Below are 56,672 nucleotides of genomic sequence, written 5' to 3'. Positions count from 1 at the left end.
GCGGCGGTCGGATCAGCAGTTACGGCAAGATCAGTCAAATGGGTCTTGTGAAGAACGTCGGCGAGATCATCGAGCACATGAAGCGGCCGGAAGTGACGCCGCCTGTCGTCGTTGCAGAAAAGCCCGCGCAGCCGGAAGTGTCGACGCCGGTCGCGACCAAGCCGGCTGAACCGACTCCGCCTGTTGTCGTCGCAGAAAAGCCCGCTCAGCCGGAAGTCTCAACGCCGGTCGCGACCAAGCCGGCCGAACCGACTCCGCCTGTCGTCGTCGCGGAAAAGCCCGCTGAGCCGGAAGTCTCGACGCCGGTCGCAACCAAACCGGCTGAACCGACTCCGCCTGTCGTCGTCGCAGAAAAGCCCGCTGAGCCGGAAGTCTCGACGCCGGTCGCAACCAAACCGGCTGAACCGGCTCCGCCTGTCGTCGTCGCCGAGAAACCGGCTCGTCCGCCGGTCGCCATTACGCCGCTGCCGCCGATGATGGTGTTCCCGCCCATCTTCGTGTCCGGCTTCGTGCCGGTCTTCGTACCGCCGATCGCGATCGCGCCGATCCAGCCGATGCCGCCGTTCGGGTTCCGGCCATTCCGGCCGTACCGGCCGGCCGGCTTGCCGTCGTTCGCGTTCTCGCCGTTCGACATAGTGCCGTCGCTGAAGATGTTCACGCCATCGGGCATGGGCCTGTCGTTCGCGTCGAGGTTCTGATCATCGCGCACAGGTCGGCGGCCGAACGCTGACCGCGATTCGCATCGAATCGCCCGCGCCCGGCGCACGTCGTTCAACGCGCGCCGGGCGCTTTACATCGTGCGTTCGTCGGTCGCGACATCGGCGGTCTCATCGCGACGGCGCTGCGTCACGCCCGCCGGGCCGCAATCGGCATCGCGCGCCGCGATGCGATCCGCAGCCCGAGCACGCCGCCGGCCAGCAGCGCGACCGCGACGAGCAGCAGCGCGAGATCGTACGAATGCGTGACGTCCTTGATCCGCCCCATCACCGGCGGCAACGCAAGCCCCGCGATATTCGCGACCGCGTTGATCAACGCGATCGATGCGGCGGCCGTGAGCCCCGACACGTATTCGGTCGTCACCGCCCAGAACACCGGCGTCGCCGCCCAGTTGAACCCGACCGCGAGCACCAGCAACGCCTATGCGACGGGCAGCACGTGTACGTAGATCGCGCCGGTCAGCAGCGCGCCGGCGAGCAGCATCGGCACGCCGAGATGCAGCGCGCGTTCGCCGCCGAGATCCGAATGACGGCCGTTCGCGTACATCGCGACGCATGCGAACAGGAACGGCAACGCGGACAGGCTGCCGACCGCGAAACTCGATTGTCCGGACAGGCTCTTGACCAGCAACGGCAGAAACAGCGTGAGGCCGATCGTGCCGAACGCCTGCAGCAGCCAGAACGCTGCGAGCGCCCACACGGTCCGGTCGCCGAACGCGCGGCGCAGCGCAACGCCGTGCGACAGGTGTTCGCGCGGCGCGTCGTCGCGCAGCGTCGCCTCGAGCCACGCGCGCTCGTCGGCCGGCAGCCAGCGTGCGTGCGCGGGCGTATCGGGCAGCGTGCGCAGCACGACGAAACCGAGCAGCAGCGCCGGCACGCCTTCGAGCAGGAACAGCCAGCGCCAGCCCTCGACGCCGAACGTGCCGTTCAGATTCAGCAGCGCGCCCGATAGCGGAAGACCGATCACCGACGCGAGCGTCGCGCCGATATAGAAGAACGACATCGCGCGTGCGCGATCGCTCGCCGGATACCACGCGGACAGGTAATAGATGATGCCCGGCGTGAACCCCGCCTCGGCCGCGCCGAGCAGCAGACGCATCGCGTACAGCTGGCCGGGCGTCTGCACGGCGCTCATCGCCGCGGCCACCGCACCCCACGTGATCATGATCCGCGCGATCCAGCGGCGCGCGCCCACACGTGCAAGGAACAGGTTGCTCGGCACCTCGAACAGGATGTACGTCACGTAGAACAGCCCGGCGCCGAGCCCGTACATCTGCGCGCTAAGCCCGAGATCGGCGTTCATCTGCAGCGCGGCGACGGAGATGTTCGAGCGGTCGATATACGCGACCAGATACAGCAGCATCAGGAACGGAATCAGACGCAGGTTCAGCCGCCGCATCGTCGCGGCGTGCAACTGCGTGGCGGCAGCGGGCATCGGCGTGTCTCCTGGATCGTATCGTCGACGCGCACGTATCGGCACGTCGGACTGCATCGCCGCGCCGGTGTTGCGCGGCGTCGTTCGATGCAGTCTAGGAGTCACTGAAAAAGCGCGTCAATCGACGGGATTTCGTCTCGATATGTGAGACGTTCGCACGCTCGCATTGCTGCCGTGTCGATCCGATCGGACGCGATGCCGCATCGCATCGTCGCACGCATCGTTCGTCGCTCCGATATCGATGCCGAACCGCTCGCATCGCCTCCGTGCGCGGACCGAACGATGATCCGGACAACACGCGGCCGGCATCGCGACGACGGCCGATTCGAGTCCACGTTCGTGTGCTGCAACCGACGTGCCGACGCCCGCAGCAGCGCCCCCGACGCCTATTTCGCACCGTAGACGTCGAAGTCGAAATACTTGCGGTTGATCCGCTCGTACGTGCCGTTCGCGAGAATCGTCGCGAGCGCGCGATTGAACGCTTCGCGCAGCTCGCCGTCCTGCTTGCGCAGGCCGAGGCCGTCGCCCTGCCCGAAATACTTCGCGTCGTCGATCGGCGCGCCCACGAACGTGAAGTCCTTGCCCTGCGGCTTCTTCAGGAAGCCGTCGCTGGCCGCGATCGACGCCTGGAACGCCGCGTCGAGGCGCCCGGTGACGAGATCGGCGTACACGAGCTCCTGATTCTGGTACGACACGATCTGCGCGCCGGCCGGCTGCCAGTTCGCGATCGCGTAGTCGGCCTGCGCGGAGCCCTGCTCGACGCCGACGCGCTTGCCTTTCAGCGACGCCGCGCTCGGCAGCAGCGGCGAGCCTTTGCGTGCGATCAGCCGCGCGGGCGCATTCGAGATCCGGTTCGTGAACGCGATCTGCTGCATCCGCTTCGGCGTGATCGTCATCGACGATGCGATCACGTCGAACTTGCGCGCGAGCAGCCCCGGAATCATCCCGTCGAAGCTCGACTCGACCCACACGCAACGCGCACGCAGTTGCGCGCACAACGCGTTCGTGATGTCGACGCCGAAGCCGGTCAGCGTACCGTCGGGCAGCTTGTATTCGAGCGGTGGATAAGTCGGATCGACCGCGACGCGAATCTCCTTGCCCGTCCAGTCGCCGGCATGCGCGGTGCCTGCCGCCAGCGTGAGCGCAAGCGTTGCCATCCACTGTTTCATTGCGTGTGTCCTCCTGAGAGTCGTACGAGTCGTGATGGGAAATCGTGCGGCCGCATCATCCGAGGTAGCGCTCGGCCAGCGCGATCCAGTAGCTCGCGCCGATCGCGATGCATGCGTCGTTGAAGTCGTAGCCGGAATGATGCAGCCCGCAAGCCGCGGCGCCGTCGCCGTTGCCGATCGACAGGTAGCTGCCGGGACACGCCTGCAGCATGAACGCGAAATCCTCGCTCGCCGCGATCGGCCGCAGATGCGCGATCAGCGCATCGTCGCCGCCCCATTCGCGCGCGACGTCGCGTGCAAACGCCGTTTCGGCCGGATGGTTGACGAGCACCGGATAGCCGTGCCGATAGTCGATCTCGGCCGTCGCGCCGTAGCTCGCGGCCTGTCCGTGCACGATCTCGCGGATGCGCGTTTCGAGCAGCGTGCGCACGTCCGGCGACAGCGCGCGCACGCTGAGTTCGAGTTCCGCGTATGAAGGGATCACGTTCGACGCGGTGCCCGCATGGATCGAGCCGGCCGTGACGATCGCGAGCTCCTGCGGGTTCACGTTGCGCGACACGACCGTCTGCAGTGCCATCACGATCGATGCGCATACAACGACCGGATCGATCGTCGTGTGCGGTGCCGCGCCGTGCCCGCCGCGTCCGGTCACGCGCACGCGCACGTCGTCGGCCGACGCCATCGCGGGGCCGTCGCAGAAGCCGAGCACGCCGGCCGGCAGCCCCGGCACGTTGTGCATCGCGAACACCGCATCGCACGGAAACTGCTCGAACAGCCCGTCGTCGATCATCCGCTTCGCGCCGCCGCGCCCTTCCTCGGCCGGCTGAAAAATCACGTTCAGCGTGCCGTCGAAACGCGCGCGCTCGGCAATGCAACGCGCGGCCGCGAGCAGCATCGCCGTGTGTCCGTCGTGCCCGCACGCGTGCATCACGCCATCGCGGCGGCTCGCATGCGGCAGCCCCGTCGTCTCGCGGATCGGCAGCGCGTCCATATCCGCGCGCAGCCCGAGCCGCCGCGGGCCGGCGCCGCGCGACAGCGTGCCAACCACGCCCGTGCCGCCGAGGCCGCGCGTGACCCGATAACCCCACGTTGTCAGGCAAGACGCGACGAGCTCGCTCGTCGCGTATTCCTCGAAGCCGAGTTCCGGATGGGCGTGCAGCTGCCGGCGGAGCGCGATCATCTCGGCCTCGATCGCCGCCATTTCCGGTGCAATGCGTGTTCGCTCCAATGTCGATCCCTCTCCGTGCGTGTTCGTTGCCGGCCGCCGAAATGACGGTACGTGGCGGGATCGTATGCAGCGAAAATCCCGGCGAACAGCCGCCGTTTCGTTATGATGACAACCTTTGGTTGTCGGGTATCGCACGATGAGCAACATGAAGCTGCATCAACTGCAGGCGCTCGTCGCGAGCGCGGAAGCGGGCAGCATCCGCGGCGCGGCGCGCACGCTCGGGCTGTCGCAGGCGGCCGTCACGCGCGCGCTTCGCGAACTGGAGGCGAGCGAACGCCTGCCGCTGCTCGTGCGCGCACCGGAAGGGATCGGCTTCACCGAATACGGAAAGACGCTGCTCACGCACGCGAAGCTGGTGCTGAAGCAGCTCGAGCACGCGCAGAGCGATCTCGAACGGATGCGCGGCCGCGTCGAAGGCCGGCTGAGCGTCGGCGTCACGCCGTGGCTTACCGTCACGTTCCTCGCCGAAACGGTGCTGCGGTTTCGCGAGCGGATGCCCGACGTGCGCCTCGAACTCTACGAAGCGCTGATGGCCGTCGCGCAGCCGCTGTTGCGCGACGGCAGCATGGATTTCGCGCTCGGCCACCTGCAGCCCGGCAGCACGCAGGAATTCGCGTTCGAGCCGATGCTGCGCTACGACACGTCGGTGATGGTGCGCGCGGGCCATCCGCGCGAACGCGCGCGATCGCTGCACGACCTGCTCGACGACGACTGGGTGCTGACTTTCGCGGCCGACGGACAGGCCGCGCTCGTCGACTACCTGTTCACGCGCCACGGCGCGCGGATCGACGAGCGCCGCATCGTGCGCGCGCAATCGGTCGCGATGCTGCACACGATGCTCGAGCAGGCCGACATGTGCACGTGGTGCCCGACGATTCTCGCCGCGGTGCCGCCGTTCGGCGGCCGGATGCGCGCGCTCGCGCTGAAGGAAACGTTCGAGCCGCGCGACCTCGGCATCGTCACGCGCCGCGCGGGCACGCTGAGCGACGCCGCGCGCTGCTTCATCGACTGCCTGCTGCACGTGATCCGCCGGCATGCGCGCTCGGCGCGCCGCGACGACGTCGCGCTGTTCAGCACCGTGTCGCTGCTGATCTGATACGCGGCGCCGCTCGCCCGCATCGTTCGTCCAAAGCGCGTCCGCGCAAATGCTTTTCCGAATCCGTTATTGGATCGCGTCGCAGCCCGTTCCTATACTCGTCAGCACTCTCCGCTGCAGAGTGCCAATCAACTTCGACCGTACAGGACAGGACCGACAGATGAGCCTACGCCCCTTGCACGACCGGGTCATCGTGAAGCGACTCGATCAGGAAACCACCACCGCTTCGGGCATCGTGATTCCCGACAGCGCCGCCGAAAAACCCGACCAGGGCGAAGTGATCGCGGTCGGCCCCGGCCGCAAGGACGCGGACGGCCAGCGCATCGTGCCCGACCTGAAGGTCGGCGAACGCGTGCTGTTCGGCAAGTACGCGGGCCAGGCGGTCAAGGTCGACGGCAGCGAATTCCTCGTGCTGCGCGAGGAAGACGTCGTCGCGGTCGTCAATCAATAACGGGAGCGCAATCATGGCAGCAAAGGAAATCACGTTCAGCGACGTCGCGCGCGCGAAGCTCACCGAAGGCGTGAACGTTCTCGCGAATGCGGTGAAGGTCACGCTCGGGCCGAAGGGCCGCAACGTCGTACTCGAACGCAGCTTCGGCGCGCCCGTCGTCACGAAGGACGGCGTGTCGGTCGCGAAGGAAATCGGGCTCGCCGACAAGCTGCAGAACATCGGCGCGCAGCTCGTGAAGGAAGTCGCGTCGCGCACCAGCGACGCGGCCGGCGACGGCACGACCACCGCGACCGTGCTCGCGCAGGCGATCGTGCGCGAAGGCCAGAAGTACGTCGCGGCCGGGCTCAATCCGCTCGACCTGAAGCGCGGGATCGACAAGGCCGTCGCAGCTGCCGTCGACGAGCTGAAGAAGATCAGCAAGCCGACCACGACGAGCAAGGAAATCGCGCAGGTCGCGACGATCTCCGCGAACGGCGAGGAATCGATCGGCCAGCGCATCGCCGAAGCGATCGATCGCGTCGGCAAGGAAGGCGTGATCACCGTCGAAGACGGCAAGTCGCTCGCCGACGAGCTCGACGTCGTCGAAGGGCTGCAGTTCGATCGCGGCTACCTGTCGCCGTACTTCATCAACAATCCGGACAAGCAGATCGCCGAGATCGAAAACCCTTACATCCTGCTGCACGACAAGAAGATCTCGAACATCCGCGACCTGCTGCCGGTGCTCGAACAGGTCGCGAAGTCGGGCCGGCCGCTGCTGATCGTCGCGGAAGACGTCGAAGGCGAAGCGCTCGCGACGCTGGTCGTCAACAACATCCGCGGGATCCTGAAGACGGTCGCGGTGAAGGCGCCGGGCTTCGGCGACCGCCGCAAGGCGCTGCTCGAGGACATCGCGATCCTGACCGGCGGACAGGTGATCGCCGAGGAAACGGGCCTCACGCTCGAGAAGGCGACGCTCGCCGAACTCGGCCAGGCGAAGCGCATCGAGGTCGGCAAGGAGAACACGACCGTGATCGACGGCGCGGGCGATGCGAAGAACATCGAAGCGCGCGTGAAGCAGATTCGCGTGCAGATCGACGAAGCGACGTCGGACTACGATCGCGAGAAGCTGCAGGAGCGCGTCGCGAAACTCGCGGGCGGCGTCGCGGTGATCAAGGTCGGCGGCGCGACCGAGATCGAGGTGAAGGAGAAGAAGGACCGCGTCGACGATGCGCTGCATGCGACGCGCGCGGCGGTCGAGGAAGGCATCGTGCCGGGCGGCGGCGTCGCGCTGATCCGCGTGCGGCACGCGATCCGCGATCTGAAGGGCGCGAACGCCGATCAGGACGCCGGCATCAAGATCGTGCTGCGCGCGCTCGAGGAACCGTTGCGCCAGATCGTCACGAATGCGGGCGAAGAAGCGAGCGTCGTCGTCGCGAAGGTCGCGGAAGGCAGCGGCAACTTCGGCTACAACGCGCAGACCGGCGAATACGGCGACCTCGTCGAATCGGGCGTGCTCGATCCGACGAAGGTCACGCGCACCGCGCTGCAGAACGCGGCGTCGGTTGCCGGGCTGCTGCTGACCACCGACGCGACGGTGTTCGACGCGCCGAAGGACGCAGCGCCGTCCGCGGCGCCGGGTGCGCCCGGTGCGGGCGGGCCGGGGTTCGATTTCTGACAAGCAGCGCGGCATGCCAACGCATCGACCCTGCCCGAGCGCATAAGCCGGCGAACAGCGCGGAGCGTCACGGATCGTTCCGCGCTGCGCTATCACGACGCTATTGCAAGCGGGCCGACGGCGAGACCGACGCCGTCGATCGGCACATCGAAAATACACATATCGATCCGCTGCGTGCAGAAGAAATTCCGAATCGGATTCGTGCAATGCGACTACGCAGTCGCGTTGCGTTCGGTCGTCCCGCCGCCCTAGAATTCCGGCTCCGTAAAAAAACAGAGGGCCCATATGAGCACGCCGCCGTCCACCGTTCCGTGGAATATCGTCGCCGAACGTCTCGGGAAAATTTTCGACTTCGGCAAGAACGCCATCGAGCTGACCGCAAAGTTGGCGGTCCTGATGCTGGTCTTGCCAGGATTGTTGTTATGGACGTATCTCGACCGTATCGGCTGGCAGTTACTGTTTCTCGACTCGATCTCGTCGACGTCTGGTTTGCTCGCACTTCTTATCGGCACGGTATTGCTGGTATCCGGGGTGCTGCTCGTGCTGTGCGCACCGTCCATTTTTCTCCTGTCTCTACTTGCAATCGACAAGGAGCTGCGCGTCATCACGAAAAGCACGGCCGTCGCGATCCTGCTGACCGTCGTGACGTGGATGGCCATCGTATTCGCGGGATCGCTCTGGTTCAAGCACTTGTCCGTCCCGGTGGTTCTGCTTATCACGTTCGCGATCGGTATCGTCATCACGCTCGTCGGGCAGTACTTCGAGCGTACATTGACCGGCCAGGGCAAACTGAAAATACTGCTTAAGGCAGCAGGACTATCACTGCTCGTTACCATTGCCGCCGTTTCGGGCGGTGGTGGGTTCCTGACCGTCGAATCGTTTGCCGGTGACACGAGCACTAATGCCAAGGCACTCTCGGCACTCGCCACGCTTTTGCCCCTCACGCTCGCGGGCTTTTTGCCGGGCTTGATGGCGATCAGTCTTGCTGCGCGCAGCAAGCCGGCGACCGTCACGATCAAGTACGTCACTATCGGCGTCGGCTTCGTGCTCTATATCTTGGTCACGTGGTCGCTGACTTCATTGTCCACCGGCATCGGCGACCGTGCGCTCGAAAAGACGGGTGTGTACAGCACGACGCCCCAGGACTTTGAACTCCTCAAAGACGATGCACGGGACAGCGTCGCTCGCGTGGGTATCCCGATCACGTCGGCTGGAAAACCCACGATCCGAGCCTACGTTCGCTACGCGTTCGGCGACGTCCGCCTACTGTGTGCGAGCGAATTCCGGCCCGGCATCACGGACGGACTCGAGGACCCACTGTCGAACGATCCGGACGAACTCAAGCGTGCCAGGAACATGGCACTCGACGCGGGGCGCAATTGTGTGGTGCTGAGAAAGGACGACATCCGGCCGATTCGATTCAAGCAGTATCACTGAGCATGTTGCACTCAGACAGCCGGCGTGCGCGTCGACGCCGCGGAACGCCGGTTCTTGTTTGAATCACTTCACCGGATCGACCGGCGCCGCCGGCACGCCCCGCGCTTCGATGTCCCGCCCCGCGAGCAGACACAGATCTTCGCGATGATGCGCGGCGACCACCTGCACGCCGACCGGCACGCCGTTCACGAGCCCCGTCGTCACCGCGAGGCCCGGCAGCCCCATCGCGGGCAGCGCACGCAGCGTGAGCTGCGCTTCCCACACGCGCGCGAATCCGTCCGGCCCCTGCCGATCGAGATCGTCCGGGAACGGCAGTTCGGCCGACACCGGCATCAGCACGACCGCATACGCGTCGAGAAACAACCGCCATTCGCGTGCGAGCGTCGTACGGCGCACGAGCGCGCGGCTGATCACGTCGGCCGGCAGATCGCGCACCTTGTCGCGCACCGCGGCGATCACCGCGGCTGCGCCCGGATCGCCGTCGCTCGCGACCGCGTTCGCCAGCGCGTCGAAACCGTCGCCGAGCCACAGCTGCTCCTGTAGCTGCGCCGCTTCGCGCATCGGCGGCGTGTCGTCGATTTCGTCGACGGTCCAGCCGGCGTCGACGAGCCGGCGCGCGGCATCGCGCAATGCGGCTTCGACTTCCGGCACGACCTGCAGCCCGCCGGGACGAACGCACAGCGCCGCGCGACGCGACACCGCTCGGCCGTCGACCGGCACCTGCACGTACCACGGATCGCGCAGATCAGGCGCCGCGAGCGCATGCAGCGCGAGCGACAGATCGTCGATCGTGCGGGCGATCGGCCCGGCCGTCGACATCAGCTGCGCGCCGATCGCACGCTCCGGCGACGACGCATTGAAGGCCGGCACGCGCCCGAGCGACGGCCGCAGTCCATGCACGCCGCACGCGTATGCCGGATAGCGGACCGAGCCGCCGATGTCGGTGCCGAGCGCGAGCGCGCCGATCCCGGCCGCCACCGCGGCCGCCGCGCCGCCGCTCGAGCCGCCCGGCGTCAGCGACGGATCGCGCGGATTGCGCGTATGGCCGTGCACGAGATTCGACGTGAACCAGCGCAACGCGAAGGTCGGCGAATTGCTGCGGCCGAGCAGGATCGCGCCGGCCTTTCCGAGGTTCGCGACGGCCGGACTGTCCGCATGGGCGATCAGCTTTTCCTGCGCGCGCGTGCCGTTGGTCGTCGCGAAGCCGGCCTGATCGACGTTGATCTTCACGGTCACCGGCACGCCGGCGAGCGGCCCCGGATCGTCGCCGCGCGCGATCGCGCGATCGATGTCGTCGGCCTGCCGCAGCACGTCGTCGGGACGATGCTCGACCACCGCGTTGATCGCGGGATTCGCCGCATCGACGCGCGCGAGCGCGGCCTGCGCGACTTCGCGCGCCGACACGTCGCGCTGCCGCACACGCTTCGCAATTTCGGTTGCCGATAGTTGCCACAGTTGCGTCATGACTTCTCCTCGGGGAAGCACGTCACCGTCACTCGACGCACCGCAGTGCGAATCGCACCGCGGCGGCGTCCGCTCACTGCGCGCGCTGCTTCGCGCGTTCCGCGGCCGCGATGATCGCATCGGCCACGGCTTTCGGATGGCTGAGCATCGCGACATGGCTGCCGTTCACGCGGGTCACGGTCGCGCCGATCCGCTTCGCCATCGCGTCCTGCAGTTTCGGATCGATCATCCGGTCCTGCGTCGCGACGACGAACGAAGACGGCTTCGTGTGCCACGCGGCCTGCATCACCTTCTCCGAAATGCAACCGCTATACCACGGGCCCTGCGTCGCCGCAACGATGCGCTGCTGCGCGGGCGGCAGATCCGGCGCGAAATCCTCCGCGATCGCCTCGTCCGACAGCCGCGCGAAGCCACCCGAGTCCTTGCGCAGCTCGCCGGCCCACGACGGCGCCGGCAGCCCCTGCGTGACGTCGGCGATCGACTGGCCGTTGTCGGGCGCGAACGCGGCGACGTAGACGAGCGATTTCACTTTATCGTCGTTGCCCGCATCGCTGATCACGACACCCGCCCACGAATGGCCGACCAGCACGACCGGCCCGTTCTGCTCGTCGATCGCGCGCTTCGCGGCGGCCACATCGTCGGCGAGCGAACTCAGCGGATTCTGTACCGACACGACGTACAGCCCGCGCGCCTCGAGCAGCGGAATCACGCGATTCCAGCTCGACCCGTCGGCAAATGCGCCGTGTACGAGCACGACGTTCGTACCCTTCAGATCGGCTTGCGGCGCAGCGTGCGCCGCAACCGCGCCGAACAGCCCGCCGGCCACCGCGGCCGCCGTCAGCAGCCGTTTCATCAAACGAATCATCGTGATGCTCCTTGTGTGTCGTTGTTCAAATAAGGTCGAGCGTTCGACGCCGCCTCGCATCGCGCGCGGCGCGCGTCGGCGATGCGCGCCGCGCAGCGGGTCAGGAATGCGCGTACAGATCGTCCGCCGGCCATGCGGCAGTTGCGGCCGTTGCCGCGGTCGCGGCGTTTGCGGCGACACGCGTGCCACGTGCAGCGGCGCGGCCGGCCGGCGCCGAAGCGTCCGCGACGTTGTCGCCCTGCGACTTCGACGGACCGTTCTGATCGGAACGCACGACCTGCAGCGCGGCGGCCACGTCGTCCGGATAGTGCGCATCGCTGCTTGCCGGGTTGTAGCCGGCCCGCTCGAGGCGGATCAGTTCGGCGCGCACGTCGGCGCGCGTGACGCCGCGGCCGGTATCGGCGAACGACAGCGCGGGAAGGGAAGCAAGCACGGCGACGGCGAGGATTCGAGCGGTTTTCATCGTGTTTCTCCAGAAAGGATTTGACGTATCGATCATTCGGCATCCGGCGCGAATAGCGCGCATCGGACGTTTGCTGCATGTCGACAGTAGAACCCGCTCACGTATCCGGCATGTTTCCGGAACAGCGCCGCTGTGCAAGCCGATGTTTCCGGCGCGCGTGCGGATACAGTGCGATACACGGCCGGATCGTTTCGGACGTGCGGCGCGGCCGGCGGCCTCTTTCGTCGCCGCACGTACGATGAAAAAAGGCGTGCCCGTTCGGCACGCCTGCTGGCGCAGCGATCCACCGCGCGCGTATCGCGTCAAGGCGCGAGCCGCGTGAACACGTAGTCGTGGTTCTTCACGCGCGCCTGGTGACACGCAAAGCACGTCTGGTGCTGGCCGATGTCGGCCGGCACACCGTTGACGAAGCGCCCGAAACCCCAGCCGCCCGTCGACGCATAGCGGCGCGAATCCTTCACCATCACCTGCACCGTCGTCGCCTGGCCCGGCACGGTCGCCGACGGGAACTCGTCGGACTGCTTGCGCTTGTATGCGAGCTTCACGAGGATCGTGCCGTCCGGGAACGGCAGCGTCGACTGCTCGAGCGCGCGCATCGCGACCGGATTGCCGAGCACCACGCGCAGTTCGTCGAGCGGCGCCGCTTCCTCGGCCGGCGCGACCATTTCCCACTTGCGGTAGCCGGGCGGAATCGTCACGCCGTAGATCGGCGACGCCGCCGGTTTCGACTGCTCGGCAAACGCGGCCGGACCGCTCGCCGACAGCGCGCCGGCCAGCAGCGCACCTGCGACGAGCACGCGGCGCGCGCCGCGACGGAAGGTGTCGTGGCCGGCCCGCATCACAGGTGCTCCACTTGCAGCATCGCGTCGGCGAACGCCTGCGGCGCTTCCTGCGGCAGATTGTGGCCGATGCCGCCGGTGATCGTCCGATGCTGATACTTGCCCGTGAACTTCTTCGCATACGCGGCCGGCTGCGGATGCGGCGCGCCGTTCGAGTCGCCTTCCATCGTGATCGTCGGCACCGCAATCGTCGGGCCGGCAGCGAGGCGCCGCTCGATGTCGTCGTATTGCGCTTCGCCCTTCGCGAGCCCGAGGCGCCAGCGGTAGTTGTGGATCACGATCGCAACGTGATCGGGGTTCTGGAACGACTCGGCCGTACGTGCATAGGTTTCGTCGGAGAACTGCCATTTCGGCGACGCGAGCTTCCAGATCAGCTTGTTGAACGCATCGCGGTTCGCCGCATAGCCGAGCGCGCCGCGCTCGGTCGCGAAGTAGAACTGATACCACCACTGCAACTCGGCCTGCGGCGGCAGCGGCTTGCGGTTCGCCTCCTGGCTGCCGATCAGATAGCCGCTCACCGACACGAGCCCCTTCACGCGCTGCGGCCACAGCGCGGCGATCACGTCGGCCGTGCGCGCGCCCCAGTCGTAGCCGCCGAACACCGCGCGGTCGATCTTCAGTGCGTCCATCAACGCGACGATGTCGACGGCCGTGACCGCCTGCTGGCCGTTGCGCACCGTGTCGGCCGAGCGGAACGTCGTCGAGCCGTAGCCGCGCAGGTACGGCACGATCACGCGATAGCCGGCCGCGACGAGCAGCGGCGCGACTTCGGCGTAGCTGTAGATGTCGTACGGCCAGCCGTGCAGCAGGAACGCGACGGGGCCGTTCTTCGGTCCGAGGTCCGCATACCCGACGTTCAGCACGCCGGCGTCGATTTGATGGATCGGCCCGAGCGACGCGCCGCCCGCGCCGCTGGTTGCGGACGCAACGGGCGCGGACTGTGCGTGCGCAAGGTTCGCCAAGCCGAGATCGGCGAGGCTCAGGCTCGCGACTGCGGTGCCCAGCAGCAGGCGGCGTCGGGTGTTCACGGTATCAGGCATGATTCGTTCTCCATTGTCGATCGCTAAGTAAAGGGCCGCGGGCCACGCACGCGCGCCGGTATCGCCGTTCGCAGCGGTCGCGCATGACGTTGCGCCGCCGTGCGAAACGCTTCACCGTTTTTATATCCGAACCGTTCGGACGCTTTGTATCGCTACGTATCCGTGTCGAAGCACGACACATGACGATTCAAAATTGTGGTTCGAACGCAGGCTCGCGCAGGCGTCGCGCCGTATCGCAGGCCGCCCGCGCGTCGCCCGTCGTGCGTTACGCGCGCCGCAGCGGCCGGAACCCGGCCCGCACTTCGCGGGCGAACAGCTCTGGCACTTCCCATGCCGCGAAATGCCCGCCCTTGTCGACTTCGTTGAAGTAGATCAGGTTGTGATAGCAACGTTCTGCCCAGCTGCGCGGCGCCTGGTAGATCTCGCCGGGGAACACCGTGATCGCGGCCGGCAGCGAGATGTCGACCGCGTTGAAGTTGTTCGAGTGATCTTCCCAGTAGATCTGCGCCGACGACGTCGCGGTGTTCGTCAGCCAGTACAGCGAGATGTCGTCGAGGATCTCGTCGCGCGGAATCGAGCGCTCGGGCACGCCGCCGCTGTACGTCCATTGCGAGATCTTGTCGTACATCCACGCGGCCTGGCCGGCCGGCGAATCGGCGAGCGCGTAGCCGACGGTCTGCGGGCGCGTGACCATCATCGCCGAGTAGCCGCAGTTGTCGCGATAGAACGTCGCGAGCTTCTCGTATGCGGCCTTCTCCTTCGGCGACAGCGCGGCCGGCGCCGGCGCGTCGAGCTGCAGCAGCGCCGCGATGTCCGGCGGCACCGTCGCCGGCATGTTCACGTGAATGCCGACCAGCCCCTTCACGCGCTGCATCGCCATCCGGTGCGAGATCACCGAGCCGCAGTCGCCGCCCTGCGATACGAAGCGCGTGTAGCCGAGCCGCGCCATCAGTTCGCCCCACGCACGCGCGATGTGGTCCGAGCCCCAGCCCGTCCGCGTCGGCCGGCCGGAGAAGCCGAAGCCGGGCAGCGACGGCACGACGACGTGGAACGCGTCGTCGGCGCTCGCACCGTGCGCGGTCGGATCGGTCAGCGGGCCGATCGCCTTCAGCAGCTCGAAGACGGAGCCCGGCCAGCCGTGCGTCATGATCATCGGCATCGCGTTCTCGTGCCGCGAGCGCACGTGGATGAAGTGAATATCGAGCCCGTCGATCTCCGTGATGAACATCGGAAAGCCGTTCAGGCGGGCCTCGCCCTTGCGCCAGTCGTAGTCGGTGCCCCAGTAGTTCAGCAGCGCCTGCATGCGCGCGAGCCGCACGCCCTGCGATTCGTCGGCGACGGTTTCGCGGCCCGGCCAGCGCGTTGCGGTAATGCGGCGGCGCAGGTCGGTCAGTGCTTCGTCGGGAATGTGCGCGGTGAACGGTCGTATGCCGGTCGTGCCGGTCGCGGCATGCACTGCGGTGGGCAGCATCGCGGCGACGCCGGCGGCCACGGAGCTGGCGAGCACGTGGCGGCGCATCGGGGAAAACGGTGTGGAAGACATCGTTCGGCATCTCCTTTCGTGAAGTGGACATGCCGTGCGTCCGATCGCGCGTTCGCTGTCGTGGCGACGCGGCCGGTCACGCGGCGTCGCCCATTTGAAAGGTCCGATGTATCCGGGATTTGTCTGATTTGTACGCGTTTGTAGCGACGAGCGGCCCGCGCGGCCGCGGTTCGGCGCGGCTCCGCGGCCGCGCACTGCAGTTCACAGCGCGTTGACGATCGCGCCGTCGACGCGGATGTTCTGCCCGGTGATATAGCCGGCGCCGTCGGACAGCAGGAACGCGACCGTCTTCGCGATCTCGCCGGTCTTGCCGAAACGGCCGGCCGGAATGCGCGCGACGATCTCGGGCGTTTCCGGCCAGCTGTCGACGAAGCCCGGCAGCACCGCGTTCATCCGGATGTTGTCGGCCGCGTAACGTTGCGCATACAACCGCGTCCACGCACTCAGCGCCGCACGCAGCGCGGACGACACGGGCATCGCCTGCTCGGGCGCGTCGGCCGCGAAACTGGAGATGTTCACCGCCGCGCCGCCGCCCTGCTGCTGGAAGATCGGCGTCACGCGACGCATCACGCGCACCACGTTCAGCAGGATCAGGTCGAGCCCCGCATGCCAGCTTTCGTCGGCGATCGACAGCAGGTCGCCCTTCGGCGGATGCCCGGTGTTGTTGACGACGGCGTCGATCCGCCCGTAGCGCGCGACCGTCTGCTGCACGAGCCGGTCGATGTCGGCGTCTTCCGTCACCGAGCCCTGGATGCCGAAGCCGCCCAGTTCGTCGCCGAGCGCCACCGCGCTGCCGGACGGCGACATCAGCGCGACGCGGTAGCCCGTCGCCGCCAGCTCGCGCGCGATCGCCGCGCCCATGCCTTTGCCCGCTGCCGTGATCAATGCTACTTTTTCTACAGTCACGATCCGCTCCTCGTTCGAATGCTGCACTCGCGCTGCCGCCATCCGGCACGCACCGGTGGTAATGTAGGCGCATCGTTCGCCGCTGTCGAACCAGTATTTCTGCGATCAGCCGATAGATTTTCTACATTCTCGCGATGCCGCCACGCCCTTCCCGCCTGCCGCCGCTGAACGCGCTTCGCGCATTCGAAGTGTCCGCGCGGCACCTCAACTTCCGCGCCGCGGCCGACGAGATCGGCGTCACGCAAGGCGCGGTCGCGCAGCAGGTACGCCATCTCGAGGACGTGCTCGGCCTGAAGCTGTTCGAGCGCCTGCCGCGCGGGCTCGCGCTGACGCACGACGGCGCCGCGTACTTCTCCGACGTGCAGCGCGCGCTGCTCGCGATCGCCGACGCGACCGACAGGCTCGTGAAGCGGCGCGCGGCGCTGACGATCAGCACGACGCCGTCGTTCGCGTCGAAGTGGCTGATCCCGCGGCTCGCGCAGTTCACCGATGCGCATCCCGACTACGACGTGCGCGTGATCGCCGATCCGCAGCTCGCGACGTTCCGCCACGACGGCGTCGATCTGGCGATCCGCTACGGGAAGCCGCCGTTCGGCAAGCATCTCGTCGCGCATCCGCTGTTTCCGCTCGACGTCTGCGCGGTATGCAGCCCCGCGCTGCTGGCCGCGCCCGCGTCGCCGCGCGCGCTCGCGGGCCTCGTGCTGCTGCACGACGCGCACGATCTGTGGCCGGCGTTCGTCGCCGCGCTGCCTGAGCCGGTCGACGTCGATCCGCACAAGGGGCTGCGCTTCAACCAGACGTCGCTCGCGATCGATGCGGCCGTCGCGGGCCAGGGCATCGCGCTCGCGACCGATCCGCTCGTCGAGCGCGACATCGCGGCGGGCCGGCTGTGCAAGCCGTTCGAGTTCGCGTTTCCGCTGTCGGTCGGGTTCTATCTCGTGTACCCGGCCGAGCGGCGCGACGACGACGCGATCGCGGCGATGCGCGACTGGATCGTTCGCGAGGCGGCGTCGGACGAAGCGCGGTAAGCGGCGGCGGGGCGATCGCGGTCGCGATCACGGCGCGATCCAGCGGCCTGCGTAGCCGGTCGCATTCACGTCGAATACCGCTCGACGATGACCGGCACGCGCGAGTTCGAGCCAGTCCACGCGCGTCACCGTCACATGCAGCACGCAGAAGTTCTCGTAGCCGTCGTCGGCGTGCGTCGTGCGCGGGTTCGCGGCGACATGCGCGTCTTCCGGCGACGCGATCGGCGTCGCGGGCGCGAGCGGCGTGCGATACAGCAGCAGCGTATGCGGACGGCTCGCCCGCCACAGCGCGCGCCGCTGCGCGTCGTCTTCGACGATCGATGCGATCCCTTCCGCGCGAATCTGCACGAGCGCATCGAGATCGTTCGCGACGAGCGCGATGCGCGGATCGCGGCGCAGCTCCGCGACCTTCTGCGAACGCAGGTCGGTATGAAACGACAGCCGGCGCGCCGCGCGGCACACGTCGCGCAGCACGACCGTGCGCACCTTGGGCGCGCCATCGACGCCGAGCGTCGCGGCCTGCAGCATCGTGAACGGCGAGCGCTGCGCGCTCACGCCCGATTCGAGGCACGACCATACGCGGTCGTAGGTCGCGGCGAGCGATTCGGAGGCGGGGTCGGGCATCATCGGGCGGGCGGCGTGTTGGCTTCGATCGCGCCAGCTTAACCGTTTCGATCGCGCCGCCGCTCAGTTGTAGCCGAGCACGACCGGCGCGGCGTCCGGTGTATCGACGGCATCGGCAGGCTCCGATGCGAACCGGCCGAGCACGTCGACGACATACTGCGGCCCCGCGCCGATCTGCGACGAACGGTGCTCGACCGGCTCGATTCCCGCGGCGCGCGATGTGTCGTCCCGCTGCGCGATGTCGTTGAAGATGACGTTCATTGTTTGCGTCCTCACGCGGCGAGCGCCGCACCATACGCGCGCACGAGGCGCGCGACGCCTTCGCGGATCGCATCGACGTCCGGTGCGGCGAACGACAGGCGCAGCGATGCGTCGTCGACGTTGTCCGCGAAGAACGCGCTGCCGGGCACGAACACGACCTTGTTCGCAATCGCGTGCTGCAGCAGTGCAGCCGACGACACGGCGCCGAGCCGCGCCCACACGAACATCCCGCCTTCGGGACGATGGAACTCGATTGCATCGCCGAAGCCGTCGCGCAATGCGTCGCACATCGCATCGCATTTGCGCCGGTACGCGTGCGCGATGCGCGGCAGATGACGTTCGAGCGCGCCGTCGGCCAGATACTCGGCGGCCGTCGCCTGCGTCCACGGCGCGCTGCACAGATCGACCGTCTGCTTCGCGATCACGCAGCGCCGCGCGATGTCGGCCGGCGCGATCGTCCAGCCGACTCGCAGCCCCGGCGCGACGATCTTCGACAGGCTCGCGAAGTGCACGATCCAGTCGCGCGCGCCGTCCACTTCGCCGGCGAGCGCGAGCAGCGACGGCACGGCTTCGCCCGCGAAACGCAGGTCGCCGTACGGATCGTCCTCGACGATCAGGAAGCGGTATTGCACGGCGAGGCGCAGCAGCTTCATCCGCCGTTCGCGCGCGAGCGTCGCGCCGGTCGGATTCGCGAACGTCGGCACCGTGTACAGCAGCTTCGGCTGCGTCAGCTCACCCGATGCGAGCAGCGTGCCGAGCCGGTCGACGTCGAGACCGTCGCCGTCGACCGGGAGCGTCACGATGCGCGCGTGCTGCATGCGCATCGCCTGCAGCGTCGCCGGATAGGCCGGCTGTTCGGTCAGCACGACATCGCCGGGCGACACCATCACGCGCAGCAGCAGGTCGAGGCCCTGCTGCGAGCCGGTCGTGACGAGCAGTTCGGATGCGGTGCACGCGGCGCCGCGGCGCGCCATCAGCGCGATCAACTGCTGTTTCAATTCCGCGAGGCCGTCGGTCGGCCCGTATTGCAGGCAGCGCACCGGTTGCGCATACGCACGCGCGGCCGCCGCATTCAGTCCGTCGACGTCGAACAGGTCGCTGGCCGGATAGCCGCCCGCGAACGAGATCATCCCCGGCTCGGAGAGGTACTTGAACAGCTCGCGGATCGGCGAGCCGGCCGGTTGCTGGAACGAAGGAGTGAACGCGTACATGTCGTCGTGGGCCCGATGCGGTTGGCGGCGGCGAAGGCCTCCGCGCGCCGGCCGCCCGCGCTTCCCGCGCAGCGGCGACCGACGCGAGCCACGATTGTCGACAGTCATTAACGCCGCCGCAAACGATATCTACGCACTAGGTCTTGCGGTTTGGTCATCAATTCATCAGGCCGCGATGCGGGGCAAACGACGGAGCCTTTCAGCCGCCCCTCCCGCCCCCACATCGTGCACGGCCCACGAACGATGGATAATGCGAGGCAATCGACCGTCGTCCGTGCCGCGCGATCCATCAGCTGCCGACGGACGACTCCGTTCCGCTGCCGCCGATTCCCGGATTTCATCATGCGCATCCCACCGCTGAAGGCGATCATCGCGTTCGAAAGCGTTGCCCGAACCAAGAGCGTGAATCGCGCGGCCGACGAGCTCGGCCTGACCGCATCGGCAGTCAGCCATCAGCTGAGCAACCTCGAGTCGCTGATCGGGCAGCCGCTGTTCCAGCGTTCCGGGCGCGGGCTCGTGCTCACGCCGACCGGCGAGCGCTATCTGGCCGACGTGACGGGTTCGCTGGCCGATCTGAGCCGCGCGACCGAGCGCGCATCGAGCGGCACCGAAGTCGACATTCTCCGCGTGCATTCGAGCCCGAGCTTCGGGCTGATGTGGCTGCTGCCGAGGCTGTCGTCGTTTCAGCAGGCAAACGGCGACATTCAGCTGAACCTCGCGTGCTCGTACGAGAACGTATCGTTCTCGAACGGCTTCTACGACATCGACGTCAGACACGGCTACGGAAACTGGGACAACCTCGAAGTCCGGACCGTGCGCGGCGAATTCATCGCGCCGCTCGCCGCGCCGCGCTACCTCGAACGGCATCCGGTCCATGCCCCCGAAGATCTGCTCGCGCACCGGCTCATCTATTCCGAAACGCCGCTCGTCCAGTGGAAGCAGTGGTTCGGTCGGACCGGCGTATCGCTCGCGACGCAGAAGACGTTCGATTTTTCGTTCGATCGTTCGTACATGTCGCTCGAAACCGCAGCGCTCGGCCTCGGCATCGCGCTCGAAAGCCTGATGCTCGCGTCCGCGAAGATCCGCGACGGCCTGCTCGTGCCCGTATTCGGCGACCGCCATGCGGTCGAAGTCGGCGCGCATCATCTCGTTTACCCGAGGCAAACGCCGAACTGCCGCGCGTGAAGCGCTTCCTCGCATGGATCGAGCGCGAAGTCGCGACGCAGCACCACGCACGCTGACGGCCGACGCCGCGCGCCGATTGCGATATTGCGCTGCGGCACGCGGCGGCCGGTGCGGCGTCATCTGAAATTTTCTCAACTATGGTTGAGCGTTTCCGCGTTGATGCGGGTGTCGCACAAGCCGACACTCAGCGCAACATCAACACAGGAGACGACCGATGTTGCTCGAGAACCGGATCATCATCGTGACAGGCGCGGCGTCGCCGCGCGGTATCGGCAAGGCCACCGCCCGCGCGCTCGCCGCGCACGGCGCGCGCGTGGCGATCCTCGACCTTCGCGAGGAAGACGCGCGGGCGGCGGCCGCCGACCTCGGCGCCGACCATCTCGGCCTCGCGTGCGACGTGACCGACCGCGACGCATGCGTCGCCGCGGCCCGCGCGACGCTCGAACGCTACGGCCGCATCGACGGCCTGGTGAACAACGCGGGCATCACGCAGCCCGTTCGCACGATGGACATCGCCGCGCGCGACTTCGACGCGATCGTCGACGTGAACCTGCGCGGCACGCTGTACATGTCGCAGGCGGTGCTTCCGGCGATGCGCGAGCAGCGCGGCGGCAGCATCGTGTGCATGTCGTCGGTGTCCGCGCAGCGCGGCGGCGGCATCTTCGGCGGCCCGCACTACAGCGCCGCGAAGGCCGGCGTGCTCGGCCTCGCGAAAGCGATGGCGCGCGAGTTCGGCCCCGACCGTATCCGCATCAATTCGATCACGCCGGGCCTGATCCAGACCGACATCACCGGCGACAAGCTCACGCCCGCGATGCGCGACGACATCGTCAACGGCATTCCGCTCGGCCGGCTCGGCGACGCGGCCGACGTCGCGAACGCGTGCCTGTTCCTGCTGAGCGACCTGTCGAGCTACCTGACCGGCATCACGCTCGACGTCAACGGCGGCATGCTGATCCACTGAGCACGGCGCCGCGACATGCGACGCCGCACATCGCGCACCCGCGGACGACCGCGGGGCCATGGCAGGAGACGAAGATGAGAGCAAAGTACACCGCACCGCCGGTTCCCGGCGACGTGCTGCAGCGAGACGATTCGAAGACGTTCGAAGCCGCGACGTATGCGAAGGTCGCCCGGCGGCTGATTCCATTCCTGATGCTGTGCTATCTGGGCGCGTATCTCGACCGCGTGAACGTCGGCTTCGCGAAGCTGCAGATGCTCGGCGACCTGCGCTTCAGCGAGACCGTGTACGGGATGGGCGCGGGCATCTTCTTTCTCGGCTACTTCCTGTTCGAGGTGCCGAGCAACGTGATCCTGCATCGGGTCGGCGCGCGGCGCTGGCTCGCGCGCATCATGCTGACGTGGGCGGTGATTTCCGCGAGCTTCGTGTTCGTGAAGTCGCCGACCATGTTCTACGTGCTGCGGTTTCTGCTCGGCGTCGCCGAGGCGGGCTTCGCACCGGGCGTGATCCTCTATCTGACGTACTGGTTTCCGTCCGAGCGGCGCGCGAAGGCGCTGTCGCTGTTCTTCATTGCGATTCCGCTGGCCGGGATCGTCGGCGGGCCGTTGTCGGGCGCGATCATGCATGCGCTGCACGGCGCGATGTCGATGGCCGGCTGGAAGTGGCTGTTCCTGCTCGAAGCGCTGCCGTCGCTCGTGCTCGGCTTCGCGATCCTGTTCTATCTCGACGACGGGATCGCGCACGCCAGGTGGCTGACCGACGCGGAGAAGGCGCTGCTCGCGCGCAACGTGTCGGCCGATGCCGAGCACAAGACCGCGCACGGATCGATTCGCGCGTTCATCGGCGACCGCCGGCTGTGGCTGATGGCCGCGATCTATTTCTGCGTCGTGCTCGGCCAGTACGGCCTCACGTTCTGGCTGCCGACGATCATCCGCAAGGCCGGCGTCGCCGATCCGCTGTGGGTCGGCCTGTTCACCGCGATTCCGTACACGTGCGCGATCGTCGCGCTGCCGCTGATCGGCATCAGCGCCGATCGCCGCCGCGAACGCCGTCTCCATCTCGCGGTGCCGATGCTGATCTCGGCAGCCGGTTTTGCGGCATTGCCGGCGCTCGGCAGCGTCGCCGCGTCGATCGTGTGCCTGAGCATCGCGTCCGCCGGCATTCTCGCGTCGTCATCGCAGTTCTGGTCGCTGCCCACCGCCCTGCTGGGCGGGATGTCGGCCGCGGCCGGCATCGCGGCGGTCAATTGCTTCGCGAACCTCGCGGGCTTCTTCTCGCCCGCGATCGTCGGCTGGCTGAACGACCTGACCGGCAAATCCACCGCCGGCCTCGTGTTCATTTCCGTCGCGGTCACGCTCGGCGCGCTGCTGGTGTTCCTGGTGCCGCGCTCGGTGAATCGCTGATCCGACTCGCCTCTTTCCGAACCAAACTGGAGCTATCGATGGATACCGAAGCCGTCCATGAAGCGGTCACGCTCGCCGAGCGCGCGTACCGCATCCGAAGAAACGCCGTGCTGATGGGCGAAGTGCAGGGCCAGGGTTATATCGGCCAGGCGCTCGACATCGCCGACGTGCTCGCCGTCGCGTATTTCGGTGCGATGCGCTACCGCGCCGACGATCCCGAATGGGACGGCCGCGACCGTTTCCTGCTGTCGAACGGCCACTATGCGATCGCGCTGTACGCGGCGCTGCTCGAGGCCGGCATCCTGCCGGCCGACGAACTCGAAACCTACGGCAGCGACGACAGCCGCCTGCCGATGTCCGGCATGGCGAGCTATACGCCCGGCATGGAAATGTCCGGCGGCTCGCTCGGGCAAGGCCTGACGATCGCGGTCGGCCGCTGCCTCGGGCTCAAGCGCAAGGGTTCGGACGCGTTCGTCTACACGCTGTTCTCCGACGGCGAGCTCGACGAAGGCGCGATCTGGGAAGGGCTGATGTCCGCCGCGCACTGGAAGCTCGACAACCTGATCGCGATCGTCGACGTCAACAATCAGCAGGCCGACGGCCCGTCGACGCAGATCATGGCGTTCGAGCCGCTCGTCGACAAGCTCGAAGCGTTCGGCTGGTACGTGCAGCGCGTCGACGGCAACGACATCGACGCGGTGAAGCGCGCGTTCGACAATGCGCGCGATCATGACCGGCCGCAGCCGCGCATCGTCGTCTGCGATACGAAGATGGGGCGCGGCGTGCCGTTCCTCGAAGCGCGCGAGAAGAATCATTTCATCCGCGTCGACGCGCACGAGTGGAAGCTCGCGCTCGACGCACTCGAAGCAGGGAGACGAGCATGAGCACCGCCGGCAACACCACGCGCCTGAAAACGTCCGCGATGATCGCGTCGATCGCCGCCGAAGGACAGGCCACCCGTTCGGCACCGTTCGGGCATGCGCTGTCGGCGCTCGCGCGAACCCGGCCCGACGTGATCGGCATGACCGCCGACCTCGGCAAGTACACCGATCTGCACGTCTTCGCGAAGGAATTCCCCGACCGCTACTACCAGATGGGCATGGCCGAGCAGCTGCTGATGGGCGCGGCCGCCGGCTTCGCGCACGAAGGCGCGCAGCCGTTCGTCACGACGTATGCGGTGTTCGCGACGCGCCGTGCATACGACTTCATCCATCAGGCGATCGCCGAGGACAATCTCGACGTGAAGCTGATCTGCGCGCTGCCCGGCCTCACGACCGGCTACGGCCCGAGCCACCAGGCCGCCGAGGATCTTGCGCTGATGCGCGCGATGCCGAACATGACCGTGATCGATCCGTGCGACGCGGTCGACATCGAACAGATGGTGCCGGCGATCGCCGCGCACGACGGACCCGTGTACGCGCGCCTGCTGCGCGGCAACGTGCCGGTCGTGCTCGACGAATACGACTACACGTTCGAACTCGGCAACGCGAAGCTGCTGCGCGACGGCAACGACGTGCTGCTGATCTCGTCCGGGATCATGACGATGCGTTCGCTCGAAGTCGCAAAGGCCCTCGAGGCCGACAACGTCGACGTCGCCGTGCTGCACGTGCCGACCATCAAGCCGCTCGATACGGCGACGATTCTTCGCGAAGCGCGGCGCACGGGGCGCATGGTGGTCGTAGCGGAAAACCATACGCAGATCGGCGGTCTCGGCGAAGCGGTCGCGAGCACGCTGCTCGGTGCGGGCGTGGCCGCACCGTTCCGGCAGATCGCGCTGCCCGACGCGTTCCTCGCCGCAGGCGCGTTGCCGACGCTGCATCGGCGCTACGGAATCTCCGCCGATGCGATGGCGGCAAGCATCAAGGGCTGGCTCGGCTGAGCGGCGCGCATCGGCTGTCGGTCGGGAAATCGATCCGTCTCTCGTCGATGCCCGTGCCGGACGATCGGTTGCCGGTCGTCCGGCGCCGCTGTCATCGATAGAGCGACGCGCTTTCGCCGGTTGTTGCGCGGCGCCAGATTTCGGCGTCGGAAAGCGTCGTTTCGATGAACTCGACCGGCACGCCCGCGTTGTCGATCATCGCGACGCGATAGCCGTCGATCGGCTCGTACGGCCCGAGGATCACCGTGTGTCCGTCGATCGCAGCCGCCAGATCGCTGACCTTGTACGCGACATGCGGCTGACTGCGCACGAGCGGATGCAGCGGCGAATCGGGCTCGAACCGGTGCCATTGAATCGGCAGCGGGCCGGTCGGATCGTCGGTCGTATACATCCCGGCGGCACGCGCGTATCGTTCGCCGGCGAGCCGCTGCTCGGTCGGAATGCCGATGTGATGCAACGAGTAAGTGACGCCTTGTCGTGTCACGTTCGTCTCCGTCGACGGTCGATTGCGATGCGCGGGCTTCGCTGCGGCGCTGTGAAACCGCGTTGCCGTGCGGAGCGCCGGCGGCGGCATGCCGTGCATTTTGCGCGGGTTGTCTTAGTGGAAACTTAACGGGGCGGAGAGGAGGTGCCGGGGTCCGTTTCGGGTTCGTGCGCGGGAGCGATGAAACGGTCCCGCGCAACGATCGCGCTCACGTCGTTCGATCCTTTACCGCTACGTGCTGTCGTCGCATGCCCTGTACGATCCAGTAGCTCATCAGACAGAGCGCGACGAATGCGGCGAACCGCGGCTGGGCGATCGCGAGGGCCGTCCACAGCATGTACATCAGCCCCAGAAAGGTCTGTGGCAGGATCTGGCCCAGTTGTGCCCACTGCATCGTTCCGAGCATGCTGCCGACAACGATCAATGCGGCATACGCGCTCCAGGTCGGCTCGGACCACGCCGGACTGAAGTCCGACAGCTGCATGCCCATCAGCGAGAATGCGACCGTCACGCCTGCGGCAAACCACGCGACGGTCGCCGCGATGCGCAACGCACGCCGCCGCTCGACCATTGCGTGCAGCTCCATCTGCACGAAACCTGCGAACATGCCGTACAGGACGGCCTGCCCGAGCGGCACCATCCACGAGCCGCTGGCGAATAGCATGTAATAGCCGACGAAGCCGAATCCGCACGCCGCATACACGGCGATGATGGCGAGCCCCGCCAGACGCGGCCACCCATGCACGGCGAGCGCCCACCAGGTTGCGATGGACAGCGCCGCCAACGCGGCCGACGTCACAGCGCCCATTCGGCTATCCGCATACGCGGCGCAGGTTGCCGCCACCCACAATACGATCCAGCCGTAACGCACCGGCATGCGTTCTCGCGCGACGCGGCGCCAACGTTGCGAAAGCGTCGGCGCACGAAATTCGACGATGCCATACACGAGCGTCGTCAGCAGCATCGCGAAGACCGCGATCGATCCTTGCGCCGTCCAGGATCGACCGCCGACGCCCGCCGGAGCGAGCCCCGACAGCGCTTTTTCGAGCAACAGGCCGCACCACAGTCCGGCCGCCGGTGCCGTCATGCACAGGTGTATCGCTTTCGTCCGCAACAAACACGCGTTGCGCCAGAAAGCGATCCGCTCGCCGTCGAACCGCAGGTTCCGCGCGTTGCCGAACGACACCTGCAACGCGTACAGCAGCTGCTCCATCTCCCGATGGCGCGTGCGCGCGCGAAGCGCGAACAGCGCCTTCGCCAACCGCGGCGACGGTCGCTCCAGCAGGGCGACCGCGTGCGGAAAATGGCGCCGGGCCTGCGCATATTCCTCCTGCGCGAAGATTTTCGACAGCGCCTGCCCCGCCAGATATGCGTTGCGCGCGAACAGATGCGCGGCGTTGTCGCGCCAGTTCAACGCGTCCGCAATATCGGTGCGGCTGTCGGGCGGGATGTCGTCGCGCAGGCAGTACATCAGCGCCGCCCACTCGAGTTCGTCGCGCAACGCGATATTGACGATCGATCCGAACAGCACCTTGATTTCGCGCCGCGACGTGACGCTCGCTGCATCCGCAGTGAATTCGGCCCATATTTGCGCGGCCTCGGCCGCGGGATCCGATGCGTGCAGCGGCAGCGAGTCCGTCGACGGCGTTCGCTGCCGCACGGGCGGCCGCTCGGCCACCACGGATGGCGCGACGTCGCGCGTATCGGCGCCCGACGCTTCATTCACACCCTGCCGAGCCGGTTCCGGCGCAGCGGCGTCGACCGCTACCGTCGTGCCTTCTGCAGCCGCGTTGCGCGTTAGCTGCAACGCGTGCTCGTACGCGTTGCGCAATGCCTGAAACGCATCGGGATCGTCGTCCGCCCGCTGCTGTTTGAGGATGCGCGCATACGCGCGGCGCACCGTACGCTCGTCTGCGCCGGCGTCGGTTTCGAGAACGCTCCACGGCCATTGGTTCATGTTTTCTCCACTCATTGCGTGAACGTGGCTTCGATCTGATCGAGCACGGTGTTCAGCTCTCGCCGCACACGAGGAATCTCGTCGAACGCCTGCCGTTCGAGCATCGAGTGAAAGCGCGCAACTTGCGTCGCGAGATAGCGGCGCGGTTCGCCAAGCAATTCCTCGTACACGCGGTCGGCGCGCGCGAGCACGGTGCGGTTCTCGAGCTGATCGCGCGGATGGATCTTCAGCGACGCGAGGGCCGCGAGGCAGCGATCGATTTCCTCCCGCGTCATGACACCCGGGTTCTCCTCGATCACGAGCTTGCGCGTCACACCGTCGGGAAACGCGGTGGCCTCGACTTCGAGCACGCCGCTCACGTCGTACGTGAAGCGGATTCGGGCGCCGGCCTGCCCGGCGGGCTTCAGCGGCACTTCGAGCTTCAGCTCGCCGAGCAGGATGTTGTCGCGGGTCAGCCGCGATTCGCCCTGATACACCTTGATCACGAGAAATTGCTGGCGATCGCGAATGGTGACGACCTGCTGTTCACGGCTCACCGGAACGATCGTGTTGCGTTCGATGATCGGCGAGAAATGCCCGCTCGAGAACTCGTCGCCGCCGACCTGGATCGCCGTATCGATGCCGAGGCTGTACGGTGCGACGTCCGTCATCACCATTTCGTCGAGTGCGGCATCGCGCCCGACGAGCCCGGCCTGCACCGCGGCGCCGAGCGCGACGACTTCGTCCGGGTTCAAATGGCCGGCGGGCAGCCGCCCGAACATCCGGGACACGAGCCTGCGCACTGCCGGCATACGCGTCGCGCCACCGACCATGATGATCTCGTCGAGTTCGCCGAGCGGAATCTTCGCATCGCGCAGTGCGCGCTCGACCGGCTTGCGCAACTTGTCGAGCAGCGGCTCGAACATGCGCTCGATGTCGGCAGGGTCCAGCTCGGCCGCGTGATTCGCGTCACCCGAGCGCAATTCGACGGCAATCGATGCGCCGTCGCTCGTGGTCACGCGTCGCTTTGCTTGCTCGGCCTGGCGCCAGAGGCGCTGTTCATCGACCGCCGACAGGTCGTTCGATGCGATGCCGCACTTGCGGCGAAACAGGTCGCACAGTGCCTGCGTGAAATCGTCGCCGCCGAGATGGTTGTCGCCGGTGCTCGCTCGCACTTCCATCACCCCTTCGAAGTAGTCGAGTACCGACACGTCGAACGTGCCGCCGCCCAGATCGAAGATCAGGAATTTTCGTTCCCCGTCGCGCTCGTGCACGCTGTAAGCGAGCGCGGCGGCCGTCGGTTCGTTGATCAGCCGAAGCACGTTCAGGCCGGCGAGCTGGCCGGCGACGCGCGTCGCCTTGCGCTGCGCGTCGTTGAAGTACGCGGGCACCGCGATCACGGCATCCGTCACCGGCTCCTTCAGCCACGCTTCGGCGTCGGCCTTCAACGATCTCAGCACCAGCGACGACAGCTCTTCGGGCCGGAACAAGCGATCGGCGAGATGCAGTTTTCGCTCCGTACCCATGTAGCGCTTGAAGCTCGCAGCCGTGCGGTCGGGGTGCGTGCTGCGGCGCTCCAGCGCAGCCTGGCCGACCAGCACTGAACCGTCCGCATCGATCGAAACGCACGACGGCGTCAGGTATTCACCGAGACCGTTCGGGATCAGTTCCGCGCGATCATCGCGCCACACGGCGATCAGGCTGTTGGTCGTGCCCAGGTCAATTCCAACGATGCGAGACATAAAGCGATTCCCCGGATGGTCGAAAACGTGCGTCACGATGAGCGACGCGGCTACGCACCGACGGCGTTGTTGGTTATTCGACTAAACAATACTTAACGGACGTCCGCGCGCAATCTTGAGCGCGCAGCGGTCGACCGCAGTCCGGCAACGCCGGCGTCAGGCGTCTTTGCCGCGTTCGCCGAGCAGTTCCGAGCGCCCGATCACTTCCCGGCCGTTGTCGGCTTTGTCCGCGTCGGAGAAACCGGCGGCTTCGATGACCGGCGTCAGCGCTCGCAGCGCGACCTGCGGTTTCGGGCTGCGCAGGGAAGCCATCCCTTCGTTCCAGGCATGCAGCATCTGCTTCGCTATCCAGTGCCACCGCGTATCGTTTTTCGCCGCTTCGACGACGTCTTTCCCGGTGTCCACTGCGGAATCGCACAGCGTGTCGACCATCTCGCGATATTGCCTCGGCGGGATTCCGAGCCGGGTATTGAAGAAACGCTCGAGCGTCTTCCCGGGCGCCCATGTCTTGCGTCCGTCCACACTGAGCGCGGGCGGGTTGTTCGCAAAGCGCGGGTAAGCCTCCGTGGTGACGATGTCGTACGCGGGCGCGTACACGACGTCGTCGATGCCCGAATAGAGGAGCGCGATATTCTTCGCGTGGCAGTCCGCGTTGCGCACGACGTAATTGGTGAGGAGCAGCCAGCCGAGCTGTTCCGCCTGCCGCCGCCAACCGGCGGCGCCGACGTAGGGCTTGGTCGCGTTCAGAACCTGTTCGGTCGACGGGCGGTACTTCTCGTGCGGAGGCAGACCGAGCAGGCTGCACGCATCCTCCACGCCAAGCGCCGGCTTGCCGTGCTCGTCGACATCGAACCGGTCCACGACCAGCACGCGTCCATCGTCGGACATCGTCGTCTTCGCGACGCGGGCAACGCCCAGCCTTCCGAGCACTTGCATCGAGTAGTGCTCGTTGAAACCCAGATACGGCGTTTGCTCGTCGGAGCCCTTGATGATGTGCCGGCTGGTACGCAACGTCTGCTTGCCGACACGCGCACGGTCCGGCGACACTTCGGGCGCAAGAAATTTCGGCACGGCGCCCGAAATCGCCGCGCGTGCGTAGTACCGCACCAGTTCCGCGAAACGGGCCGTCGTGATGTCTTCGTGCAGCAGGTGCTGCACGTCGAGCGGATCGAGTTCGCCGCCCGGCGCGCCGCCGTCGGACGAGACGGTTACCCGGCCGATGCCCGAGCCGCCGATGACGGCCAGCAGCGAAAGATCCGTGCCGTCGAGATACGGACCGAACTCCTCGCGGATCACCTGAAGAAGAAAGCCTTCCGGCAGGTTCTGACGAAAGAACGGATGCAGATCGCGAGGCCATACCCACGCATCTTCGCGGACGGGCATCGTCAGGCTGACGAAGTCGTCGGCGCTCGCGCCGGCGATGTAACGGAGCGCGTAATCATCCGCGTGGCGATAAAGATGCGCGACGAGTTTGCCTTTGACATGGACGTGAACGCGCATGCGGTCAGCCTCCGTTGCGCTGTTCAGCCAGAACGTCGTCCAGCGTCCGCGTATGTCCGCGCCGGACCACGCGCAGATCGTACCCGGCTGCCTCGAGCGCACGTACCAGCGCGGACACGCTCATATCGCCTCGCGCGAGCGTCTCCATGCGGGCAAGCGTCGTGCGTGCGATGCCGGCGCGCTCGGCCAACTCTCGCTGGGAAAGACCGGCCGCGCGACGCGCTTCCTTCAGCATCTCCCCGACATCGGATAGTGTGGTCATTTGTAGCCCCTGGGCGACGAGATTCGACGAATGGCGATTAATTGTAGCCCAGAGAGCACAATTCGCGATTCTGCATTCTGTAGCCCTCGGGACACAGCCCCCAACAAACCACCCGCTTCTGTAGCCCACGGGCGACCAAACTCGCGACAGCCGCCCACCGAAGCGTCGCGCAACCCGCCTTCACCCGCGCCCCGAAAACGAAAAAAGGCCCGACGACACACCGGGCCAACGGGTTTAAAGCAAGGAGAATCCCGCCCGCCACACCGGGCGGTCACGCCGCTACACGACGTTCTTTTCGACGATCGGCCGGTTTTCCAGCACGCGCGCCCAGCCGAGCGACGACAGGTCGAGCGTCCGATACCGCCCGCCGAGAATCAGTTCGCTCACGCCGCGCCCGGTTGCCGGCCCCTGCTGCAGTCCGTGCCCGCTGTAGCCGTTCGCGAACACCACGTTGTCGAGGTCCGGGTGATATCCGATGATCGCGTTGTGGTCGAACACGTTGTATTCGTAGTATCCGGACCAGCAGTTCTCGACGCGCAGCGCCTCGAACTCCGGCACGCGGTGCGCGAGCGTCGGCCAGATCACGTCGTCGAACAGGTCGTGATCGACTTCGTCGAGCGGCAGATCGTCCGGGTCGCGATCCGGGCTCGGCGACGTGCCGCAGATGTACGTGCGCCCTTCCGGCCGGAAATACACGCCGGTCGGATCGATCAGCAGCGGGCAATCCGCGAGCTTCGCCGGCGACGACACGTTGAAGATGCTCCGCCGCCGCGCATACACGGGAATGTCGATGCCCATCATCGCCGACAGCGGGCGCGCCCACGCGCCGGCCGCATTGACGAGCGTGTCGCACGCGTAGCGCTCGCCGTCGCCCGTCACGACGTGCGTGACCTTGCGGCCGTCGCGCACGACGCCGGTCACGTCGGCGGCGACATACCGCGCGCCGAGCGCCTGCGCCTTCTTCCGCAGCGCCTGCACGAGCCCGTAGCCGTCGAACCATCCTTCGCCGCTCGCACCGTACGCGCCCGATACGAGATCGTCGACGTTCAGCCACGGGAATTTCGCCTTCAGCGCATCGCGGTCCATCAGCCGGATATCGGCGCCGAGGCCGATCTGCAGCGCATGGTTGTCGCGCAGCGTTGCGTCGCCGGCCGGCGTCGCGAGAAACAGATAGCCGCCTTCGTGCAGATCGATCGACGGCCGGTTTCCGTCGACCTCGAGCCGCTCGCCGATCGTGCGCAGAAACTCGATGCCGAACAGCGACATCTGGACCGACAGCGGCGTCGAGAACTGCTGGCGAATCGACGCGGCCGACAGCGCCGACGACGACTTCGCATAGCTGGGATCGCGTTCGATGACGGTGACGGATACCGTCGGATCGGTGGCACGCAGGAAGTACGCGATCGAGCTGCCGATCACACCACCGCCGACGATGACGACTTGAGAACTCACGACTGACTCCGGTTTCACGTAAAGGACGCGGCCGACCGGCCGCGCCCGATGAGGGTTCGTGCCGCGCCGCGCGCGACGTCCCGCGCGCGTCCGGCCATGCGCCGCAGCGCGCGAGCAGGCGCGTGCGCAGTGACCGCCGCCGGTCGGCGACGGTATTTCAGCATGTCCGCCGGCACGGCGATAGGGAACGCACGCACGCGTTCAGTCCGCCGACTTGGTCGTGACCGGCTGCCACGCGGCGTTCTTCACTTCGTACAGCGTCGAGCTCGGATTCTTCAGATCGCCCGTGTCGGTGAACGCGATCGTGCCGGTAATCCCGTCGTAGCGCGTGCTCTTCAGCGCGCCGTTGAAATCGGCCGGCTTCGTCGAGTTCGCCTTCTGCATCGCGCCGATCGCGATCCACGTCGCGTCGTACGCGAACGGTGCATACGCGAGCATGTCGACGCCGTACTTCTGCCTGAATTTCGTTTCGAACAGCTTGCCCTTCGCGAGCCGCGACAGCGGCTGCCCGTATTCCCACACGGCCGCGCCTTCGGCCGCGTTGCCGGCGAGCTTGATGAAGTTCGCGTTCATCACGCCGCCGCCGGCCAGAAACTGCGCGCGGATGCCGAGCTGGCGCATGCGCTTCACGAGCATCGCGGCCTGCGCGTCGAGGCCGCCGAAGAACACCAGGTCCGCGTTCGTGCTCTTGATCTTCGTGAGCTGCGCGCTGAAATCGACTGCCTTGTCGTTCGTGAACTCGCGCGCGACGATCGTGCCGCCGTTCGCCTTCACCGCCTTCTCGAATTCGTCCGCCTCGCCCTGGCCGAACGCGGTGCGATCGTCGATGATCGCGATGCGCTTCGCCTTGGTCACGGTCGCCGCATAGACGCCCGCATTGCCGGCGTTCTGCGTGTCGGTCGCGATCACGCGATAGACGGTGCCGAGCCCCGCGCGCGTAATGTCGGGATTGGTTGCCGACGGCGTGATCATCGGAATGCCGGCCTTCGCGTAGATCTTCGACGCGGGCAGCGTCGTGCCCGAATTGAAGTGGCCGATCACGACGGCCACTTGCGCGTCGGCGAGCTGCTGCGCCGCCTGCACGCCGATGCGCGGATCGCTCTGGTCGTCCTGCGACGCGATCACGAACTTCACCGGCTTGCCGCCGATCGTCGTGCGCGCCGCATTCGCCTCGTCGACGGCCATCCGCACGCCGTTCTCGATGTCCTTGCCGTACGCGGCGCCGCCGCCGGTCAGCGGGCCGGCGACGCCGACCTTGACGATCGTCTCCTGCGCGTGAGCCGCGCCCAGGTCGAATGCGAGGATCGCGGCGCTCAGTACGACGCCGGAAAGCGAACGAATGCGGAACGTCATCGGGCTGTCCTTGGTTTTTATGGGTCGGAACGCGACGCGTACGCGTCGGCGACCTCCTGCGCACCGTCGACGTCGCGCGCGGCCGACGACGGCGTACGCGCGCCGAACGCCCGGCCCGGTCGTCGCGGTTCCGTCTCCGGAGAACCTTTCAGCGCGAAAGAGGCGAACGCATTGTGGGTAGCCAATACGCGTGCCGCAAACGAAATATCGGAACTATGTAGTGACGAATCGTCATCAAGTCCGCGAGCGTGCTGCCGCGGCGACGCTGTACCACGCGCGGCCGGAGCGCCGCGACGTCGGCCGGTATCGGCGCGGCCGTCGCATGCGGCCGCGCGACGCGATCATGCCGATCGAGAATCATCCGGCTTCGGCAACGCGCGGCGCGCTACTGCTCGTCGGCGCACGACGGGCACCCGTCAGCGGCGCTCGCTGCCCGTGCGTTCGCGCACCGCGTCGGCCGCCTCGCCGGCCTTCTCCTGCATCCGCCCCGCGCGCTGCTCGGCCAGGCCTTGCGCTTCCGCGTCGCGGTCGCCGGTCACCTTGCCGAGCGCTTCCCTGAGCGAGCCTCTGACCTGCTTCAGCTTGCCCTCGATGCGATTTCTGTCCATCGGTCGTCTCCTGTGTGGGTGGGGAGAGCGACGGCACGGCAGCGTGCGCCGCACCGCCGAGCGGACAGGATCGCAGGCGCGCGCCGGTCGCGGCAGATGCGAATGCACCAGCCTGCGTGGTGCATTCGCCCCGACGTCCGCGCGCGGCCGGCGGCGACGCGCGCCGCGCCGCCGTCAGTCCTTGTCCTTCGCCGCGTCCTTGTCGGTGCGCGCGCCGTTCGCTTCGGCCGCGCCGACGATGCCGCGCTCGCGCGCCCACACGATCGCCTCGCCGCGGCTGTGCACGTCGAGCTTCGCGTAGATCGTCGCGACGTGATTGCGCACGGTGTTCGGCGCGAGCCCGAGCCGGCCGGCGATCTCCTTGTCCGCGAGGCCGTGGCACAGCAGGTCGAACACGTCGCGCTCGCGCGCGGTCAGGTCCGACAGCTGCGCGCCGGCATCGGGCGCATTCGCGCGCCGCGCGTTCGCGAGCTTCTCGATCAGCGTGCGGCTGAACCACGATGCATCCTGCATCGCGGTCTCGATCGCATACACGAGCTCCATCTCGGTGCGCTTGCGATCGCTGATGTCGAGCAGCGCGATCAGCAGGCAGTCCTGTCCGTGAATCGCGACCGGTTCGGCCGACACGACGCAGTCGCGCACGTCGCCGTCGAGCGTGCGGATCCGCACGTCCGCGCTGCGTACGCTGCCGTCGCGCGCGAGCTGTTCGTCGATGCGCTGCCGCGCGTCGCGCTCGGCCCACAGCGAGATCTCGTCCGCGGATTTGCCGAGCAGATCGTCGCGCGCATGACCGATCATCTCGACGAACGCATCGTTCACGTCGAGCAGCTCGAAACGGTCGGCCGTGACGATCGCGGTCGCGACCGGCGACATCCGGAATGCCTTCGCGAAACGCTCCTCGCTCTGCCGCAGCGCGAGCTCGGCCTGCTTGCGCGGCTCGAGATCCATGAACGTAAACAGCATGCACGCCTCGCCGTTCATGTCGATCGGCTGCCCGGCGACGACGACGGCCCGCGTGTCGCCGTCCGCGCGCTTGAGCACCGCCTCCATCTGCGGGATCGTCGCGCGCTGGCCGAGCCGCTCGATCGCCAGTTCGCGCCGCTCGGCCTGCTCGAGCACGTCGACCTCGTAGACGGAGCGGCCGAGCACGTCGTCGCGCGCGTAGCCCATCATGTCGAGGAAGCCCTGATTGACCTTCACGTAGCGCAGATCGTCGAGCCGGCAAATCGCGGCCGGCGCCGGGTTCGCGTTGAACGTGCGCTCGAAGCGCTCCTCGGCGCTCGCCCACTCCGTTGCGTCGTGCAGGATCAGCGCGAGGCAGTCGGGCTCGCCGGCGGCGTTCGTCAGCACGAGGCTGCGGATCCGGTGAACCCAGCTCACGTTCTCGTCGGCGGCCGATTCGACTTCGACCGTCACGTCGCTGAATTCCTCTCCCGCGATCACGCGATCCATCGGATAGTGGCCGTCGCGCACCGGACGATTGTTCCGGTATCGCAGCCGGAAGCGCTCGCGATACTCGGTGACGTTCGCGCCGAGCGCGGCGAGCTCGGTCACGCCGTGCATCGTCAGTGCGGCTTCGTTCGCCCACACGATTCGCTGGTCGGGTTCGACGAGGATCACGCCTTCGGTGAGCCCCGCGATGATCTGGTGCAGCTGGCGCCGGTCGGTATGCGACTTCAGCACCTGTTCGTTTACGTGTTCGTCCATCGATCGATCGTCCGTTTAGTCGGCAAGACGGCGGCTCGAGCGCGCATCGCGCCGTCACGTGCCGGCCGGCGCGTGCGACGGCGGTCGCGTGTCGCGCAGATGCGCGGCAGGAGCCGATGCACTACCCGCAATAGTACATTCGCACCGCTCGCGGCACCGTGCGGCATCCCGCCGAGCCGCGCCGCGCTTGTCCGGCGCGGATTTCTCGGCGGCGAACGCGCGCGGCCGCGCACCGGTGCCGCATGTTCCAATCTGTCCCCCAGTGCAAACGCACTAATCGACCCGGTGAATTTGCGCGATGCCGGCGCGCAATCCGGCCGGTACGCTGGTAACACATCGGCGCTCATGCGCTGCCCTCCAGAACCACAGAGGAGAAGCACGATGAAGCTGCATCAGACACCCGATCCGTCGCGGCCCGAGCCGCAACCGGACAGTCCGCCCGAACCGGCGCCGGGCACGGACCCGCCGGTCCCGCTGCCGCCGGACGTGCCGCGCCCGGATATGCCGCCGCGCGAACCCGGCTACGACACGCCGATCGCACGGTAACCCGCGGCCCCCGCGCCGCAGTCGTTTATCCATCACGTCAACAACTTTCAGGGAGAACAGCCATGAACAAAACCCGCCATCTTTCGACGCTCGTTGCCGCCAGCGCGGCGCTTCTGTTCGGCGCAGCGCCGGTGATCAGCGCACACGCGCAGACTTCGACGAGCGATAGCACCGCCGCGGAATCGAAGGCCGACTCGAACCAGCCGGTGACGGACACGTGGATTACCACCAAGGTCAAGAGCGAACTCGCGACGACCGACGGCGTGAAGAGCGTCGACATCAGCGTGAAGACCGTCGACGGCGTGGTGACGCTGACCGGCGTGCTGCCGTCGAAGACCGCCGTGAAGAAGGCAGTGGCCGTCACGCGTGCGGTGAAGGGCGTGAAGCACGTCGACGCATCCGGCCTGAAGGCGAAGGCCTAAGCGTGCGCGCGGCGATCCGCCGCGCGTTCCCAATCTTCATTCACACAGGAGCACACCATGAACGAGGACAAGATCAAGGGCCAGTGGAAGCAGCTGACGGGCAAGCTGAAGGCGAAGTGGGGCAAGCTGACCGACGACGATCTCGCGGTCGCGGAAGGCAATCGCGACTATCTGGTCGGCAAGATCCAGGAGCGCTACGGCATCGCGCGCGACGAAGCCGAGCGTCAGCTGGCGGACTTCGACCGCGAGCTGTAACGGGCGCGGCGACGCCTCTGACGACACCACCCCGCCGCGGCGCCGTCGCGCTGCGGCCACAAGGAGGGCGACATGGGCAAATATCTGATTGCGTGGCTGCTCGGCGTACCGTTCGGGCTGCTGGTGCTGTTCTATCTGGTCACGCACCTGTTCTGACCTGACGCTTCCGGCAAGGGGTGCGACGCGGGAAGCTCGCGCATCGATGCAAACGGGCCGACGGCTATTCCAGCCGCCGGCCCGTTTGCATTACTTCGCCGCGTTCGCCGTCATCTTGAAGATGCCCTGCGCATTGCCCGCATCGAAGCGCAGATCGGTGACCCAGCGGCGCTGCGCCTGATCGAACGTGCGGCGGCGCGTGATGAATTCGTAGAACGAGCCGGGCACGCTGCGCGTCACGATCCCGCCGTCGCGCGTGCGGAACTCGCGCTCGACGAGGTCCGCGCGATACGCGGTCTGGAACACGCGCCCGGAGCGCGAGCGCTCGACTTCCGGCTTCATCGGCCGGCCTTTCGCCTTTTCTTCGTCGGACAGCGCGAACACGTCGGCCACGCGATCGGTCGCATGGTTGAACGCGTTGCCTTCGGTCGCGATCCACGCCATCTCGGCCGACTCGAGCAGCAGCGTTTCGTAATCGAGCTCGTGCGGCACGTCGTGCTGCCGCGCAAACGCACCGACGATCACCGGCAGCAGCGCGTGCGCCGCATCGAGCGGCAGCCAGCCTTCGCGCTCGATCTCCCACAGCTGCGCGACGGCGGCCGGCGTCAGCGGATCGCGTGACGAACTCACGACGTTCGTCACGGCCTGCTGGAACTCCTTCGAGAAGCGCTCCGGATGCAGTTCGCTGACGAAGAACTGCGCGATTTCGTCGGGCGCGTCTTCATGCGCGTACGCGCGGCCCGTCATGCCGAGCTTGTCGAGCGGATAGCGGCCGTTCAGCCGAAAGCCGAGCGGGCGCAGGATGCGCGTGAACGCCGCTTCGCCGGGCGGCAGCGCGCCCGTATGCGGCCAGCGCACGGTGCGCAGCGCGCCGTGATCGAAAAACACCGAACCGCCGTTCGCGACCGCATCGGCGGTGTACGCGCGGCCGTTCGCCGACCGTTCGAGCAGCCCTTCGAACAGCGCCATGTTCATTGCCTGCGCGACTTCCGCGCGCGTCGCGACGCCGGGCTCCCATTCGTCGAAGATGGACGGCATGTTGAGGGTCGCGAACAGTGCGTCGGTTTTCGCGTCGCCGAGCAGTTTCGTCAGCAGGCTGTCGATATTCGGATTGCGCATCGGGATTCTCGTGTGTCGGGAGCGCCGGCAAGCGTGCCGGCCGGTCGTGGGCCGGCGCGCCGGGCGCGCGCAGCCTTGCGTGGCATGCATTATTCAAAGGGTTGCAGCAGCCGGTAAAGCGAGATTAAATTGACACGTGATGAGTTTTTGGAATGATCGGCAACTCGTCACGCGCCGTTCCGCCGCGCGCGACGCGGTCTCGCCCGTCATACGAACCGAAACATCATGCGCAAATTCAAGATCCCGAACATGGGCGCGCTCGTGGCCTTCGAAGCCGCCGCGCGCCACGAGAGCTTCACGCACGCGGCGAAGGAACTGTTCCTGACCGAGAGCGCGGTATCGCGGCAGATCGCGACGCTCGAAGCGAGCCTCGGCGTGCGGCTGTTCGCGCGCGTGAAGCAGCGCGTGGTGCTCACGCGCGCAGGCAAGCTGTACGGTACGCAGGTGCGCCGCGCGCTCGAGGCGCTCGATCGCGACACGCTGTCGATCATCGCGCACGGCAGCGGCGGCGGCTACCTGGAGCTCGCGGTGCTGCCGACATTCGCATCGCACTGGCTGATTCCGCGCATCAAGAGCTTCTACGACCGCACGCCGGACGTGCGCGTGAACATGGGCAGCCGCACCGATCTATTCTCGTTCGAGGACACCCATTTCGAAGCCGCGATCCACTACGGCAAGCCGACTTGGCCCGGTACGTCGTCCGATTACCTGTTCGGCGAGGAAGTGGTGCCGATCTGCTCGCCCGCGCTGCTCGACGGCCCCGTGCAGCGCGTCGAGGATCTGCTCGCGTATCCGCTGCTGCATTCGACGACGCGGCCCGGCGCCTGGGCGCAGTGGTTCGACACGCACGGCATCGACGACATCCGCACGATGCAGGGCGTGCGCTACGAACTGCATACGATGCTGATCAGCGCGGCCGCGGCCGGCCTCGGGATCGCGCTCGTGCCGAAGTTCTTCGTCGACGGGCAGCTCGACGCGCTCGGCCTCGTGATGCCGTGCAACGCGGCGACGGTCGGCGATTCCGCGTACTACCTCGTGTACCCGACCGAGCTCAGTCATAGCAAACCGCTGGAGTCGTTCCGCGAATGGCTGCTCGAACAAGCGAGCGCATATGCGGCGCCGAAGGGAGACGCGCAGCGCGACGAAGCCGATGCGGACGAAGACGAAGACGTCGAATAACGGCAGCAGACGAACCGTGTCCGGTGTGCGTCGGGCCGGGCAACCCGAGCCCGGCGCGCCGGGCAGCCGACCTCGTATCGGCGGCGCGGCGGCCGTTCTTGTCGTTTGCGACCGGCTCTCTCAGGTTCGCTTGTCGTCGTGCTCGTCCGCGCTGCGCCATTATCCGTTCAAATCCGGCCATGCGAAACGTTTGCGCATGCTTCGGCACACACTGTACGCGCCGTTCCGCAACAGTCTTTCGGGATGCTTACGCGCCGTTAAAGCAACGGCGCGCCATGTTGCAATCGCGATTGTGTTGCTTTCTAATGGAACCGGTTCCTTCCGTCGTTCCCGCTGCACCTGCGCGTGACGCGACGTCGTCGCCGCGTCACCATGCCGATTCAGGACCGACGATGGTTCCGCTCAGGATTCCGCATCGCCCGCCCTTCTCCCCGGACACCCGTCAAACGAGACCGTCATGCCCGATTCCGCCTCCCTGCAGCAGCTGTTTCCCGCCTATCAAGACATTCCGGCCGAATTCCGGCTCGCTTCGCCGATTCATCAGCGCGTGTCGCTGGTCGACGGCGAACTGCGACCGTGGGACGGCGCGACGAAGACGGTGCTGTCGCCCGTCTGCGTGCGGCAACCGGACGGCAGCGTCGAGCAGGTCGAGATCGGCAGCTACCCGGTGATGGGCGAAACGGAAAGCGACGCGGCGCTCGATGCCGCGGTGCGCGCGTACGACTCGGGCCGCGGCGAATGGCCGACGATGAAGGTCGAGCAGCGCATCGCGTGCATGCAGGACTTCATCAAGCGGACGGTCGCGCAGCGCGAGCTGGTCGTGAACCTGATCATGTGGGAGATCGGCAAAAGCCTCGCCGATTCGCAGAAGGAGTTCGATCGCACCGTCACGTACATGACGCAGACGATCGACGCGCTGAAGGAGCTCGACAACGCGAACTCGCGCTTCGTGATCGCGGAAGGCACGATCGGCCAGATCCGGCGCACGCCGCTCGGCGTCGTGCTGTGCATGGGACCGTACAACTATCCGCTGAACGAGACGTTCGCGACGCTGATTCCCGCGCTGCTGATGGGCAACACCGTCGTGTTCAAGCCGCCGCAATACGGCACGCTGCTGTTCGAGCCGCTGCTCGAAGCGTTCCGCGACGCGTTCCCGAAAGGCGTGATCAATACGATCTATGCGCCGGGCGCGGTGGTCGTCCCGCACATGCTCGCGTCGGGCAAGATCAACGTGCTCGCGCTGATCGGCTCGAGCAAGGTCGCCGATCACCTGAAGAAGCAGCATCCGAAGTCGCATCGGCTGCGCGCGATTCTCGGGCTCGACGCGAAGAACGCGGCGATCGTGCTGCCCGACGCCGATCTCGACCTCACGGTGAAGGAGTGCCTGCTCGGCGCGCTGTCGTTCAACGGCCAGCGCTGTACCGCGCTGAAGATGCTGCTCGTGCACCGCTCGATCGTCGACGCGTTCCTGAAGCGCTTCATCGCCGCGCTCGAACAGATGAAGATCGGCATGCCATGGGAGAAAGGCGTCGCGATCACGCCGCTGCCCGGCATGCACCGCACCGCGTACATGACGGACGCAATCGACGATGCGAAGGCGCACGGCGCGCAGGTGGTCAACGATTCGGGCGGCGTGTTCTGCAAGACGCTGTTCTACCCGGCCGTCGTGTATCCGGTAACCGAAGGGATGAAGCTGTATCGCGAGGAGCAGTTCGGGCCGATCATTCCGGTCGCGCCGTTCGACGACGTCGAAACCGCGCTCGACTACGTGACGACGTCCGATCACGGCCAGCAGGTCAGCATCTTCGGGTCCGATCCGCAGCAGATCGGCGCGCTCGTCGATCCGCTCGTGAACCAGGTGTGCCGCGTGAACATCAATTGCCAGTGCCAGCGCGGCCCCGACGTGTTCCCGTTCGCCGGTCGCAAGGATTCGGCCGAAGGCACGCTGTCGGTGACCGACGCGCTGCGCGCGTTCTCGATCCGGTCGATGGTCGCGGCGAAGCAGACCGACGCGAGCAAGCAGCTGCTCGATACGATCGTGTCCGACCACTACTCGAAGTTCATCAATACGGGCTTCATTTTCTGACGCAGTCCGACGCGGTCCGACGTGCGCGTGCGGTGCCACAGCCGCACGCGACGGCGCTCCACCGCGCGTCCGTGCTGCGGGCGCGGTTCCGGCGAGCGCTGGCCCGGCGACGACGGCGGCCGCGACGACGCGGGCCGCGCCGCGTTACACGTTCGATGCGAGCAGCCTGAGCCCTGCCGCACCGAACACGACCGCGAGACACGCTTCCATCGCGCGCCGGCCGCGCGCATACAGCCGGCGCGCGCGATCGGTCGAGAACACGAGCGCGTAGCCGCCGAACACCACGCAGCCGATGACGACGCAGCCCGGCACGACGGCGCCGTGCGATGCGCCCGCGCCGTTCGACGACAGCGCGACGATCGATACCCACACGAGAATCGCTTTCGGGTTGGTCAGATGCAGCATCGCGCCGCGCACGTAGAAACGCGACAGCTTCCGTTCGTGCGCGGGCTGCAGCGAACCGGCCGCCGTGGCCGACAACGCGGTGCGGCCCGATTTGAATGCGAGCCACAGCAGATAGACGCCGCCGAACAGCTTGATCGCGACCAGCAGCTTCGACCATGCGAGCAGCGCGGCCGACACGCCGAGCGTGGCGATCGTCGCCCAGAACATCGATCCCGAAATGACGCCGAGCGCGAACGCCAGCGCTGCCTTTCGCCCATGGTTCGCGGCGACCGACATGATTGCGAGATTGCTCGGGCCCGGGCTCGCCGTGCCGACGAAATAGGCCGTATAGGCGACCAGCAGATTGGCCGACAAGAAGGTGTGAGCGGTCATCGCGAACCTCGAACGGGGTAATGCGGCGATTGTTCGCGAACGCGCACGGTCTGCCCATGGACAGTCGGCCGCGTATGCGCAGGGCCAGTTGCCGCGACGCGACGCGCGGCGCTGCGCGGCGCACGTGCGGACCTGAAACCGGATCGGTGTCGAGGATGAAACATCGGTCGCCTCTCGGCGGCGTTCCGCCGCTCGACGATGTCGTCCGATGCCGCGACATCCGGCCGGTCCCGCGCATTGCACGCGCTTGCACGGCGGGCCGCCGGCCGGTTTCGCCTATGCGGCGACGGTAACGGCGCGCGCGTTTCGTCCCGACGTTACGTTACATCGGTGAAGCATTTCGTCCATTCGACGCCGATCGTAACGGCGACCTCCGCCCAACCGATCGTGCAGACGCGGCGCGCCGCTGCGTGCCGGCCCTGTCGCGGCGGGACTTCGCGGGCGGTAACGCGGCGCCGCGCGGCGAGGCGCGATGCACCGCACACCGCTGGTACGAAATCTGCATTCCACCGATATACGAACACCGCGCCGCCGCCCGGCGCGGCAACGAACCAACTCGGGCGCGTCGGCTCGACGCCCGAACGATCCGCGCAAGCAACGAGGTCAGTCATGGATGCGCTGCCCGATTCGTCCGATACGTCGTTCCAGATCTTTCTCGCGAAACTGCTCGAACAGCCGCTGCCGGACTGGACCGAGAAACAGCAGATGGAACTGGAGATGGCGCGCACGCTGTCCACGCAGATGGTCCGGATTGCCGAAGAGATGCGCGGCGGCACCGCCGACCTCGTGCAGTGCCTCGTGCTGCTGCGCTACGCGAAAGTGCTCGACTTCATTCTGACGTCGCTCGCCGCGCGCCGCGACATTCATCCGCAGACGCTGCGCACGCTGTTCCGGCTCGCGAACCTGAAGGTCGACGACGCGTATCCGGTCTGAGCAAACGCCCGCGCCTGCCGCGCGATTTGCTTACGTCGCAGGTAATCGACCGGCGGCACGCGCGGCCCGATCATGGCTCCATCGATCCCCGGATCTCATCGCTGAAGGAGCCGCCATGACCGCTTATGCGATCGCCCATCTGCACGACGTCGAAATGTGCGACGACATCGTCGAATACCTGGAACGCATCGACGGCACGCTCGCGCCGTTCGACGGCCGCTTCGTGATTCACGGCGCGCGCGCCGACGTACGCGAAGGCACGTGGCACGGCGATCTGATCGCGATCGCGTTTCCCGATCTCGGCGCCGCGCGTGCGTGGTACGAGTCCGACGCGTACCAGCAGATTCAGCCGCTGCGCGCGCGGCACGCGAGCGGCCCGGTGATCCTGCTCGACGGCGTCGACGAACGGCACAAGGCGACCGACATCCTGCGTTGAGGCGGAGCGAGGCCGCGCCGGGCCGCTCGTGCGAACGCGGCTGGGCCGCCGGGCACCGTTACCGCGGCCGCTCCATCGGTTCGCCGACGACGAATCCGCCGCCCTGGAACCGCTGCGCGGGATCGTCGTCATCGGCGGTCGGCGCGGCGATCGGGAACAGGTGCGCGAACTGCTCGGAGCTGTCGCGCGGCCGGAAGCCGAGGAAGCCGGCCTTCGTGTTGTCCCACCACTTCACCGGATTGTCCGACACGCCGTACACGATCGCGTGACCGACGCGGTTCGTCAGCAGCGAGCAGCGCACGAGCTCGATGAAGTCGCGATAGCTGAGGAACGTGACGAGCATGCGCGGGTTCTTCGGCACCTCGAACGACGAGCCGATCCGCAGGCACACGGTCTCGATCCCGAAGCGGTCGTAGTAGTAGCGCGACAGCGACTCGCCGAAGCACTTCGTCACGCCGTACAGGCTGTCCGGCCGCTGCGGCGAATCGGCGTCGAGCACTTCGGTCACCGGATGGAAGCCGATCGCATGGTTCGAGCTCGCGAACACGATCCGCTTCACGCCGTGCTTGCGCGCCGCTTCGTACACGTTGTAAGTGCCGGTGATGTTCGCATCGACGAGATCGTCGAACGGCGCGTCCACCGAAATGCCGCCGAGGTGGACGATCGCGTCCACGCCTTCGACGAGCTGCATCACGGCCGGCCGATCGGCCAGGTCGACGACGCGGGTTTCTTCGTGCGCGGCCGCGTCGCCGAGCGCCGTGATGTCGCTGACGCGCACGACGTCGGCCCAGTTCGCCAGCGCGCCGCGCAACTGGCGGCCGAGGTTGCCGGCCGCGCCCGTGAGCAGCACGCGCCGGAACGGCTTGCGCGCTTCGGTGGATGAAGCGTTCATCGAATCTCCTTGAATCTGTCCTGAAATGATCCCGACGTAGCCGGAATCGGAAAACGTTTTCCAACTATACGCGCGACAAAAGCGCGGCGTCAATGGCCGAAGCCGCTTGCAGCCATCCGCACTTTCCCGATATCGGCGCGTGGCCGCGCGCCGGCTTTTTCTGCCACAATCGCCGGTACTCGAACGAAAACGTTACCCTCCGGATGAAAAAAGTTTCCCCGACGATCCGCGACGTCGCCGCGGAAGCCGGCGTATCGGTCGCGACGGTGTCGAAGTACGTGAACGGCACGCAGCGCTTCTCGCCGGCCGTCGAAGCGCGGCTCAAGGACGCGATCGAGCGGCTCGGCTACCGGTCGAATCCGCTGGCGCGCTCGATGATCACCGGGCGCACGCGCACGATCGGCCTCGTGATCCTCGACATCAGCAACCCGCACTTCACGAACGTCGTCAAAGGCGCGAACCGCGTCGCGCTGCAGCACGACTACACGCTGCTGCTCGTCGACACCGAAGAGAACCAGGCGCGCGAACGCTCGCTGATCGAAGCGCTCGCGCAGCGCGTCGACGGGCTGATCGTCAGCACGCGGATGCCCGACGAGGAAGCCGGCTGGATGCTCGATCTGCACAAGCCGCTCGTGCTGCTGCGGCGCAGCCCCGGCCTGCCGATTCCGAGCGTCGGCATCGACAACCGGCTGTCGACGTACATGCTCGCGCGTCATCTGCTCAATCTCGGCCACACGCGGATCGCGTATCTCGGCTTCGGGCCGGCGCGCGTCAACGACGAACGGATCCAGGGCGCGCGCGACTGTCTGGCCGAAGCGGGGCTCACGCTCGACGTGCACGATGCGCACGCGCCGACCGCCGACGCCGGACAGCGTGCGTGCTCGCGCGTGCTGCTCGGGCCGCAGCGGCCGCAGGCCGTGATCTGCTACAACGATCTGATTGCGCTCGGCTTCATGAAGGAAGCCGCGTCGCTCGGGTTCCGGCTGCCGCAGGACGTGTCCGTCGCCGGCGTCGACAACGTGCCGTACGGCGAATACGCGGCGCCCGCGTTGACGACCGTCGACATCCAGAGCGAGAACATGGGCGAGCTCGCGATGCAGAAGCTGATCGATGCGCTCGCCGGCCGCACCGACGCGAGCTATTCGACGTTCGAGCCGCGGCTCATCATGCGCGCGTCGACCGCGCCGGCAACCTGAAGCGCGGCGGTCGGCGCCGGTCGCCCGATGCCGGTCGCCCGATGCCGGTCGCCCGCCCTCGATCCCGACACCCGCCTATCCGCTGCGCGCGGCGTTCGCGGTCCGCATGTGAAAACGCGCCGCCCGCGCGGCGCGTCCGCATGCGGCACCGCGCTCACGCATCGAGCTTCGCGGGCTTCATCTTCGGCGTGAGCACGTGCATGACCGCGAGCGCGAGCAGATACGCGAGCGCGCCGATCGCGAACAGCACCCAGTAGTGGCCCGTGCGCTGCAGCACCTGGCCGATCACTTCCGAGAACAGCACGCCGCCGATCGAGCCGGCCATCCCGCCGATGCCGACGACCGATGCAACGGCGCGGCGCGGGAACAGGTCGGACGCCGTCGTGAACAGGTTCGCCGACCAGCCCTGATGCGCGGCCGCCGCGAGGCCGACGATCAGCACCGCGATCCACAGGCTTTGTACCTGCGACACGAACGCGATCGGCAGCACGCAGCACGCGCAGATCAGCATCGTCGTCTTGCGCGCCGCGTTCACGCCCCAGCCCGCACGCAGCAGCATCGACGACAGCCAGCCGCCGCCGATGCTGCCGACCGTCGTCAGCGCATAGATGCAGACGAGCGGCAGGCCGATGTGCTGCATGTCCATTCCGCGCGACTCGTTGAGCCACTTCGGCAGCCAGAACAGATAGAACCACCAGACCGGATCGGTCAGGAACTTGCCGATCAGGAACGCCCACGTCTCGCGCTTGCGGATCAGCTCGCGCCAGCGCGGCGCGCCGGCGTCCGCGTTCGCCGCGTCGAGCGCTTCGGCTTCGTCGCGCGGTTCGTCGTATTCGGCGGCGAGCGCGCGCGTATCGGCCGTGCGATAGAACGCGAGCCACACCGCGAGCCACACGATGCCGATCGCGCCGACGATCACGAACGCCGCGCGCCACCCGTACGCGACCGCGATCGCCGGAATGATCGCCGGCGCGAACACCGCGCCGATGTTCGCACCGGAGTTGAAGATGCCGGTCGCGAGCGCCCGTTCGCGGCGCGGAAACCATTCGGCCGTCGTCTTGATCGCCGCCGGGAAGTTGCCGCCTTCGCCGATTCCGAGCAGCGCGCGCACGAGCGCGAAGCCCGTCACGGAGCCGACCGCCGCGTGCAGCATCGCGGCGATGCTCCACACGAGCATCGCGACCGCGTACGAGATGCGCGTGCCGAGCCAGTCGACGATGCGGCCGAAGCCGAGCAGCCCGAGCGCGTAGAACGCGGAAAACGCCATCACGATCCGGCCGTACTGAACCTGGCTCCAGCCGATGTCGTGCTGCAGCATCGGCGCGAGCAGGCCGAGGATCTGCCGATCCATGTAGTTGATGACGGTCGCAAAGAACAGCAGCGCGCACACGGCCCAGCGGTAGCGGCTGGCGGCAGCGCGCACCGCGCCGACGACGGCAGATTGCATGAATGTCTCCATGCGCGGCCGCGCCTGTCGCGCCGCGCGGTGTTTCGTGCCCGGCGACAGGCGCCGGGGCGGCCGCCGTGCCGCGCGTTGCGCGGCACCGTCGGTCGCCGATCGAAATGGAAAACGTTTTTCCGAGCATACGGCGGCCGACTGTACGCTGTCAGTCCGGGATTTCGATGAGTCGTCTCAATTTCGACGGCCGAAAAAAGACGACTGCTTCGCAATGTGGCATTAATCGTTTTCTATCCGTTTTCCACACCGACGCGGCGCGCGCGGCACGCCGATACACATGTCCGATTTCGGCCAGAACGCGGCGCGCGGATGCGTTACAGTCGCCGCATGCACTTCGATCCCGACACCTGCTACGACGCGCTGCTGTCGCGGAACCGCCGCTTCGACGGCTGGTTCTTCGTCGGCGTCACGACGACCGGCGTGTATTGCCGCCCGGTCTGTCCGGTGAAGCCGCCGAAAGCCGGCCACTGCCGCTACTTCCCGACCGCCGCAGCCGCCGAGAAGGCGGGCTTTCGGCCGTGCATGCGCTGCCGGCCCGAACTCGCGCCGGGGCACGGGCTGCTCGACCTGTCCGGCAATCTGGCCGACGCAGCCGCGATGCTGATCGAAGACGGCTATCTGAACGCACACTCGGTCGACGCGCTCGCGCGGCGCGTCGGCGTGACCGAGCGGCATCTGCGCCGGATCTTCACCGCGCAGTTCGGCGTGTCGCCGGTCGAATTCGCGCAGACGCAGCGGCTGCTGATGGCGAAGCGGCTGCTGACCGACACGGCGTTGCCGCTGGCCGTCGTGGCCTCGACGGCCGGGTTCGGCAGCGTCCGCCGCTTCAACGACCTGTTCCGGCAGCGCTACGGGCTGAACCCGCTGCGCGTGCGCAAAGGCGCGGGTGCGGGCGCGAACGCCGGCGGCGACATGACGTTCCCGCTGCCTTACCGGCCGCCGTTCGCGTGGGTCGAACTGATGCGCTTTCTCGCGCAGCGGCAGATCGACGGCGTCGAGCAGGTCGATGCGCAGCGCTATGCGCGCACCGTCGAACTGCCGGCACCGCGCGGCGGCGGCCGCCTGACCGGCTGGGTGTCCGTCGCCCACGTGCCGAACCGGTTCGCGCTCGCCGTCACCGTATCGTCCACGCTGACGCCGGTCGTACCGGCCGTGCTCGCGCGCGTGCGGCGGCTGTTCGATCTCGACAGCCGTCCCGACGTGATCGACGCGCATCTCGGCGAACTCGCGGACGGCTCGCCCGGATTGCGCGTGCCCGGCGCGTTCGACGGGCTCGAGATCGCGATGCGCGCGGTCGCCGGCGAAGATCTTGCGGCAGCGCACGCGGGCGCCTTTGTCGCGCGCATCGCCGAACGGTTCGGCACGCCGCTGAACGGCGCGCCGCCCGCGTTGCCGGGCCTGACGCACACGCTGCCGTCTGCCGCGACGCTGGCCGGTCTGCCGGCGGCTGCGCTCCGGGAAATCGGCATCGCCAACGCGCCGGCGCAAGCAATCGTCGCGCTCGCCCGAGCGGTGGCCGACGGTACGCTCGCGCTCGAACCGATGGCGCCGCTCGACGCGACGCTCGCCGCGCTGCGTGCGATGCCCGGTTTCGACGAACGCGCGGTGCAATACGTCGCAATGCGCGCGATGGCGTGGCCGAATGCTTTTCCGGCCGACGTCGAGCTGCTTCGCGAACGCGCCGCCGAGCGCCCGCCGCGCACGATGTCGTCCGCGCCGGACGACGCGCGCTGGGCGCCGTGGCGCGCGTATGCGGCGCTACACGTGTGGCGCCTTCATGGAGATGCTTTGCGATGACTCCCGCTCATCTGATTTCCAGCCCGCTCGGCGACATCGCCGTGCGCATCGAAGACGATGCGCTGACCGGGCTGTTCTTCGTCGGCCAGAAGTACTATCCGCCGCTCGCGATCGCACCGGACGCCGACGTGCTCGGCAACGCGCCGCTCGCGCGCACGATCGCGCACGAAATCGCCGAATACTTCGCCGGCGCGCGCACGACGTTCTCGGTGCCGATTCGGCCGCGCGGCAGCGCGTTTCAGCAAAGCGTGTGGAACGAACTGCTCGCGATTCCGTTCGGCACGCTCGTGTCGTACGGCGAACTCACCGAACGCGTCGGGCTGCCGATGAGCGCCGCGCGCGCGGTCGGCGGCGCGGTCGGTCGCAACCCGATATCGATCATCGTGCCGTGCCATCGCGTCGTCGGCGCGTCCGGCAGCCTGACCGGCTACGCGGGCGGCATCGAGCGCAAGCGTGCGCTGCTGTCGCTCGAAGGCGCCGGGTTCCGGCGCGGCGCGCATCATCCGGCGCAGCAGGCGCTCGCGTTCTGAGCGCTGCGGTTCTCTGCCGATCGCGCGGCGGCGGCCCGCAGTCCGTTCACCGGCCGCTGCGCTTGCGCATCGCATGCGCGACCTGCGCGTTCGTCTCGAACTTCGCGCGATGCGTCGAGAAGAACGTCCGCACGTTGCGCACGTTCGACGCGCCGGTGAATAGCCGCCGCGCGAACTCGTCGTATTCGGCGACGTCGGCCAGATCGGCGATCACGATGAAATCCGGCCCCGGCGACACGCGATAGCACTGCGTGACTGCCGGCTCCGCGCACACGTAGGTTTCGAACGCGTCGTAGTCCTCGGCCGTTTGCCGGTCGAGACTGATCTCGATGATCGCGGTGACCGTCGTGCCGATCGCGGCCGGATCGAGCATCGCGACCTGCCGACGAATCACGCCGGCGTCGACGAGCCGGCGCACGCGGCGCATGCAGGTCGGCGGCGACGACAGCGCGCGCTCGGCCAGTTGCAGGTTCGAGAGCGACGCGTCGTCCTGCAGGATCGCGAGGATGCGCAGATCGAGATCGTCGAGGGTAAGGGTCGCCATCGGTGAATCGCCTGGTCGGATGTGAAATTTAATTTCAACATCATAGCCGATCGCGATCCCATTTCATTTACGTCTATATTTTGAAATTAAATTCCATAGCACCGCTTCTACCATCGCTGTCATCGATTCGGACACGATCTTACGGAGCAGAGCATGTGTGGAATTGTCGGGGCGGTTGCCCAGCGGGACATCCTCCCGAACCTCGTCGACGGGCTCAAACGGCTCGAATATCGCGGCTACGACTCGTGCGGCGTCGTCGTGTACCGTGACCGCGCGCTCGCGCGGGCGCGCAGCGTCGATCGCGTCGCGAACCTGCAGCGCGACATCGCCGCGCAACGGCTGTCCGGCTACACCGGCATCGCGCATACGCGCTGGGCGACGCACGGCGCGCCCGTCACGCTGAATGCGCATCCGCACTTCTCGCCGAGCGATGCGAACGCTCGCATCGCGCTGTCGCATAACGGGATCATCGAGAACTGCGACGCGCTGCGCGCGGAGCTCGAAGCGCACGGCTACGTGTTCGCGAGCCAGACCGACAGCGAAGCGATCGCGCATCTGATCGATCATCTGTACGACGGCGACCTGTTCGACGCGGTGCGCCGCGCGGTCGCGCGGCTGCGCGGCAGCTACGCGATCGCGGTGATGTGCCGCGACGAGCCGCACCGGATCGTCGGCGCGCGCGACGGGATGCCGCTCGTCGTCGGCGTCGGCGAAGGCGAGAACTTCCTTGCGTCCGATGCGATCGCGCTGTCCGGCATCACCGATCGCATCGCGTATCTCGAGAACGGCGACGTCGCCGATATTCAGCTGCATCGCTACTGGATCGTCGATGCGGCCGGGCAGCGCGTCGATCGTCCGGTGCAGCGCGTCGCCGCGCACAGCGGCGCGGCCGACCTCGGCTCGTATCGCTACTACATGCAGAAGGAGATCTTCGAACAGCCGCAGGCCGTCGCCGACACGCTGCTCGACGTCGCGTCGATCATGCCTGAGCTGTTCGGCGATCGCGCGTGGCGCGTGTTCAACGACGTCGATTCGGTGCTGCTGCTCGCGTGCGGCGGCAGCTACCACGCGGCGCTCACCGCGAAATACTGGATCGAGAGCATCGCGAAGCTGCCGACGAGCGTCGAGATCGCGAGCGAATTCCGCTATCGCGACAGCGTGCCGAATCCGCGCACGCTCGTCGTCGCCGTGTCGCAGAGCGGCGAGACGGCCGACGTGCTCGGCGCGGTGCACGTCGCGAAGCAGCGCGGGATGACGCATACGCTCGCGATCTGCAACGTCGCGACGAGTGCGCTGATGCCCGAATGCACGCTGCAGTTCGTCACGCGCGCGGGGATCGAGATCGGCGTCGCGTCGACGAAGGCGTTCACGACGCAGCTCGTCGCGCTGTTCCTGCTCACGCTTTCGCTTGCGCAGGTGCGTGGGCGATTGAGCGACGACGACGAAAAAACGCATCTGCGCGCGCTGCGCCATCTGCCGGACGCGATGTCGAAGGTGCTCGCGCTCGAGCCGCAGATCATGGGCTGGTCGGAACTGCTCGCCCGCCGCGACGACATGCTGTTCCTCGGCCGCGGCATGCACTATCCGATCGCGCTCGAAGGGGCGCTGAAGATGAAGGAGATTTCGTATATTCACGCGGAGGCGTATCCGGCCGGCGAGCTGAAGCACGGGCCGCTCGCGCTCGTCAGCAACGAGATGCCGGTGATCGCGGTCGCGCCGAACGACATGCTGCTCGAGAAGCTGCGGTCGAACATGCACGAGGTCAGCGCGCGCAACGGGCGACTGTTCGTGTTTGCCGACGTGGACTGCGGGTTGTCGCCGGGCAACGGGATCGACGTGATTCGGCTCAACGAATACTACGGACCGCTGTCGCCGATCCTGCATACGATCCCGATGCAATTGCTCGCGTATCACGCGGCGTTGGCGAGGGGGACGGATATCGACAAGCCGAGGAATCTGGCCAAGTCGGTGACGGTGGAGTGACAGATGGGGAATGTCGAGTGTGACGAGCAACTTCGAATCGTTTCAAGCGAAAACGCCCGCCGATACCGGTGCATGCACAACCATCGGTTAACGAGCTACGGCGTCACTCCTTCAGCGGCTTAGAACCAGCTTTCGCCGACACGTCGCAGCGGCTCGCCGTGATCGGCACACGCATGTTCGGTGCAAGAACGCGGCATGCACCGCATGCGTGGGGGCCGGGGGCAGTTCCGCGGCTCGCTCGCAGCGCGACACGACCACACGCCGCCCCCGCACACCGCCATTCCCCCGCCCGAACCCCGCTTCCCGCGTTCCCGTCCGCCGGCAGACCGACTTGTCCCACGCGGTTGCGCGAGCGCAAATCGTGTCGCCGCATCGAAACCGGCCGCACATGTCGACCGCATTCGGCCGCGATCCGATCTGCCAGCCGGTCAAACTTCCGCAACCGCACGCGCGACGTCGATCGCTTACCACCCGATCGAGATCGTCAGGCTCTTCAGATTCTCGTCGGCAGGCAGGATGGCGACCGAGCTTTGGTCGGCGGTATCGTCGAACCCCATCCCGTACGCAAGCCCGTCGATACTCACCTGGTGCCAGAAGTGCGCCCACTGATTCGACGGCGACGCCCGATAAAAACTCGACGGATCGAGCCAGTTCCGGGCGCGGGTCGCGACATGCCGGTTGATCGCGGCAGCGAGCAGCGCACCGAACGCATTGGCGTCGGTTCCTCCGGGCTGCAGCGTGCCGTTGTTGGTAAAGACGTCGTCGGTGCCGGGTTTGGCGATGTCGAACGTCGGGCCGTCGTTGCGGCTGACACGGAAAACCCGCTCGCCGTTCGCGCCCGGCACTACACGCCCTCGATATCGATTGCCGGTGCCGTCCGCCTGGTCGTTGAAGTCGAGCTCATGAATCGAGTAGTACCGCCACACGTGGTCGACGTAGCCGTCGAAATAGCGTTGCGCTGCGCCGCCGGGCTTGAAAGCGGCGCCGTGATACGGTGCGACGAGCCGTATCACCTCGTCGTCGCGATCTTTCTGTACCAGCGTCCTGAACGGCTCGTCCAGTCCAGGCTGATCGAGATACTTGTTCATCAACTGGTCGCGCGTGTCGACGCCGGACGACGATCCCACGCCCAGCGTGATGCCGCGCTTGATGTCGGTATTGCCGACACCCTTCACTTCGAACGACATCGGAATACTGAATCCGTCGACCTGCGTGATGTTGCCGCCGAACGCCACCTTCGGATGGCCTTGCGGTGCATACGTCATCTCGAACCAGTCGAACGGCGTCGCATAGTTCGGATCCGACGGATTCTCGATGTTCGGCTGCGTGTAGCCGTCCGCGACCGCATTGACCGGCATCTGCAGCCGCCGGCGAACCGACACGTAAATGCGGGTGCCGAGGTACCGCGCATCGCCGGGCAGGTACAGCGTGTGATTCGTCAGTTGCGCAAGCGTGAACGCGTGAGCGGCGAGATCGTCGCCACTAGTCAACGTACCGACCGCACCGAGCGTGCCGTCGCCTTCCGGCCCGTCCGGAACGTTCGTACTCGTCGCGTCGACGGCCGTGACCTTCCCGTCCGGCTGACTCACGATTTCAACGTAGATTTGATCGTCCGGAAGGCGGCCGTCACTGGCATTTTTCAGGTGGAGCGCAAACGATCCGTCCGGGAGCTGCGAATAAGCGATCGTCGCCGGCGCCGCGCTTTTCATCATGGATGCCTGCGCAAGCTCTGGATCGTCGGAGGATCCGCTGCTCGAACCGCCGCAACCGGACAGGAAGCAGGCAGCGAGCAATAGCGGCAAACGCCGAAGCATGCTGGTTTGAAGGATTCGGATCATAAGCGCGTAACCGGGGAAATCCTGTGTGGAATCCGCCGCAACATAGCGGCCGCGGCAACTGTACGCGGCGAGACTGAGCAAAGTGTTAGCGCGTGCGGCGCGCGTCCGGCGCTTATGCCGCGCCACGACACAGTCGGATTCGATCGGGACACCCGACCTGCGTACCCGGCCGCGAGCTTGGCCGAAGTACGAGCGTGCCCGTGCGTGAACCGCTTCCGCGCTTCCCGACCTTCATTCCGCCGAACCGCGCATCGCTTGCAGATCGGCGGCATCCTTTCCTTCTTCCCGAAAAACGGCGCGCTCTCCTGTCGACCTGCCCCGCTTGCAACAGCAGTTCGACAACCACCGTCCCGCCGAGCCGACTAAGTGTCGGCTAATGCACGCCCCCTAAACTCCCGTCCAACGATGACCAAACCGGCATGGACGAAACGCAGATGAGGAAACCGCATCTTCTGGCGATAGTGCTGTTGGCAATATCGACGACGAGCGCGTATGCCGGCGACTGGACGACGGTTCGCTTCGGCACCGCGACAAGCTATCCGCCGTTTCATTCGGAACGACCGGACGGCAGCCTGACCGGCTTCGACATCGATCTCGGCAACGAGATCTGCCGCCGCATGCACGCGCGGTGCGTATGGGTGGAGAGCGATTTCGACAGCATCATCCCCGCGTTACAGGCGCGGAAATTCGACGGCATCGTGTCGGCGCTGTCCATCACGCCGCAACGCGCGCGACAGATCGCTTTCTCGTCGAAGCTGTACGACATCCCCGCCCGGCTGGTCGCGAGGAAAGGCGCGGGGCTGCTGCCGACACCGGCGTCGCTGAAAGGCAAAAGGATCGGCGTGGTGCAAGGGTCGACGCAGGAACGCTATGCGCAGACGTACTGGGAGCCGGACGGCGCGATCGTCGTGTCGTACGAGGATCAGGAGCTCGTCTATGCGGACCTCGTCGACGGCCGGCTCGACGCGACGCTGACGAATGCGGCGCAGGCCGAATACGGTTTTCTCGATACGCCGGAAGGCGCCGACTATGCGTTTGCCGGACAGCCGCTGACCGACCCGACGATCTTCGGCGTGGGCACCGCGGTCGGCTTACGCAAGCAGGATACGGATCTCGAGGCGCGGATCGATCGAGCGATAGCCGACATGCGCAGCGACGGCACCTACGACAGGATCGCGAGAAAGTACTTCAGTTTCGACGTGTACGGCGAGTGACGACGCGCGGCGCGCAGAAGCCTCTCTGAATCTGTCGGCGATTTTCCGTCGAAGGCCCGCCGCGAAGCGGAAGCGCGGCCGATCGCGATTCCGATTCCGATCCCGATCGATAGACACGGGCTCGCGATCCCGCCGACCCGACGAAGAAACCGATTCTCCGCAACCGCACGTCGCGCAAATATTTTCCTATCTCCGACGCAATACAAAGCCCAATTTGGAGGCTTTTTCCCCGTCGCCGCCCGTATCATTTCTCCCGTTCCGAAGCGCAAGAGAAAAACATGAGCGATAGCACCCGGTTGCATTACCTCGACTACGCGGCGACGACGCCCGCGGACCCGCGAGTCATCGAAGCGATGACGGCCTGCCTCGGCATCGACGGCATCTTCGGCAATCCTGCATCGAGCTCGCACGCGGCCGGCCGCGTCGCGAAGCAGAAGGTCGAGCGCGCGCGCGAACAGGTCGCCGCGCTCATCGGCGCGCACGCGGACGAAATCGTCTGGACGTCGGGCGCCACCGAGTCGAACAACCTCGCGCTGAAAGGCTATGCGGATACCGCGACCGACAGGCGCCATCTGATCACGAGCCGCATCGAGCACAAGGCCGTGCTCGACACGATGGCGAACCTGTCGAAGCGCGGCATGACGGTTACCTTCCTGTCGCCCACACCGGACGGCGAAATCACGGCGGACGCAGTGGCCGCGGCGATCGGTCCCGACACCGGGCTCGTATCGCTGATGCTCGTGAACAACGAGCTCGGCACGCTGACCGACGTCGGCGCGATCGCCCGCGTCGTGCACGCGGCCGGCGCGCTGCTCCACGTCGACGCCGCGCAGGCGCTCGGCAAGACGCCGATCGACGTACACGCGCTCGGCATCGATCTGATGTCGATGTCCGCGCACAAGGTGTACGGTCCGAAAGGGATCGGCGCGCTGTACGTGCGCCGCGAAATCGCCGCCCGCATCGCACCGCAGATTCATGGCGGCGGACACGAGCGCGGGCTGCGCTCGGGCACGCTCGCGACGCATCAGATCGTCGGCATGGGCGTCGCATGCGAACTGGCAGCCGACGAACTCGCCGGCGAAACCGCACGAATCGCGGCGCTCAACGCACGGCTGCGACAAGCGGTGCTCGCGCTCGGCGACGTCACGCACAACGCGGCGGCAGCGCGGCGCATCCCGCACACGCTGAGCCTCACCGTGAATGCGCCGGGCTTTTTCCCGTTCATGCTCGGCGATGCGCTCGCCGTGTCGTCGACGTCCGCGTGCAATTCGAACAGCGGCGCACCGTCCCACGTGCTGACGGCGATCGGCGTCGATGCGCATGCAGCGAGCCGCACCGTTCGCATCAGCTTCGGCCGTTTTACGACCGAGCAGGACGTCGACTTCGCGATCGACTGTTTCCGGCGCGC

Annotated in this window: 50 protein-coding genes and 2 pseudogenes (2 of these 52 cut by a window edge); 24 read left to right on the top strand and 28 right to left on the bottom strand. The window is 67.0% G+C overall.

The window, feature by feature from the left end:
* Positions 1–698, top strand: partial view of a filamentous hemagglutinin N-terminal domain-containing protein gene (locus BUB20358_RS01030; RefSeq protein WP_108623498.1) — the end only. The gene continues 1,147 nt to the left of window position 1, outside the view; the window shows 698 of its 1,845 coding nt (coding positions 1,148–1,845); the start codon falls outside the window, past its left edge; its stop codon occupies positions 696–698.
* A 148-nt stretch (positions 699–846) separates the two neighbouring features.
* Here BUB20358_RS01030 and BUB20358_RS01025 read toward each other — a convergent pair.
* The 3 genes and pseudogenes from BUB20358_RS01025 to BUB20358_RS01015 all read right to left on the bottom strand — a co-directional run bounded on the left by BUB20358_RS01025 (position 847) and on the right by BUB20358_RS01015 (position 4,500).
* Positions 847–2,151 (bottom strand): annotated as a pseudogene (locus BUB20358_RS01025) (MFS transporter).
* Between the two features lie 386 nt (positions 2,152–2,537).
* Positions 2,538–3,320: an ABC transporter substrate-binding protein gene (locus tag BUB20358_RS01020; RefSeq protein WP_006766826.1), complete on the bottom strand. Its 783-nt coding sequence runs from the start codon at positions 3,318–3,320 to the stop codon at positions 2,538–2,540.
* A gap of 55 nt (positions 3,321–3,375) precedes the next feature.
* A complete protein-coding gene (locus BUB20358_RS01015) occupies positions 3,376–4,500 on the bottom strand; it encodes a M20 aminoacylase family protein (RefSeq protein WP_045552332.1) in 1,125 nt (374 codons plus the stop codon).
* A gap of 184 nt (positions 4,501–4,684) precedes the next feature.
* Between BUB20358_RS01015 and BUB20358_RS01010 the strand changes: the two genes are divergently transcribed.
* The 4 genes from BUB20358_RS01010 to BUB20358_RS00995 all read left to right on the top strand — a co-directional run bounded on the left by BUB20358_RS01010 (position 4,685) and on the right by BUB20358_RS00995 (position 9,186).
* Positions 4,685–5,644 carry a LysR substrate-binding domain-containing protein gene (locus BUB20358_RS01010; protein WP_006766825.1) on the top strand — a complete coding sequence of 320 codons (960 nt, stop codon included), beginning with the start codon at positions 4,685–4,687 and terminating at the stop codon, positions 5,642–5,644.
* A gap of 160 nt (positions 5,645–5,804) precedes the next feature.
* Positions 5,805–6,095 carry a co-chaperone GroES gene (locus BUB20358_RS01005; protein ID WP_035974923.1) on the top strand — a complete coding sequence of 97 codons (291 nt, stop codon included), beginning with the start codon at positions 5,805–5,807 and terminating at the stop codon, positions 6,093–6,095.
* 13 nt (positions 6,096–6,108) lie between these two features.
* Positions 6,109–7,749, top strand: coding sequence for a chaperonin GroEL (gene groL / locus BUB20358_RS01000; RefSeq protein WP_006766822.1), 1,641 nt, complete (start codon positions 6,109–6,111; stop codon positions 7,747–7,749).
* Positions 7,750–8,034: 285 nt separating this feature from the next.
* Positions 8,035–9,186, top strand: coding sequence for a hypothetical protein (locus BUB20358_RS00995; RefSeq protein WP_035974922.1), 1,152 nt, complete (start codon positions 8,035–8,037; stop codon positions 9,184–9,186).
* Between the two features lie 63 nt (positions 9,187–9,249).
* Here BUB20358_RS00995 and BUB20358_RS00990 read toward each other — a convergent pair whose 3' ends face one another.
* The 7 genes from BUB20358_RS00990 to BUB20358_RS00960 form a co-directional block, all read right to left on the bottom strand.
* Positions 9,250–10,650: an amidase family protein gene (locus tag BUB20358_RS00990; protein ID WP_035974920.1), complete on the bottom strand. Its 1,401-nt coding sequence runs from the start codon at positions 10,648–10,650 to the stop codon at positions 9,250–9,252.
* 73 nt (positions 10,651–10,723) lie between these two features.
* A complete protein-coding gene (locus tag BUB20358_RS00985) occupies positions 10,724–11,515 on the bottom strand; it encodes an alpha/beta fold hydrolase (RefSeq protein WP_035974918.1) in 792 nt (263 codons plus the stop codon).
* Between the two features lie 100 nt (positions 11,516–11,615).
* The gene (locus BUB20358_RS00980; RefSeq protein WP_035975413.1) at positions 11,616–11,978 is read right to left on the bottom strand and encodes a DUF4148 domain-containing protein; all 363 of its coding nucleotides are present in this window, start codon (positions 11,976–11,978) and stop codon (positions 11,616–11,618) included.
* 302 nt (positions 11,979–12,280) lie between these two features.
* Positions 12,281–12,817, bottom strand: a complete 537-nt coding sequence (locus BUB20358_RS00975; RefSeq protein WP_035974916.1) for a cytochrome P460 family protein — start codon at positions 12,815–12,817, stop codon at positions 12,281–12,283.
* Positions 12,817–13,857, bottom strand: a complete 1,041-nt coding sequence (locus tag BUB20358_RS00970) for an alpha/beta fold hydrolase (RefSeq protein ID WP_006766817.1) — start codon at positions 13,855–13,857, stop codon at positions 12,817–12,819. The genes BUB20358_RS00975 and BUB20358_RS00970 overlap by 1 nt, the downstream gene beginning before the upstream one ends.
* 265 nt (positions 13,858–14,122) lie before the next feature.
* Entirely contained in the window at positions 14,123–15,400 is a 1,278-nt protein-coding gene (locus BUB20358_RS00965; RefSeq protein WP_006766816.1) for an epoxide hydrolase family protein, read from the bottom strand.
* 201 nt (positions 15,401–15,601) lie between these two features.
* On the bottom strand, positions 15,602–16,306 hold the full coding sequence (locus BUB20358_RS00960; protein ID WP_035975412.1) for an SDR family oxidoreductase: 705 nt from the start codon (positions 16,304–16,306) through the stop codon (positions 15,602–15,604).
* Between the two features lie 134 nt (positions 16,307–16,440).
* On the opposite strand from BUB20358_RS00960, the gene gcvA reads away from it, so the two are divergent.
* Positions 16,441–17,334: a transcriptional regulator GcvA gene (gene gcvA, locus BUB20358_RS00955; RefSeq protein WP_006766814.1), complete on the top strand. Its 894-nt coding sequence runs from the start codon at positions 16,441–16,443 to the stop codon at positions 17,332–17,334.
* Between the two features lie 27 nt (positions 17,335–17,361).
* Here the strand turns inward: gcvA and BUB20358_RS00950 are convergent, their stop codons facing one another.
* The 3 genes from BUB20358_RS00950 to BUB20358_RS00940 form a co-directional block, all read right to left on the bottom strand.
* Positions 17,362–17,958, bottom strand: a complete 597-nt coding sequence (locus tag BUB20358_RS00950; protein ID WP_035975411.1) for a pyridoxamine 5'-phosphate oxidase family protein — start codon at positions 17,956–17,958, stop codon at positions 17,362–17,364.
* 63 nt (positions 17,959–18,021) lie between these two features.
* On the bottom strand, positions 18,022–18,219 hold the full coding sequence (locus BUB20358_RS00945; protein WP_035974914.1) for a hypothetical protein: 198 nt from the start codon (positions 18,217–18,219) through the stop codon (positions 18,022–18,024).
* An 11-nt stretch (positions 18,220–18,230) separates the two neighbouring features.
* Positions 18,231–19,430, bottom strand: a complete 1,200-nt coding sequence (locus BUB20358_RS00940; RefSeq protein ID WP_006766812.1) for an aminotransferase-like domain-containing protein — start codon at positions 19,428–19,430, stop codon at positions 18,231–18,233.
* A 342-nt stretch (positions 19,431–19,772) separates the two neighbouring features.
* Between BUB20358_RS00940 and BUB20358_RS00935 the strand changes: the two are divergent.
* From BUB20358_RS00935 to BUB20358_RS00915, 5 genes and pseudogenes are all read left to right on the top strand, one after another.
* Positions 19,773–20,671: pseudogene (locus tag BUB20358_RS00935) on the top strand (LysR substrate-binding domain-containing protein).
* Between the two features lie 158 nt (positions 20,672–20,829).
* Entirely contained in the window at positions 20,830–21,579 is a 750-nt protein-coding gene (locus BUB20358_RS00930) for an SDR family NAD(P)-dependent oxidoreductase (RefSeq protein WP_006766810.1), read from the top strand.
* A 74-nt stretch (positions 21,580–21,653) separates the two neighbouring features.
* Positions 21,654–22,979 carry an MFS transporter gene (locus tag BUB20358_RS00925; protein ID WP_006766809.1) on the top strand — a complete coding sequence of 442 codons (1,326 nt, stop codon included), beginning with the start codon at positions 21,654–21,656 and terminating at the stop codon, positions 22,977–22,979.
* Between the two features lie 38 nt (positions 22,980–23,017).
* Positions 23,018–23,863, top strand: a complete 846-nt coding sequence (locus BUB20358_RS00920; protein WP_006766808.1) for a transketolase — start codon at positions 23,018–23,020, stop codon at positions 23,861–23,863.
* Positions 23,860–24,858 carry a transketolase family protein gene (locus BUB20358_RS00915; protein ID WP_035974911.1) on the top strand — a complete coding sequence of 333 codons (999 nt, stop codon included), beginning with the start codon at positions 23,860–23,862 and terminating at the stop codon, positions 24,856–24,858. The genes BUB20358_RS00920 and BUB20358_RS00915 overlap by 4 nt, the downstream gene beginning before the upstream one ends.
* A gap of 91 nt (positions 24,859–24,949) precedes the next feature.
* Here BUB20358_RS00915 and BUB20358_RS00910 read toward each other — a convergent pair whose 3' ends face one another.
* From BUB20358_RS00910 to BUB20358_RS00870, 9 genes are all read right to left on the bottom strand, one after another.
* The gene (locus BUB20358_RS00910) at positions 24,950–25,342 is read right to left on the bottom strand and encodes a VOC family protein (protein ID WP_035975410.1); all 393 of its coding nucleotides are present in this window, start codon (positions 25,340–25,342) and stop codon (positions 24,950–24,952) included.
* 208 nt (positions 25,343–25,550) lie between these two features.
* On the bottom strand, positions 25,551–27,299 hold the full coding sequence (locus tag BUB20358_RS00905; protein ID WP_035974909.1) for a hypothetical protein: 1,749 nt from the start codon (positions 27,297–27,299) through the stop codon (positions 25,551–25,553).
* Positions 27,300–27,310: 11 nt separating this feature from the next.
* Positions 27,311–29,020, bottom strand: a complete 1,710-nt coding sequence (locus tag BUB20358_RS00900; RefSeq protein ID WP_035974907.1) for a molecular chaperone HscC — start codon at positions 29,018–29,020, stop codon at positions 27,311–27,313.
* A gap of 156 nt (positions 29,021–29,176) precedes the next feature.
* Positions 29,177–30,520: a type II toxin-antitoxin system HipA family toxin gene (locus BUB20358_RS00895; protein WP_006766803.1), complete on the bottom strand. Its 1,344-nt coding sequence runs from the start codon at positions 30,518–30,520 to the stop codon at positions 29,177–29,179.
* A gap of 4 nt (positions 30,521–30,524) precedes the next feature.
* Positions 30,525–30,782, bottom strand: coding sequence for a helix-turn-helix domain-containing protein (locus BUB20358_RS00890; RefSeq protein WP_035974905.1), 258 nt, complete (start codon positions 30,780–30,782; stop codon positions 30,525–30,527).
* 279 nt (positions 30,783–31,061) lie between these two features.
* Positions 31,062–32,234 carry an NAD(P)/FAD-dependent oxidoreductase gene (locus BUB20358_RS00885; RefSeq protein ID WP_035974903.1) on the bottom strand — a complete coding sequence of 391 codons (1,173 nt, stop codon included), beginning with the start codon at positions 32,232–32,234 and terminating at the stop codon, positions 31,062–31,064.
* 201 nt (positions 32,235–32,435) lie between these two features.
* On the bottom strand, positions 32,436–33,587 hold the full coding sequence (locus BUB20358_RS00880; protein WP_006766801.1) for a branched-chain amino acid ABC transporter substrate-binding protein: 1,152 nt from the start codon (positions 33,585–33,587) through the stop codon (positions 32,436–32,438).
* A gap of 416 nt (positions 33,588–34,003) precedes the next feature.
* Positions 34,004–34,195, bottom strand: a complete 192-nt coding sequence (locus tag BUB20358_RS00875; RefSeq protein WP_035974902.1) for a CsbD family protein — start codon at positions 34,193–34,195, stop codon at positions 34,004–34,006.
* 174 nt (positions 34,196–34,369) lie between these two features.
* Positions 34,370–35,902, bottom strand: coding sequence for a helix-turn-helix transcriptional regulator (locus BUB20358_RS00870; RefSeq protein WP_006766799.1), 1,533 nt, complete (start codon positions 35,900–35,902; stop codon positions 34,370–34,372).
* Between the two features lie 381 nt (positions 35,903–36,283).
* Between BUB20358_RS00870 and BUB20358_RS00865 the strand changes: the two genes are divergently transcribed.
* From BUB20358_RS00865 to BUB20358_RS00855, 3 genes are all read left to right on the top strand, one after another.
* A complete protein-coding gene (locus BUB20358_RS00865) occupies positions 36,284–36,448 on the top strand; it encodes a hypothetical protein (RefSeq protein ID WP_165802982.1) in 165 nt (54 codons plus the stop codon).
* Between the two features lie 62 nt (positions 36,449–36,510).
* A complete protein-coding gene (locus tag BUB20358_RS00860) occupies positions 36,511–36,870 on the top strand; it encodes a BON domain-containing protein (RefSeq protein WP_006766798.1) in 360 nt (119 codons plus the stop codon).
* Between the two features lie 57 nt (positions 36,871–36,927).
* Complete coding sequence (locus tag BUB20358_RS00855) at positions 36,928–37,125, top strand: CsbD family protein (RefSeq protein ID WP_006766797.1); 198 nt, start codon at positions 36,928–36,930, stop codon at positions 37,123–37,125.
* A gap of 246 nt (positions 37,126–37,371) precedes the next feature.
* On the opposite strand, the gene BUB20358_RS00850 is transcribed toward BUB20358_RS00855, so the two are convergent.
* Positions 37,372–38,400 (bottom strand): DUF1338 domain-containing protein, encoded by a 1,029-nt coding sequence (locus BUB20358_RS00850; RefSeq protein ID WP_035974897.1) that lies wholly within the window; start codon positions 38,398–38,400, stop codon positions 37,372–37,374.
* Between the two features lie 225 nt (positions 38,401–38,625).
* Between BUB20358_RS00850 and BUB20358_RS00845 the strand changes: the two genes are divergently transcribed.
* Positions 38,626–39,579: a LysR substrate-binding domain-containing protein gene (locus BUB20358_RS00845; protein WP_006766795.1), complete on the top strand. Its 954-nt coding sequence runs from the start codon at positions 38,626–38,628 to the stop codon at positions 39,577–39,579.
* Between the two features lie 457 nt (positions 39,580–40,036).
* Entirely contained in the window at positions 40,037–41,665 is a 1,629-nt protein-coding gene (locus BUB20358_RS00840; protein WP_006766794.1) for an NADP-dependent glyceraldehyde-3-phosphate dehydrogenase, read from the top strand.
* Positions 41,666–41,809: 144 nt separating this feature from the next.
* Here BUB20358_RS00840 and BUB20358_RS00835 read toward each other — a convergent pair whose 3' ends face one another.
* The gene (locus tag BUB20358_RS00835; protein WP_035974894.1) at positions 41,810–42,442 is read right to left on the bottom strand and encodes a LysE family translocator; all 633 of its coding nucleotides are present in this window, start codon (positions 42,440–42,442) and stop codon (positions 41,810–41,812) included.
* Positions 42,443–43,051: 609 nt separating this feature from the next.
* Between BUB20358_RS00835 and BUB20358_RS00830 the strand changes: the two genes are divergently transcribed.
* Both BUB20358_RS00830 and BUB20358_RS00825 read left to right on the top strand, forming a co-directional pair.
* Positions 43,052–43,375, top strand: coding sequence for a hypothetical protein (locus BUB20358_RS00830; protein ID WP_006766793.1), 324 nt, complete (start codon positions 43,052–43,054; stop codon positions 43,373–43,375).
* A gap of 115 nt (positions 43,376–43,490) precedes the next feature.
* Positions 43,491–43,811 (top strand): DUF1330 domain-containing protein, encoded by a 321-nt coding sequence (locus BUB20358_RS00825; RefSeq protein WP_006766792.1) that lies wholly within the window; start codon positions 43,491–43,493, stop codon positions 43,809–43,811.
* Positions 43,812–43,869: 58 nt separating this feature from the next.
* On the opposite strand, the gene BUB20358_RS00820 is transcribed toward BUB20358_RS00825, so the two are convergent.
* The gene (locus tag BUB20358_RS00820; protein ID WP_006766791.1) at positions 43,870–44,703 is read right to left on the bottom strand and encodes an NAD-dependent epimerase/dehydratase family protein; all 834 of its coding nucleotides are present in this window, start codon (positions 44,701–44,703) and stop codon (positions 43,870–43,872) included.
* Positions 44,704–44,795: 92 nt separating this feature from the next.
* Here BUB20358_RS00820 and BUB20358_RS00815 point away from each other — a divergent pair, with 92 nt between their 5' ends.
* Positions 44,796–45,899 carry a LacI family DNA-binding transcriptional regulator gene (locus tag BUB20358_RS00815; RefSeq protein ID WP_006766790.1) on the top strand — a complete coding sequence of 368 codons (1,104 nt, stop codon included), beginning with the start codon at positions 44,796–44,798 and terminating at the stop codon, positions 45,897–45,899.
* 154 nt (positions 45,900–46,053) lie between these two features.
* On the opposite strand, the gene BUB20358_RS00810 is transcribed toward BUB20358_RS00815, so the two are convergent.
* Positions 46,054–47,346, bottom strand: a complete 1,293-nt coding sequence (locus BUB20358_RS00810) for an MFS transporter (RefSeq protein WP_006766789.1) — start codon at positions 47,344–47,346, stop codon at positions 46,054–46,056.
* Between the two features lie 321 nt (positions 47,347–47,667).
* Between BUB20358_RS00810 and BUB20358_RS00805 the strand changes: the two genes are divergently transcribed.
* Both BUB20358_RS00805 and BUB20358_RS00800 read left to right on the top strand, forming a co-directional pair.
* Positions 47,668–49,155, top strand: coding sequence for a DNA-3-methyladenine glycosylase 2 family protein (locus BUB20358_RS00805; RefSeq protein ID WP_035974891.1), 1,488 nt, complete (start codon positions 47,668–47,670; stop codon positions 49,153–49,155).
* A complete protein-coding gene (locus BUB20358_RS00800) occupies positions 49,152–49,685 on the top strand; it encodes a methylated-DNA--[protein]-cysteine S-methyltransferase (RefSeq protein ID WP_035974889.1) in 534 nt (177 codons plus the stop codon). Before BUB20358_RS00805 ends, BUB20358_RS00800 begins: the two co-directional genes overlap by 4 nt.
* Before the next feature lie 46 nt (positions 49,686–49,731).
* Here the strand turns inward: BUB20358_RS00800 and BUB20358_RS00795 are convergent, their stop codons facing one another.
* Positions 49,732–50,229: an Lrp/AsnC family transcriptional regulator gene (locus tag BUB20358_RS00795; protein ID WP_006766786.1), complete on the bottom strand. Its 498-nt coding sequence runs from the start codon at positions 50,227–50,229 to the stop codon at positions 49,732–49,734.
* A 153-nt stretch (positions 50,230–50,382) separates the two neighbouring features.
* On the opposite strand from BUB20358_RS00795, the gene glmS reads away from it, so the two are divergent.
* On the top strand, positions 50,383–52,212 hold the full coding sequence (gene glmS, locus BUB20358_RS00790; protein WP_006766785.1) for a glutamine--fructose-6-phosphate transaminase (isomerizing): 1,830 nt from the start codon (positions 50,383–50,385) through the stop codon (positions 52,210–52,212).
* Between the two features lie 464 nt (positions 52,213–52,676).
* Here glmS and BUB20358_RS00785 read toward each other — a convergent pair whose 3' ends face one another.
* Positions 52,677–53,921, bottom strand: coding sequence for a beta-1,3-glucanase family protein (locus tag BUB20358_RS00785; protein WP_223296993.1), 1,245 nt, complete (start codon positions 53,919–53,921; stop codon positions 52,677–52,679).
* Positions 53,922–54,484: 563 nt separating this feature from the next.
* On the opposite strand from BUB20358_RS00785, the gene BUB20358_RS00780 reads away from it, so the two are divergent.
* On the top strand, positions 54,485–55,264 hold the full coding sequence (locus BUB20358_RS00780) for an ABC transporter substrate-binding protein (protein WP_035975408.1): 780 nt from the start codon (positions 54,485–54,487) through the stop codon (positions 55,262–55,264).
* Between the two features lie 278 nt (positions 55,265–55,542).
* Positions 55,543–56,672: the 5' portion of an aminotransferase class V-fold PLP-dependent enzyme gene (locus tag BUB20358_RS00775; RefSeq protein ID WP_006766783.1), read on the top strand. 358 nt of this gene lie beyond the right edge of the window; the window shows 1,130 of its 1,488 coding nt (coding positions 1–1,130); its start codon is at positions 55,543–55,545; its stop codon lies off the right edge, out of view.

Source organism: Burkholderia dolosa (assembly GCF_902499135.1).
Lineage (GTDB): Bacteria > Pseudomonadota > Gammaproteobacteria > Burkholderiales > Burkholderiaceae > Burkholderia > Burkholderia dolosa.
This window is presented reverse-complemented; position numbering and strand designations above follow the sequence as displayed.

Bases quoted from the DNA above. Each gene is read 5' to 3' on its own strand.
- BUB20358_RS00860 (WP_006766798.1), top strand. From the start codon at position 36,511: ATGAACAAAACCCGCCATCTTTCGACGCTCGTTGCCGCCAGCGCGGCG.
- BUB20358_RS00795 (WP_006766786.1), bottom strand. From the start codon at position 50,229: ATGGCGACCCTTACCCTCGACGATCTCGATCTGCGCATCCTCGCGATC.
- BUB20358_RS00815 (WP_006766790.1), top strand. From the start codon at position 44,796: ATGGCCGAAGCCGCTTGCAGCCATCCGCACTTTCCCGATATCGGCGCG.
- BUB20358_RS01005 (WP_035974923.1), top strand. From the start codon at position 5,805: ATGAGCCTACGCCCCTTGCACGACCGGGTCATCGTGAAGCGACTCGAT.
- BUB20358_RS00930 (WP_006766810.1), top strand. From the start codon at position 20,830: ATGTTGCTCGAGAACCGGATCATCATCGTGACAGGCGCGGCGTCGCCG.
- BUB20358_RS00820 (WP_006766791.1), bottom strand. From the start codon at position 44,703: ATGAACGCTTCATCCACCGAAGCGCGCAAGCCGTTCCGGCGCGTGCTG.
- BUB20358_RS00985 (WP_035974918.1), bottom strand. From the start codon at position 11,515: ATGATTCGTTTGATGAAACGGCTGCTGACGGCGGCCGCGGTGGCCGGC.
- BUB20358_RS00880 (WP_006766801.1), bottom strand. From the start codon at position 33,587: ATGACGTTCCGCATTCGTTCGCTTTCCGGCGTCGTACTGAGCGCCGCG.
- BUB20358_RS00915 (WP_035974911.1), top strand. From the start codon at position 23,860: ATGAGCACCGCCGGCAACACCACGCGCCTGAAAACGTCCGCGATGATC.
- BUB20358_RS00945 (WP_035974914.1), bottom strand. From the start codon at position 18,219: ATGAACGTCATCTTCAACGACATCGCGCAGCGGGACGACACATCGCGC.
- BUB20358_RS00975 (WP_035974916.1), bottom strand. From the start codon at position 12,817: ATGCGGGCCGGCCACGACACCTTCCGTCGCGGCGCGCGCCGCGTGCTC.
- groL (WP_006766822.1), top strand. From the start codon at position 6,109: ATGGCAGCAAAGGAAATCACGTTCAGCGACGTCGCGCGCGCGAAGCTC.
- glmS (WP_006766785.1), top strand. From the start codon at position 50,383: ATGTGTGGAATTGTCGGGGCGGTTGCCCAGCGGGACATCCTCCCGAAC.
- BUB20358_RS00905 (WP_035974909.1), bottom strand. From the start codon at position 27,299: ATGAACCAATGGCCGTGGAGCGTTCTCGAAACCGACGCCGGCGCAGAC.
- BUB20358_RS00840 (WP_006766794.1), top strand. From the start codon at position 40,037: ATGCCCGATTCCGCCTCCCTGCAGCAGCTGTTTCCCGCCTATCAAGAC.
- BUB20358_RS00990 (WP_035974920.1), bottom strand. From the start codon at position 10,650: ATGACGCAACTGTGGCAACTATCGGCAACCGAAATTGCGAAGCGTGTG.
- BUB20358_RS00780 (WP_035975408.1), top strand. From the start codon at position 54,485: ATGAGGAAACCGCATCTTCTGGCGATAGTGCTGTTGGCAATATCGACG.
- BUB20358_RS00845 (WP_006766795.1), top strand. From the start codon at position 38,626: ATGCGCAAATTCAAGATCCCGAACATGGGCGCGCTCGTGGCCTTCGAA.
- BUB20358_RS00965 (WP_006766816.1), bottom strand. From the start codon at position 15,400: ATGTCTTCCACACCGTTTTCCCCGATGCGCCGCCACGTGCTCGCCAGC.
- BUB20358_RS00810 (WP_006766789.1), bottom strand. From the start codon at position 47,346: ATGCAATCTGCCGTCGTCGGCGCGGTGCGCGCTGCCGCCAGCCGCTAC.
- gcvA (WP_006766814.1), top strand. From the start codon at position 16,441: ATGCCGCCACGCCCTTCCCGCCTGCCGCCGCTGAACGCGCTTCGCGCA.
- BUB20358_RS00895 (WP_006766803.1), bottom strand. From the start codon at position 30,520: ATGCGCGTTCACGTCCATGTCAAAGGCAAACTCGTCGCGCATCTTTAT.
- BUB20358_RS00890 (WP_035974905.1), bottom strand. From the start codon at position 30,782: ATGACCACACTATCCGATGTCGGGGAGATGCTGAAGGAAGCGCGTCGC.
- BUB20358_RS00855 (WP_006766797.1), top strand. From the start codon at position 36,928: ATGAACGAGGACAAGATCAAGGGCCAGTGGAAGCAGCTGACGGGCAAG.
- BUB20358_RS00875 (WP_035974902.1), bottom strand. From the start codon at position 34,195: ATGGACAGAAATCGCATCGAGGGCAAGCTGAAGCAGGTCAGAGGCTCG.
- BUB20358_RS00830 (WP_006766793.1), top strand. From the start codon at position 43,052: ATGGATGCGCTGCCCGATTCGTCCGATACGTCGTTCCAGATCTTTCTC.
- BUB20358_RS00980 (WP_035975413.1), bottom strand. From the start codon at position 11,978: ATGAAAACCGCTCGAATCCTCGCCGTCGCCGTGCTTGCTTCCCTTCCC.
- BUB20358_RS00850 (WP_035974897.1), bottom strand. From the start codon at position 38,400: ATGCGCAATCCGAATATCGACAGCCTGCTGACGAAACTGCTCGGCGAC.
- BUB20358_RS00950 (WP_035975411.1), bottom strand. From the start codon at position 17,958: ATGCCCGACCCCGCCTCCGAATCGCTCGCCGCGACCTACGACCGCGTA.
- BUB20358_RS00995 (WP_035974922.1), top strand. From the start codon at position 8,035: ATGAGCACGCCGCCGTCCACCGTTCCGTGGAATATCGTCGCCGAACGT.
- BUB20358_RS00925 (WP_006766809.1), top strand. From the start codon at position 21,654: ATGAGAGCAAAGTACACCGCACCGCCGGTTCCCGGCGACGTGCTGCAG.
- BUB20358_RS00825 (WP_006766792.1), top strand. From the start codon at position 43,491: ATGACCGCTTATGCGATCGCCCATCTGCACGACGTCGAAATGTGCGAC.
- BUB20358_RS00785 (WP_223296993.1), bottom strand. From the start codon at position 53,921: ATGAAAAGCGCGGCGCCGGCGACGATCGCTTATTCGCAGCTCCCGGAC.
- BUB20358_RS01010 (WP_006766825.1), top strand. From the start codon at position 4,685: ATGAGCAACATGAAGCTGCATCAACTGCAGGCGCTCGTCGCGAGCGCG.
- BUB20358_RS00805 (WP_035974891.1), top strand. From the start codon at position 47,668: ATGCGTTACAGTCGCCGCATGCACTTCGATCCCGACACCTGCTACGAC.
- BUB20358_RS00835 (WP_035974894.1), bottom strand. From the start codon at position 42,442: ATGACCGCTCACACCTTCTTGTCGGCCAATCTGCTGGTCGCCTATACG.
- BUB20358_RS00920 (WP_006766808.1), top strand. From the start codon at position 23,018: ATGGATACCGAAGCCGTCCATGAAGCGGTCACGCTCGCCGAGCGCGCG.
- BUB20358_RS00970 (WP_006766817.1), bottom strand. From the start codon at position 13,857: ATGCCTGATACCGTGAACACCCGACGCCGCCTGCTGCTGGGCACCGCA.
- BUB20358_RS00940 (WP_006766812.1), bottom strand. From the start codon at position 19,430: ATGTACGCGTTCACTCCTTCGTTCCAGCAACCGGCCGGCTCGCCGATC.
- BUB20358_RS01015 (WP_045552332.1), bottom strand. From the start codon at position 4,500: ATGATCGCGCTCCGCCGGCAGCTGCACGCCCATCCGGAACTCGGCTTC.
- BUB20358_RS00800 (WP_035974889.1), top strand. From the start codon at position 49,152: ATGACTCCCGCTCATCTGATTTCCAGCCCGCTCGGCGACATCGCCGTG.
- BUB20358_RS00870 (WP_006766799.1), bottom strand. From the start codon at position 35,902: ATGGACGAACACGTAAACGAACAGGTGCTGAAGTCGCATACCGACCGG.
- BUB20358_RS00865 (WP_165802982.1), top strand. From the start codon at position 36,284: ATGAAGCTGCATCAGACACCCGATCCGTCGCGGCCCGAGCCGCAACCG.
- BUB20358_RS00900 (WP_035974907.1), bottom strand. From the start codon at position 29,020: ATGTCTCGCATCGTTGGAATTGACCTGGGCACGACCAACAGCCTGATC.
- BUB20358_RS01020 (WP_006766826.1), bottom strand. From the start codon at position 3,320: ATGAAACAGTGGATGGCAACGCTTGCGCTCACGCTGGCGGCAGGCACC.